Source organism: Arthrobacter bussei, from assembly GCF_009377195.2.
In the GTDB taxonomy this organism is placed as follows: Bacteria; Actinomycetota; Actinomycetes; order Actinomycetales; family Micrococcaceae; genus Arthrobacter_D; species Arthrobacter_D bussei.
The window spans coordinates 340,887-398,557 of the sequence record NZ_VJXX01000001.1 but is presented as its reverse complement, the minus strand read 5'-3'; the positions used below and the strand labels follow the sequence as shown (position 1 = coordinate 398,557).

The 57,671-nt window shown below is 69.9% G+C and carries 49 protein-coding genes, 1 tRNA gene and 1 pseudogene (1 of these 51 only partly in view); 32 read left to right on the top strand and 19 right to left on the bottom strand.

Annotated elements, in window-relative coordinates; translation table 11 throughout:
* Positions 1 to 74: 74 nt before the first annotated feature.
* Positions 75 to 3,929, bottom strand: coding sequence for a multifunctional oxoglutarate decarboxylase/oxoglutarate dehydrogenase thiamine pyrophosphate-binding subunit/dihydrolipoyllysine-residue succinyltransferase subunit (locus FNH21_RS01875; RefSeq protein ID WP_191931519.1), 3,855 nt, complete (start codon positions 3,927 to 3,929; stop codon positions 75 to 77).
* A gap of 271 nt (positions 3,930 to 4,200) precedes the next feature.
* Here FNH21_RS01875 and guaB1 point away from each other — a divergent pair, with 271 nt between their 5' ends.
* From guaB1 to FNH21_RS01845, 6 genes are all read left to right on the top strand, one after another.
* Complete coding sequence (guaB1, locus tag FNH21_RS01870) at positions 4,201 to 5,652, top strand: GMP reductase (RefSeq protein ID WP_152811898.1); 1,452 nt, start codon at positions 4,201 to 4,203, stop codon at positions 5,650 to 5,652.
* Between the two features lie 290 nt (positions 5,653 to 5,942).
* The gene (locus tag FNH21_RS01865) at positions 5,943 to 7,412 is read left to right on the top strand and encodes a CNNM domain-containing protein (protein WP_191931518.1); all 1,470 of its coding nucleotides are present in this window, start codon (positions 5,943 to 5,945) and stop codon (positions 7,410 to 7,412) included.
* Positions 7,409 to 8,497, top strand: a complete 1,089-nt coding sequence (locus FNH21_RS01860) for a hemolysin family protein (protein WP_152811896.1) — start codon at positions 7,409 to 7,411, stop codon at positions 8,495 to 8,497. The genes FNH21_RS01865 and FNH21_RS01860 overlap by 4 nt, the downstream gene beginning before the upstream one ends.
* A 99-nt stretch (positions 8,498 to 8,596) precedes the next feature.
* The gene (locus FNH21_RS01855) at positions 8,597 to 9,613 is read left to right on the top strand and encodes a metal ABC transporter solute-binding protein, Zn/Mn family (protein WP_152811894.1); all 1,017 of its coding nucleotides are present in this window, start codon (positions 8,597 to 8,599) and stop codon (positions 9,611 to 9,613) included.
* 89 nt (positions 9,614 to 9,702) lie between these two features.
* Entirely contained in the window at positions 9,703 to 10,542 is an 840-nt protein-coding gene (locus tag FNH21_RS01850; RefSeq protein ID WP_152811892.1) for a metal ABC transporter ATP-binding protein, read from the top strand.
* A 3-nt stretch (positions 10,543 to 10,545) separates the two neighbouring features.
* Positions 10,546 to 11,472: a metal ABC transporter permease gene (locus FNH21_RS01845; protein ID WP_152811890.1), complete on the top strand. Its 927-nt coding sequence runs from the start codon at positions 10,546 to 10,548 to the stop codon at positions 11,470 to 11,472.
* On the opposite strand, the gene FNH21_RS01840 is transcribed toward FNH21_RS01845, so the two are convergent.
* The 3 genes from FNH21_RS01840 to FNH21_RS01830 all read right to left on the bottom strand — a co-directional run bounded on the left by FNH21_RS01840 (position 11,441) and on the right by FNH21_RS01830 (position 13,103).
* Positions 11,441 to 11,980 carry a MarR family winged helix-turn-helix transcriptional regulator gene (locus FNH21_RS01840; protein WP_152811888.1) on the bottom strand — a complete coding sequence of 180 codons (540 nt, stop codon included), beginning with the start codon at positions 11,978 to 11,980 and terminating at the stop codon, positions 11,441 to 11,443. The genes FNH21_RS01845 and FNH21_RS01840 overlap by 32 nt on opposite strands.
* A 73-nt stretch (positions 11,981 to 12,053) precedes the next feature.
* Positions 12,054 to 12,605, bottom strand: a complete 552-nt coding sequence (locus FNH21_RS01835) for a MarR family winged helix-turn-helix transcriptional regulator (protein WP_206687018.1) — start codon at positions 12,603 to 12,605, stop codon at positions 12,054 to 12,056.
* A gap of 105 nt (positions 12,606 to 12,710) precedes the next feature.
* Positions 12,711 to 13,103 carry a Fur family transcriptional regulator gene (locus FNH21_RS01830; RefSeq protein ID WP_338403191.1) on the bottom strand — a complete coding sequence of 131 codons (393 nt, stop codon included), beginning with the start codon at positions 13,101 to 13,103 and terminating at the stop codon, positions 12,711 to 12,713.
* Between the two features lie 217 nt (positions 13,104 to 13,320).
* On the opposite strand from FNH21_RS01830, the gene FNH21_RS01825 reads away from it, so the two are divergent.
* Entirely contained in the window at positions 13,321 to 13,980 is a 660-nt protein-coding gene (locus FNH21_RS01825) for an MBL fold metallo-hydrolase (RefSeq protein ID WP_152811882.1), read from the top strand.
* Between the two features lie 24 nt (positions 13,981 to 14,004).
* Here FNH21_RS01825 and FNH21_RS01820 read toward each other — a convergent pair whose 3' ends face one another.
* Complete coding sequence (locus FNH21_RS01820; protein ID WP_152811880.1) at positions 14,005 to 15,093, bottom strand: PLP-dependent cysteine synthase family protein; 1,089 nt, start codon at positions 15,091 to 15,093, stop codon at positions 14,005 to 14,007.
* Between the two features lie 150 nt (positions 15,094 to 15,243).
* On the opposite strand from FNH21_RS01820, the gene FNH21_RS01815 reads away from it, so the two are divergent.
* Both FNH21_RS01815 and FNH21_RS01810 read left to right on the top strand, forming a co-directional pair.
* Positions 15,244 to 16,071, top strand: a complete 828-nt coding sequence (locus FNH21_RS01815) for a sulfurtransferase (protein WP_152811878.1) — start codon at positions 15,244 to 15,246, stop codon at positions 16,069 to 16,071.
* A gap of 404 nt (positions 16,072 to 16,475) precedes the next feature.
* The gene (locus tag FNH21_RS01810; RefSeq protein ID WP_152811877.1) at positions 16,476 to 16,901 is read left to right on the top strand and encodes an HIT family protein; all 426 of its coding nucleotides are present in this window, start codon (positions 16,476 to 16,478) and stop codon (positions 16,899 to 16,901) included.
* 5 nt (positions 16,902 to 16,906) lie between these two features.
* On the opposite strand, the gene hrpA is transcribed toward FNH21_RS01810, so the two are convergent.
* The 11 genes and pseudogenes from hrpA to FNH21_RS01755 all read right to left on the bottom strand — a co-directional run bounded on the left by hrpA (position 16,907) and on the right by FNH21_RS01755 (position 29,570).
* A complete protein-coding gene (gene hrpA / locus FNH21_RS01805; protein ID WP_152811875.1) occupies positions 16,907 to 20,980 on the bottom strand; it encodes an ATP-dependent RNA helicase HrpA in 4,074 nt (1,357 codons plus the stop codon).
* A 77-nt stretch (positions 20,981 to 21,057) separates the two neighbouring features.
* A pseudogene (locus tag FNH21_RS01800) lies at positions 21,058 to 22,025 on the bottom strand (helix-turn-helix transcriptional regulator).
* An 89-nt stretch (positions 22,026 to 22,114) separates the two neighbouring features.
* Positions 22,115 to 22,654 (bottom strand): hypothetical protein, encoded by a 540-nt coding sequence (locus tag FNH21_RS01795; RefSeq protein WP_152811867.1) that lies wholly within the window; start codon positions 22,652 to 22,654, stop codon positions 22,115 to 22,117.
* Between the two features lie 8 nt (positions 22,655 to 22,662).
* On the bottom strand, positions 22,663 to 24,021 hold the full coding sequence (locus tag FNH21_RS01790; RefSeq protein ID WP_152811865.1) for a DUF58 domain-containing protein: 1,359 nt from the start codon (positions 24,019 to 24,021) through the stop codon (positions 22,663 to 22,665).
* The gene (locus FNH21_RS01785) at positions 24,014 to 25,105 is read right to left on the bottom strand and encodes an AAA family ATPase (protein WP_152811863.1); all 1,092 of its coding nucleotides are present in this window, start codon (positions 25,103 to 25,105) and stop codon (positions 24,014 to 24,016) included. Before FNH21_RS01785 ends, FNH21_RS01790 begins: the two co-directional genes overlap by 8 nt.
* Positions 25,102 to 25,578: a hypothetical protein gene (locus FNH21_RS01780; protein ID WP_152811861.1), complete on the bottom strand. Its 477-nt coding sequence runs from the start codon at positions 25,576 to 25,578 to the stop codon at positions 25,102 to 25,104. The genes FNH21_RS01785 and FNH21_RS01780 overlap by 4 nt, the downstream gene beginning before the upstream one ends.
* On the bottom strand, positions 25,575 to 26,315 hold the full coding sequence (locus tag FNH21_RS01775) for a DUF4129 domain-containing protein (protein WP_152811859.1): 741 nt from the start codon (positions 26,313 to 26,315) through the stop codon (positions 25,575 to 25,577). The genes FNH21_RS01780 and FNH21_RS01775 overlap by 4 nt, the downstream gene beginning before the upstream one ends.
* Positions 26,316 to 26,474: 159 nt before the next feature.
* Positions 26,475 to 26,547 (bottom strand) — tRNA-Arg (locus FNH21_RS01770).
* A gap of 97 nt (positions 26,548 to 26,644) precedes the next feature.
* Positions 26,645 to 28,156, bottom strand: coding sequence for an FAD-dependent oxidoreductase (locus FNH21_RS01765; RefSeq protein ID WP_152811857.1), 1,512 nt, complete (start codon positions 28,154 to 28,156; stop codon positions 26,645 to 26,647).
* On the bottom strand, positions 28,153 to 29,013 hold the full coding sequence (locus FNH21_RS01760) for an FAD:protein FMN transferase (protein ID WP_191931517.1): 861 nt from the start codon (positions 29,011 to 29,013) through the stop codon (positions 28,153 to 28,155). The genes FNH21_RS01765 and FNH21_RS01760 overlap by 4 nt, the downstream gene beginning before the upstream one ends.
* Positions 29,014 to 29,024: 11 nt before the next feature.
* Entirely contained in the window at positions 29,025 to 29,570 is a 546-nt protein-coding gene (locus FNH21_RS01755; protein ID WP_241742817.1) for an FMN-binding protein, read from the bottom strand.
* A 255-nt stretch (positions 29,571 to 29,825) separates the two neighbouring features.
* Between FNH21_RS01755 and argS the strand changes: the two genes are divergently transcribed.
* The 10 genes from argS to FNH21_RS01705 all read left to right on the top strand — a co-directional run bounded on the left by argS (position 29,826) and on the right by FNH21_RS01705 (position 42,930).
* Entirely contained in the window at positions 29,826 to 31,475 is a 1,650-nt protein-coding gene (gene argS / locus FNH21_RS01750; RefSeq protein ID WP_191931516.1) for an arginine--tRNA ligase, read from the top strand.
* A gap of 2 nt (positions 31,476 to 31,477) precedes the next feature.
* A complete protein-coding gene (gene lysA, locus FNH21_RS01745; protein ID WP_152811855.1) occupies positions 31,478 to 32,983 on the top strand; it encodes a diaminopimelate decarboxylase in 1,506 nt (501 codons plus the stop codon).
* Positions 32,984 to 33,030: 47 nt separating this feature from the next.
* The gene (locus FNH21_RS01740; RefSeq protein ID WP_152811853.1) at positions 33,031 to 34,359 is read left to right on the top strand and encodes a homoserine dehydrogenase; all 1,329 of its coding nucleotides are present in this window, start codon (positions 33,031 to 33,033) and stop codon (positions 34,357 to 34,359) included.
* Complete coding sequence (gene thrC, locus FNH21_RS01735) at positions 34,360 to 35,463, top strand: threonine synthase (RefSeq protein WP_191931515.1); 1,104 nt, start codon at positions 34,360 to 34,362, stop codon at positions 35,461 to 35,463.
* Between the two features lie 19 nt (positions 35,464 to 35,482).
* The gene (thrB, locus tag FNH21_RS01730) at positions 35,483 to 36,466 is read left to right on the top strand and encodes a homoserine kinase (protein WP_338403116.1); all 984 of its coding nucleotides are present in this window, start codon (positions 35,483 to 35,485) and stop codon (positions 36,464 to 36,466) included.
* A gap of 328 nt (positions 36,467 to 36,794) precedes the next feature.
* Positions 36,795 to 38,999, top strand: coding sequence for a transcription termination factor Rho (gene rho, locus FNH21_RS01725; protein ID WP_191931514.1), 2,205 nt, complete (start codon positions 36,795 to 36,797; stop codon positions 38,997 to 38,999).
* 152 nt (positions 39,000 to 39,151) lie between these two features.
* Positions 39,152 to 40,231 (top strand): peptide chain release factor 1, encoded by a 1,080-nt coding sequence (prfA, locus tag FNH21_RS01720; protein WP_152811847.1) that lies wholly within the window; start codon positions 39,152 to 39,154, stop codon positions 40,229 to 40,231.
* A gap of 2 nt (positions 40,232 to 40,233) precedes the next feature.
* Positions 40,234 to 41,133, top strand: coding sequence for a peptide chain release factor N(5)-glutamine methyltransferase (prmC, locus tag FNH21_RS01715; RefSeq protein WP_191931513.1), 900 nt, complete (start codon positions 40,234 to 40,236; stop codon positions 41,131 to 41,133).
* Positions 41,130 to 42,098, top strand: coding sequence for a glycosyltransferase (locus tag FNH21_RS01710; protein WP_152811845.1), 969 nt, complete (start codon positions 41,130 to 41,132; stop codon positions 42,096 to 42,098). Before prmC ends, FNH21_RS01710 begins: the two co-directional genes overlap by 4 nt.
* 106 nt (positions 42,099 to 42,204) lie before the next feature.
* Positions 42,205 to 42,930: an L-threonylcarbamoyladenylate synthase gene (locus FNH21_RS01705; RefSeq protein ID WP_191931512.1), complete on the top strand. Its 726-nt coding sequence runs from the start codon at positions 42,205 to 42,207 to the stop codon at positions 42,928 to 42,930.
* Between the two features lie 52 nt (positions 42,931 to 42,982).
* On the opposite strand, the gene FNH21_RS01700 is transcribed toward FNH21_RS01705, so the two are convergent.
* Positions 42,983 to 43,915, bottom strand: coding sequence for an NAD-dependent epimerase/dehydratase family protein (locus FNH21_RS01700; protein WP_152811843.1), 933 nt, complete (start codon positions 43,913 to 43,915; stop codon positions 42,983 to 42,985).
* Entirely contained in the window at positions 43,912 to 44,922 is a 1,011-nt protein-coding gene (locus FNH21_RS01695) for a glycosyltransferase (RefSeq protein WP_191931511.1), read from the bottom strand. The genes FNH21_RS01700 and FNH21_RS01695 overlap by 4 nt, the downstream gene beginning before the upstream one ends.
* A gap of 200 nt (positions 44,923 to 45,122) precedes the next feature.
* Here FNH21_RS01695 and FNH21_RS01690 point away from each other — a divergent pair, with 200 nt between their 5' ends.
* From FNH21_RS01690 to FNH21_RS01630, 13 genes are all read left to right on the top strand, one after another.
* A complete protein-coding gene (locus FNH21_RS01690; RefSeq protein WP_241742693.1) occupies positions 45,123 to 47,132 on the top strand; it encodes a polysaccharide biosynthesis protein in 2,010 nt (669 codons plus the stop codon).
* Complete coding sequence (locus FNH21_RS01685) at positions 47,129 to 48,154, top strand: MraY family glycosyltransferase (protein ID WP_152811840.1); 1,026 nt, start codon at positions 47,129 to 47,131, stop codon at positions 48,152 to 48,154. Before FNH21_RS01690 ends, FNH21_RS01685 begins: the two co-directional genes overlap by 4 nt.
* A 258-nt stretch (positions 48,155 to 48,412) precedes the next feature.
* Positions 48,413 to 48,970 (top strand): Cg1360 family ATP-synthase-associated protein, encoded by a 558-nt coding sequence (locus tag FNH21_RS01680; protein ID WP_338403115.1) that lies wholly within the window; start codon positions 48,413 to 48,415, stop codon positions 48,968 to 48,970.
* Position 48,971: 1 nt separating this feature from the next.
* The gene (locus FNH21_RS01675; RefSeq protein WP_152811838.1) at positions 48,972 to 49,289 is read left to right on the top strand and encodes an AtpZ/AtpI family protein; all 318 of its coding nucleotides are present in this window, start codon (positions 48,972 to 48,974) and stop codon (positions 49,287 to 49,289) included.
* Between the two features lie 82 nt (positions 49,290 to 49,371).
* On the top strand, positions 49,372 to 50,193 hold the full coding sequence (gene atpB / locus FNH21_RS01670) for a F0F1 ATP synthase subunit A (protein WP_055773003.1): 822 nt from the start codon (positions 49,372 to 49,374) through the stop codon (positions 50,191 to 50,193).
* 75 nt (positions 50,194 to 50,268) lie between these two features.
* Positions 50,269 to 50,484: an ATP synthase F0 subunit C gene (locus tag FNH21_RS01665; protein WP_019481292.1), complete on the top strand. Its 216-nt coding sequence runs from the start codon at positions 50,269 to 50,271 to the stop codon at positions 50,482 to 50,484.
* Positions 50,485 to 50,534: 50 nt separating this feature from the next.
* Positions 50,535 to 51,086: a F0F1 ATP synthase subunit B gene (locus FNH21_RS01660; protein ID WP_152811836.1), complete on the top strand. Its 552-nt coding sequence runs from the start codon at positions 50,535 to 50,537 to the stop codon at positions 51,084 to 51,086.
* Positions 51,086 to 51,898, top strand: coding sequence for a F0F1 ATP synthase subunit delta (locus tag FNH21_RS01655; RefSeq protein WP_152811834.1), 813 nt, complete (start codon positions 51,086 to 51,088; stop codon positions 51,896 to 51,898). Before FNH21_RS01660 ends, FNH21_RS01655 begins: the two co-directional genes overlap by 1 nt.
* 94 nt (positions 51,899 to 51,992) lie before the next feature.
* A complete protein-coding gene (gene atpA, locus FNH21_RS01650; RefSeq protein WP_152811832.1) occupies positions 51,993 to 53,627 on the top strand; it encodes a F0F1 ATP synthase subunit alpha in 1,635 nt (544 codons plus the stop codon).
* Between the two features lie 92 nt (positions 53,628 to 53,719).
* Entirely contained in the window at positions 53,720 to 54,613 is an 894-nt protein-coding gene (locus tag FNH21_RS01645) for a F0F1 ATP synthase subunit gamma (RefSeq protein WP_152811830.1), read from the top strand.
* Between the two features lie 86 nt (positions 54,614 to 54,699).
* Entirely contained in the window at positions 54,700 to 56,163 is a 1,464-nt protein-coding gene (gene atpD, locus FNH21_RS01640; RefSeq protein ID WP_055772988.1) for a F0F1 ATP synthase subunit beta, read from the top strand.
* Positions 56,164 to 56,168: 5 nt separating this feature from the next.
* The gene (locus FNH21_RS01635) at positions 56,169 to 56,462 is read left to right on the top strand and encodes a F0F1 ATP synthase subunit epsilon (RefSeq protein WP_055772985.1); all 294 of its coding nucleotides are present in this window, start codon (positions 56,169 to 56,171) and stop codon (positions 56,460 to 56,462) included.
* A 10-nt stretch (positions 56,463 to 56,472) separates the two neighbouring features.
* On the top strand, positions 56,473 to 56,904 hold the full coding sequence (locus FNH21_RS01630) for a DUF2550 family protein (protein ID WP_191931510.1): 432 nt from the start codon (positions 56,473 to 56,475) through the stop codon (positions 56,902 to 56,904).
* Between the two features lie 54 nt (positions 56,905 to 56,958).
* Here the strand turns inward: FNH21_RS01630 and FNH21_RS01625 are convergent, their stop codons facing one another.
* Positions 56,959 to 57,671 carry the 3' portion of an N-acetylglucosamine-6-phosphate deacetylase gene (locus FNH21_RS01625; protein WP_152811828.1) on the bottom strand. It continues 496 nt past the right edge of the window, so only the last 713 of its 1,209 coding nucleotides appear in the window; its start codon lies beyond the right edge, outside the window; its stop codon occupies positions 56,959 to 56,961.

Sequence of the window (57,671 nt, the reverse complement as noted above, 5' to 3'; positions counted from 1 at the left end):
GCTGCCTGCCGGCCTCGATCCCTTAAAAGACATCAGGTGGGGCCATGGGCCCCACCTGACATCATACTGATGGCTTACTTCTGCCGGCCGAACGCCTTCTTGATGAGCAGTTCCTGCTCGATCGCGTGGTTCTTGGCCGAGCCCGTGGCGGTCGAGGCCGAGGCCGGTCGGCTGGCGAGCCTGAGGGGCCGGTCCAGCTCCTGCGGCAGGTTCAGGCCGATGAACGGCCATGGCCCCTGGTTCGCCGGCTCGTCCTGCGCCCACACGAGCTCGGCGTTCGGGTACGCACCGACGGCGGCCCTGATCTCCTCCACGGGGAGCGGGTAGAGCTGCTCGACGCGGACGATGGCCGTCCGGTCGTCGTCGAGCTTCTGCCGTGACGCCAGGAGGTCGTAGTACAGCCTGCCGGACACCATGATCACGCGCTCGACGTCCTTGCCCGAGGTCCCGAGCGTGTCGGGGATGACCGGGCGGAACGTGCCCTGCGTGAAGTCCTCGACCGAGCTCGCCGCACCCTTGAGACGGAGCAGCTGCTTCGGCGTGAAGATCACGAGGGGCTTCCTCGGCCGGGTGTACGCGTGGCGGCGCAGCAGGTGGAAGTGGGACGCCGCACTGCTGGGGTTGGCGACCACCATGTTCTGCTCGGCGCACATCTGGAGGAAGCGTTCGATCCGGGCGGACGAGTGGTCCGGCCCCTGCCCCTCGTAGCCGTGCGGGAGCATGAGGACCAGCGAGGACCGCTGGCCCCACTTCTGTTCGGCCGAGCTGATGAACTCGTCGATGATCGTCTGCGCGCCGTTGACGAAGTCGCCGAACTGCGCCTCCCAGATCACCAGGGCATCGGGCCGCTCCACGGAGTAGCCGTACTCGAAGCCCATCGCCGCGTACTCGCTGAGCAGGGAATCGTAGACCCAGAACTTCGCCTGGTCCTGAGCGAGGTCGTCCAGGGGCAGCCACTCGTGGCCCGTCGCGCGGTCGTGGAAGACCGCGTGGCGCTGCACGAAGGTGCCGCGCCGTGAGTCCTGGCCGGCGAGCCGCACGGGCACGCCCTCCATGAGCAGCGATCCGAAGGCCGCGATCTCGCCGAAGCCCCAGTCGATGCCACCCTCGCGCGCCATCTGCTCACGCTTCTCCAGGAGGGCCTTCAGCTTGGGATGGACGGTGAAGCCGTCGGGGATCGAGGTGTGCGCGGCACCGATGTGGGCCAGGGTCTCCGCGCTGATCGCCGTCTGAGGTGCAGCGCCCGCGGCGCCGTCGGCCTGCTGGGCGTAAGGACGCTCGAGGTCGGACACCGCCTGGGGATCCTTCGTGATCACGGGGATGGGCGAGGTCTGAGCGGCGTGCGTCTCCGCGAATACGCGCTCCAGGCGTTCCTGGTAGTCGCGGAGCGCCTGCTCCGCCTCCTCCTGCGTGATGTCCCCGCGCCCGATGAGCGCCTCGGTGTAGAGCTTGCGGACCGAGCGCTTCGCCTCGATGAGGTTGTACATCATCGGCTGCGTCATCGAGGGGTCGTCACCCTCGTTGTGCCCACGGCGGCGGTAGCACACCATGTCGATGACGACGTCCTTGTTGAAGCGCTGGCGGAACTGGTACGCCATCTGCGCCACGCGCACCACGGCCTCGGGATCGTCCCCGTTCACGTGGAAGATCGGGGCCTGGACCATCTTCGCGACGTCCGTCGAGTACACCGACGAGCGCGACGACGTCGGGCTGGTGGTGAAGCCGACCTGGTTGTTGACGATCACATGGATGGTGCCGCCCGTGCGGTACCCGCGCAGCTGCGAGAGGTTCAGGGTCTCCGCGACGACGCCCTGGCCCGCGAAGGCCGCGTCGCCGTGGATGAGGATCGGCAGCACCGGGAAGGTCTCGCCCTGGTCGAGCAGGTCCTGCTTGGCGCGGACGATGCCCTCGAGCACGGGGTCGACGGCCTCGAGGTGCGAGGGATTGGCAGCCAGGTAGACCTTCGTCTCGTTGCCGGCGTCGGAGGTGAAGGTCCCCTCGGTGCCGAGGTGGTACTTCACGTCACCGGAACCCTGGACGGAGCGCGGGTCCTGCGTACCCTCGAACTCGCGGAACACCTGCGCGTAGGTCTTGCCGGCGATGTTCGTGAGCACGTTCAGTCGGCCGCGGTGGGCCATACCGATCGCGACCTCGTCGAGGCCGTCGTCCGCTGCTCCGGAGATGACGGCGTCGAGCAGCGGGATGAGCGACTCGCCGCCCTCGAGGGAGAAGCGCTTCTGCCCGACGAACTTCGTCTGGAGGAACGTCTCGAAGGCCTCCGCCGAATTGAGCTTGTGCAGGATGCGCAGCTGCTCCTCGCGGCTCGGCTTGGAGTAGGGGTGCTCCAGCTCGTCCTGGAACCACTGCCGCTCGGCGGGGTCCTGCAGGTGCATGTACTCAATGCCCGTGGTGCGGCAGTAGGCATCACGGAGGACGCCGAGCATGTCGCGGAACTTGAGCATCGGCTGGCCGCCGAACCCACCGGTCGGCCATTCGCGGTCGAGGTCCCACAGCGTCAGCCCGTGCGTGCGGATGTCGAGATCGGCGTGCTTGCGCTGCACGTACTCGAGGGGGTTCGTGTCCGCCATGAGATGGCCACGCACGCGGTAGGCGTGGATGAGCTGCTGGATCCGGGCGACCTTGTTGATCTGGTCCATCGGATCCACCTGGATGTCGGCACTCCAGCGCACCGGCTCGTAAGGGATCCGCAGCGACTCGAAGATCTCGTCGTAGAAGCCCTGCTCACCCAGCAGGAGCTGGTGGATGATCCGCAGGAACTCGCCGCTGCCCGCGCCCTGGATGACGCGGTGGTCGTAGGTCGAGGTCAGCGTGATCGTCTTGCTGATGGCGTGCTTGGCCAGGGTCTTCTCGCTCGAACCCTGGAACTCGGCAGGGTACTCGAGGGCGCCCGCTCCGATGATGCAGGCCTGTCCCCTGGAGAGCCGGGGCACGGAGTGCACCGTCCCGATCCCGCCGGGATTGGTGAGGGACACCGTGGTGCCGGCGTAGTCGTCGGCACCGAGCTTGCCCGCGCGGGCCTTCCTCACGAGGGCCTCGTAGGCGTGCCAGAACTCCGAGAAGTTCATGGTCTCGGCCTTCTTGATGTTCGGCACCACGAGCGAGCGCGTGCCGTCCGGCTTCGGCATGTCGATGGCGAGACCGAAGTTCACGTGCGCGGGCTGCACGGCGGACGGTTTGCCGTCGATCACGTCGTAGTAGACGTTCTGCGAGGGGAACTGGGCCAGCGCCCGGATGATCGCGTAGCCGATGAGGTGCGTGAACGAGACCTTGCCGCCCCGGGCGCGCGCGAGGTTGCTGTTGATGACCACGCGGTTGTCGATCAGCAGCTTCGCGGGGATGGCGCGGACGCTGGTCGCGGTCGGGACGGTGAGGCTGGCCTCCATGTTGGTGGCGATCGCCTTGGCGGGTCCACGCAGCACACTGACCTTGTTCTCGTCCATCTCGGCATTCCGGTCCGAGGCCGGGAGCTGCGCAGGGATGGGCTTGGCGGCGGACTTCTCCTCGCGGGAGGTCTCGGGCTTCCTGGCCGGTTCCTTCGCCACGGGAGGCTTGCCGCTCTCCTGCGTACTGGCCGGGCTCTCGCCCGACGCCTTGGGTGCGGGTGCCTCCGCCGTGACGACGGGGAGTTCCTTGGTCGGCGGATGGGCCGTCACCGACGATGTGGGGCTTCCGGCAGCAGGGGCCTGGGGCCTGGTCGACGCGGGTGCGGTCGCGGGATCGGCTGGCTTCGACGCCGAGGGGCGTCCGTTCTCCGCAGGCGCCGACTCCGCATCGAACGAATCGAAGAGCTCCCACCACTTCCGGTCGACCGAGTGGCGGTCCTTCTGGAACTGCTCGTAGAGTTCGTCAACAAGCCACTCGTTCCCGCCGAATTCTTCAGGTAACCGGTGGCTGGTCTGTTCTGGCACGTGTAAACGCCTCTTCCGTAAGTTGCCCTGAGCGCGGAGCGGTCGGCAGGATCGGCGCGAAGCCGTGTCTGGACCCTGTCCAAGTGTAGTGACAGGACTGACGAACAATCCAATCAGCCGCGTCGCCCGGGTACCCTCCGGAGCGGGTACCGCGGGCGCCCCGGGAGTGGCACCCGGAGTGGGAGCGGCACGGCCGACGCACTAGACTCTTTGCGGCCGTCCACGCGGTCGCTCAGCCCGCCGCTCACCCCGCCGTCGAGACAGGGACACCATGCGCTTCATCACCCCGCCCACCACCGATCTCACCTACTCGGACGTCTTCCTCGTTCCCTCCGCGTCCGAGGTGGTCTCCCGGTTCGACGTCGATCTGTCCTCCGACGACGGCACGGGCACCAGCATCCCCCTCGTCGTCGCGAACATGACCGCGGTCACGGGGCGCCGCATGGTCGAGACCGTCGCGCGCCGAGGAGGTATCGGCGTACTTCCGCAGGACGTGCCCGCCGAGGTGATCGCGGAGGTCACGTCCTGGGTCAAGGAACGGCATCCCGTCTTCGAGACGCCGCTGAAGCTCCGGCCGGGCAGCACCGTGATCGACGCGCTGCACCTCATGTACAAGCGGGCGCACGGCGCGGTGCTCGTCGTCGACGACGGCGGGACCTGCGTGGGGGTGGTCAACGCCGCCGACTGCGAGGAGGTGGACCGGTTCGCCTCCCTCGAGTCCGTGATGCGCCCCGCCCCGGCGGCGTTCGATGCGGCCCTGTTCGACGACGACCCCTCGGCCGCCCTGCAGAAGGCGTTCGAGGACCTCGACGGCGCGCGCGCCTCGCTCGCCCCGGTGGTGCGCGACGGCGTCCTGCAGGGCGTCATCACCCGCACCGGCGCGCTCCGCTCCACCATCTACGATCCCGCGCTCGACGGAGCGGGGAGGTTGCGGGTGGCCGCGGCGGTGGGCATCAACGGGGACGTGGAGGCGAAGACTGCCGCCCTGCTGGACGCGGGTGTCGACGTGCTCGTCGTCGACACCGCGCACGGCCACCAGCGGAAGATGCTGGATGCGCTCGCGGTCGTGCGGGGACTGCACCCCACGGTCCCGATCGTGGCCGGCAACGTGGTCAGCGCCGAGGGGGTGCGCGACCTCGTCGCTGCCGGGGCCTCGATCGTCAAGGTCGGCGTGGGTCCCGGTGCCATGTGCACCACCCGCATGATGACGGCCGTCGGCCGTCCCCAGTTCTCCGCGGTGCACGAGTGCGCCCGGGCCGCAGCCGACCTCGGCGCCCACGTGTGGGCCGACGGCGGGGTGCGCCACCCCCGCGACGTCGCCCTCGCGCTCGCCGCGGGAGCCAGCCAGGTGATGATCGGTTCCTGGTTCGCCGGGACGTACGAGAGCCCCGGCGACCTGCAGACCGACAGCAACGGCCGGCGCTACAAGGAGAGTTTCGGCATGGCCTCGGCGCGAGCGGTCCAGAACCGGACACGGCGCGACGACGTGTTCGCCCGGGCACGCAAGGGCCTGTTCGAGGAAGGCATCTCGACCTCCAAGATGTACCTCGACCCTGCCCGCCCGGGCGTGGAGGACCTGCTGGACATGATCACCGCCGGCGTGCGCAGCTCCATGACCTATGCGGGCGCCACCTCCCTCGCCGAGTTCCGTGAGCGCGCCGTCGTCGGCGTGCAGTCGGCGGCCGGCTACGAGGAGGGCCGTCCGCTCCAGCAGAGCTGGTAGGGCGCGTGGGGCCGGCTCCCTGCACGGATCGGTGCGATCGCGGTCAGCGGAATCGCGTGTGGCGGAGAAGGGCGGAGCCGGTAAACTGGCCTTCTTATGGACAGTCCTTCTAGGGGCCGGCTCGACGCCGGCATCCCCTCTCCTCTTGCCCATGCGCTGTCCGGCCCGCAGGCCGGACCTCCCGCCGACGCGGACCACGGCCCGGTGCCACTGCCGACGGACGCCGCGGACCCCCTCAGACGGGGACCGCTGCGAACCCTGTCCCGCCCGACCGGGAAGGGGTAGCAGCGGTGGAATGGATCTATCTCGCCGCCGGTGTACTCCTCGTCCTCGGGACGGGGTTCTTCGTGGCGGTCGAGTTCGCGCTCGTCGCGCTCGACCAGACCTACGTCCAGCGGGCGGTCGACGACGGCGACACCGGGGCCGAACCGCTGCTCCGCTGCCTGAGGTCGCTCTCCACGCAGCTCTCGAGCTGCCAGCTGGGCATCACGATGACCACCCTGCTCACGGGGTACGTGATGGAGCCGTCCGTCGGGCGGCTCCTCGAGGGTCCGCTGACGTCCCTCGGGCTCTCGGAGGCGCTCGTGGCGTCCTCCTCGATCGTCATCGCGATGGTGCTCGCCACCCTGCTCTCGATGCTGATCGGTGAGCTCGTCCCCAAGAACCTCTCCATCGCCCTGCCGTTCCGGGTGGGCAAGGCCCTCGCGCGGCCGCAGCTGCTCTTCACTGCCGTCTTCAAGCCGGCCATTATCGTGCTCAACGGGTTCTCGAACCGGGTCCTGAACGTGTTCGGACTCGAGGCGAAGGAGGAGATCTCTGGCGCGCGCACGCCGTCCGAGCTCTCGTCCCTGGTCCGTCGTTCGGCCGAGATGGGAACGCTCGACCAGTCCACCGCCACCTTCCTGGCACGCACCTTCAGCTTCTCCGAGCGCACGGCCGCGGACGTCATGACGCCGCGGATCCGCATGGAGGTCATCGACTCCGACCAGACGGTCGCCGACGTCGTCGAGGCGGCCCGGCGCACGGGCTACTCGCGGTTCCCCCTCATCGGTGAGTCCGCCGATGACATCCGTGGCGTGGTCCACGTGAAGAAGGCCGTCTCCGTCCCACGCCACAAGCGGGCGGAGCTACCGGCGGGCACCATCATGACCGACGTGCTGCGCGTGCCGGAGACCGTGCACCTCGACTCGTTGCTCAGCGAACTCCGGGAGGCCAACCTGCAGCTCGCCGTCGTGCTGGACGAATACGGCGGGACCGCGGGCGTCGCGACGCTCGAGGACCTCGTCGAGGAGATCGTGGGCGAGGTGAAGGACGAGCACGACAAGCTGAAGCCGGGGGTGCTCCAGAGCGCGGCCGGCGATTGGTTCTTCCCCGGCCTCATGCGTCCTGACGAGGTCACCCTGCAGATCCCCGACCTCGTGGTGCCGGACGAGGCAGGGTACGAGACGGTCGCGGGGTTCATCCTCGCCGAACTCGGCCGCGTCGCCGAGGCGGGCGACGTCGTCAGCGTCCCGGCGGGGACGCTCACGGTGGAGCGCATGGACGGACGGCGGATCGACCGCGTCCAGTTCCGGCCGACGCCGGTCCAGGGGCCGCTCGAGCCGGACGGGTCCGGCAGTGCCGCTGACGATGCTGCCGACCCTGCCCCGGACCGTGCCGTCGTCCCTGAGCACCGACCGGTGACCGACGAGACGCGACCGCAGCGCGCCGGGACTCCCGCACTCGCGGGGAGCACGGCCGTGGGGAAGGACCACCGATGAGTGACTGGGCAGGGATCGTCTGGCTCGTCGTCCTCCTGATGGGCAACGCCTTCTTCGTCGGCGCCGAGTTCGCGGTGATGTCGGCACGCCGCAGCCAGATCGAGCCTCTGGCCGATGCCGGCTCGAAGCGTGCCCGCACCACCATCTGGGCGATGGAGCACGTGTCCCTCATGCTGGCCTGTTCCCAGCTCGGCATCACGGTGTGCTCGCTGCTCATCCTCCAGGTCGCGGAACCTGCCATCCACCACCTGTTCGTGGTGCCGTTCGAGGCCGTCGGTGTTCCCGAGGGACTGGCCGACGGTGTGGCGTTCGCACTGGCACTGCTGCTCGTCACGTTCCTGCACGTCACGTTCGGCGAGATGGTGCCGAAGAACATCTCGGTGTCCGTCGCCGACAAGGCGGCGCTGCTGCTGGCACCCCCGCTCGTCATGATCGCGCGGATCGTCAACCCGGTGATCTCCTCGCTCAACTGGGCCGCGAACCACATCCTGCGGGCCATGAAGGTGGAACCGAAGGACGAGGTGTCCTCGACCTACACGCTCGAGGAGGTGCAGTCGATCGTCGAGGAGTCGACGAAGAGCGGCCTGGTCGACGACGAGTCCGGACTGATCACCAGCGCGCTCGAGTTCTCCGGGCAGACCGCCGAGACCACCATGATCCCGCTCACCGAACTGGTGACGATCCGGACCGATGCGACGCCCGAGGACTTCGAGCGGGCCGTGGGCCGCACCGGTTTCTCGCGATTCGTGATGGTGGACGAGCACGGCAACCTGACGGGATACATGCACCTGAAGGACATCATGTCCATGCCGCAGGCGATGTACCGCAGACCGATCACCGAGAACAAGGTCCGCACCCTGGCCAACCTCGCCCTGAACGACGAGATCGAGGACGCGCTGGCCGTGATGCAGCGCACGGGCTCCCACGTGGCGCGCGTGCTCGGGCACGACGGCGCAACACGAGGGGTGCTGTTCCTCGAGGACGTGATCGAGCAGTTGATCGGCGAGATCCGCGATGCGACGCAGAATCATGGCGCGCGGCGATCGGGAGAGGGCGTCAACGGGGCCGAGACGACGGTCGGCTGACAGGCGCTACCCGTGCGTGCCGTATGCGAATGATTCCCGTTTCGGCTAGACTCGATTCGCTAACGTAAACAGTTCTCAATAGTCTGATCGAGGTCCTCCATGCCCGCTTCCCGTCCTCTCGCCGTGACTGCCCTCCTCGCGGCCTCGGCCCTCGGCCTCGCCGCCTGTGGCGGCGGGACCCCGGACGGCGGAGCGGACGCCGGGTCCGCCGGAGCGGGCGGGGTCCTCTCGGTCGTGACGTCCACGAACGTGTTCGGGAACATCGCTTCGGTGGTCGGCGGCGAGGACGTCGAGGTCACCTCGATCGTCGACAGCCTCAGCCAGGATCCGCATTCGTACGAGGCGACGGTGCAGGACAAGCTGTCCGTCTCCGAGGCGGACCTCGTGATCGAGAACGGGGGAGGGTACGACACCTTCCTCGGCCGCCTCGCGGAGGAGACGGGGGTGGGGGCGGTGCTGAACGCCGTCGAACTGTCCGGACTCGAGGATGCCGCCGAGAGCGAGGAGCACGCCGACGAGGCGGCTGGACACGCCGAGGAGGCGGAGTCCTCGGAGGCCGGCCATGCCGACGAGGACGGCCACGGCCACGGCGCGTTCAACGAGCACGTCTGGTACGACCTGCCGGCCATGGTCACCCTGGCCGATGCGATCGCGGATGAGCTCGGACGGCTCGACGGGGCCAACGCCGACGCCTACCAGGAGCGGGCAGACGCCTTCGCGGCAGAGTTGCAGCCGGTGCAGGACCGCCTGGCCGCGCTGGCCGCCGAGGGGGCAGGCAAGGAGGTCGCGGTCACGGAACCCGTTCCCGCCTACCTGCTCGAGGCGGCGGGTCTCGAGAACGTGACTCCGGAGGGATTCAGCGAGGCGGTCGAGGAGGAGACCGACGTCCCGGTGGCTGCACTGAACGAGATGAAGGACCTCGTCAGCGGTGGCCGGCTGGCCTTCCTTGCCTACAATGACCAGACCGAGGGATCGCAGACGGAAGCGGTCCGCTCGGCCGCTGACGGTGCCGGCCTCCCGGTGCTGGACTTCACCGAGACACTGCCCGACGGCGAGGACTACGTGTCCTGGATGACGGCCAACACGGACACCGTCGAGGCCGCCCTCGAGGGCTGAGGCCGTCCGGCCGAGAACCGGAGCGAACGGCCGGAACGTGCCGCCGCCACCTCCACCGCCACCGCCACGACAGACTGGAAGCCGCCCGCATGATCTCGACGTTGCCCCGGCAGAGCCCCTCCCCGCAGGGTGGTGGGGATCAGCCGGCCATCAGCCTGCGCGGGGCAGCGCTCTCGTTCGGCAGCCGCACCCTGTGGCAGGGACTGGACCTCGACATCATGCCGGGGGAGTTCTTCGCCGTCCTCGGCCCTAACGGCTCGGGTAAGACCAGCTTCCTCAAGGTGCTTCTCGGTCTGCAGCAGCTCGACACCGGGACGGCGCTGATCGAGGGCCGGCCCATCGCCCGCGGCAGCCGGACCCTCGGGTACATCCCGCAGCAGAAATCCTTCCCGCCGGACACGCCGCTGCGGGCCAGGGACCTCGTGGGCCTCGGCGTGGACGGACACCGCTGGGGTGTCCGGTTGCGCAGCAGCGCCTACAACGCGCGGGTCGACGGACTCCTGCGCGACGTCGGGGCCGAGTCCTACGCGGACGCCCCGGTCGGACTGCTGTCCGGCGGCGAGCAGCAGCGGCTCCGCGCAGCGCAGGCGCTGGCCACCGATCCGGCCGTCCTCCTGTGCGACGAGCCCCTGCTCTCGCTCGACCTGCACCATCAGCAGGCGGTCAGCTCCCTCATCAACCGGCAGAGCCATGAGAAGAACAGCGCCGTGGTCTTCGTGACGCACGAGATCAACCCCGTCATCGAGTACGTGGACCGGGTGCTCTACCTGGCCGACGGCGAGTTCCGGGTCGGCACGCCCGAGGAGGTCATGACGAGCGAGGTGCTGTCGGACCTGTACAACAGCCCCGTGGAGGTCCTGCGCAGCAACGGCCGCATCATCGTCGTCGGCCTTCCGGACGCCACCACGCACCACCACGAAAGCGCCTAGACCATGGACCTCCAGGACGTCATCAGCGCCGTCTTCACCTTCGACAACTACGCCCAGCTCCTCCCGCTCGTCAGGAACTCACTGATCGCGGGAGCCGTGCTGGGCCTGCTCGGCGGACTCATCGGCACCTTCGTGATGATGCGTGACCTCGCGTTCGCCGTGCACGGGATCGCCGAGCTGTCCTTCGCCGGAGCCGCCTTCGCCCTGCTGGTCGGAGCGAACGTGGTGGCGGGTTCCCTCGTCGGGTCCGTCCTGGCCGCGCTCACCCTGGGCCTCATGGGCATCCGAGCACGCGACCGCAATTCGATCATCGGCGTCGTGATGCCGTTCGGTCTGGGGCTCGGCATCCTCTTCCTCGCGCTCTACGAGGGGAGGGCGGCCAACAAGTTCGGACTGCTGACCGGTCAGATCGTCTCCGTCGACGATGTGCAGCTGAATCTCCTGGTCGGCTGCGCCGTCGTCGTGATGATCGCACTGGCCGCCATCTGGCGTCCCCTGACCTTCGCCAGCGCGGACGCGGATCTCGCCGAGGCACGCGGCGTACCCGTCCGCGGGTTGTCGATCCTCTTCATGGTGCTGCTCGGGGTCTCGGTGGCCCTGTCCATCCAGGTGGTCGGGGCGCTCCTGGTGCTGGCCCTGCTCATCACGCCTGCAGCCGCCGCCCTCAAGGTCACCTCGGCTCCCGGCCTCGTGGTGCTGCTCAGCGTGACCTTCGCCTGCGTCTCGGTGGTGGGCGGAATCCTCCTCGCCCTGGGCGGACGCATCCCCATCAGCCCGTACGTCACGACGATCTCTTTCGCCATCTACCTCGCGTGCCGTGTCATCTCGTCGAGGAGATCGCGGCGGGGATCCCGGCGGGGCACGGCGGGTCCGGCGGGCACGGAGCCGGGCAGGGGAGTCAGGCGTCCTGCGAGCGCTCCGGTTGGCTGACGGCGTCCGCGATCGCCTGCTCCATGCTGCGGAGGAAGCGCGTGACCGTCTCGGTCTCCTCGCTGGTCAGTCCGTCCGCTGCCGCCAGGACGCCCCGCTTCTCGATGTCGAAGGCCGAGCGGAACTCGTCGGTGGCGCGCTCGCCGGGCTCGAGGATCACGGCCCGGCGATCGACCGGGTGCCGGCGACGACGGATGAACCCGGCCTTCTCCAGCCTGTCGATCACGAGCGTGGTGGACGCACTCGAGATTCCCAGCGCGAGTGCGAGGTCCTTCGGACTCGCGCCCTGGTCCCTGTGCCAGACGGAGAGCAGGTAGCGCAGGGCTCCGAGGTCCGTCTCGTTGATGCTGAGTCGCTGGCTGAGGCGTCGCCGGAGGCCGCTCTCCACGTTGCGGTACGCGCGCAGGGCGTTCAGGACGTCGACGCCCGTCGCGGCCTCTGCGGTGGTTCCTTCTCCCGACGGCGGGTACCAGTATCCTGCTCCCTGCCGTGCGTCCGAAGGTTTCATGGTGACAGTTTAGACCATCTAGTAGTCAATCTCTCTAGGTATGAACCGGGACCGCCTGCTGCTCGTTCGACGCTCAGGCGTCCTGGCGCGGGAGAGCAGGCACCACACCGTCCGCCATGATCATGCCGGACATGGCGACGCCGAGCCGGGTGAGGAACCGGTGGATCGTGGCGCAGTCCCGGGCGGGCAGGGCCGCGGCGACACCCATCATCCGTTCATGGAGCACGCCCATGGTGGACCGCACCTCGTCGTCGGTGGTCGCCGTGGGCCAGATCTCGATGGCCCGACGATCGGTGGCGCTGCGACGGCGTTCGGCGTGGCCGCTCTTCTCGAGCCGGTCGACGAGGACCGTGGTGGCGGCCGTGGAGATCTCGAGCTGACGTGCCAGTGCCGCTGCGCTGAGCGGCGTGCCGGTCCGGCCGGCCCGGAGCATCAGGCGGAGGGCCGTCATGTCCGTCTTCCCGAGATGCATCGAATCCCTGCTCGTGCCACGCATGAAGCCTTCGGCATCGCGGTACCGGCGGACGGCCTCGATCAGGTCCGCGAGTTCACCTGCGTCGACAGGACCGCTGTCCGCGGGGGACTGCGGGCGGTCGCCGCTCGGGCCGGGAGTGTCGGGGGACATCACCGTTCAAGGATAATCGACGGCTCCGACACGGTCGGTGGGCTGATCTCCGCCCGATGCCGACACCCCGGGGCGCGCTGTCGGGTCGCGCTGACGTCCCGACGCCTACCGGACGCCGGCTGCGGCAGCCGTGCACTCGGGGCAGAGTCCGTAGATCTCCACCGTGTGGGCGGCATCCGTGAAGCCGTGCTCGGCCGCGATCCGCGTGGCCCACTGCTCGACGGCGGGGGCTTCGATCTCGACGGTCCTGCCGCAGTTCCTGCAGAGCAGGTGGTGATGGTGATGCTCGACGGCGCAGCGCCGGTACACCGCTTCGTTGTCACCGTTCCGCAGGACGTCCACCACGCCGTCGTCGGCCATGGACTGGAGGATGCGGTAGGTGGTGGCCAGGGAGACCGACTCGCCGCGGTCGTGCAGCAGCCGGTGGAGCTCCTGCGTGCTCAGGAAGTCGTCGAGCTCGTCCAGCGCCGCGCTCACGGCACGCCGCTGGCGCGTCACCCGTTGCTCGGGGGCCTTTCGGCCGGTCGGAGCGGTCCCGGCGTCCGATCCCGTGCCCGTCCCGGTGTTTCGCGCCGTGCGCGGTCCCTGCTCGTGAGCAGCGTTCCGCGCTGCCTCGGATGTCGCCTCAGGCGTCATGTCCTACCCTTCCCGCGGGCACTCCGGTGCCCTGGACCAGAGTCAAGATTATCAGCGTGGGCGCGAGTAGTCTGAGGCCATGAAGCTCACCAAGTACTCCCACTCGTGCGTCCGGTTCGAGCAGGACGGCGCCGTCCTCGTCGTCGACCCCGGCACCTTCTCGGAGGTCGAGGAGGCGCTGCAGGGTGCCACCGCTGTGCTGATCACCCACGAGCACCCCGACCACATCGCGCTGGACCGCGTGGTGGCGGTCCTGCAGGCCGATCAGGGGATCGAGCTCTGGGCGCCGCAGTCGGCAGCGGACGCAGTGGTCGCGGCGCTGGGGGAGGGCTCGGCGGAGCGCGTCCACGCCGTGCGTGGTGGTGAGGAGTTCACTGCGGCCGGCTTCCCCGTCAGGACCTACGGGGGGCAGCATGCGCTGATCCATCCCGTCATCCCGATGATCGCCAACGTCGGCTATTTGATCGGCGAATCCGTCTACCATCCCGGCGACTCGCTGATCGTCCCCGACGGCATCGGGGTCCAGACGCTCCTCGTCCCGGTGCATGCGCCCTGGTCCAAGCTGTCCGAGGTGGTGGATTTCGTGACGTCCGTGCGGGCGGCCCGTGCCTACCAGATCCATGACGGGCTCCTGAACGAGGCAGGCCTCGGCATGGTCGAGGGCCAGGTCACCCGGCTGGGAGCGCCCTACGGCACCGAGTTCCGCCACCTCGACGTGCGGGAGAGCGTCGAGGTCTGACGGAGGCAGGCCCGTGCGTGTCCCTCAGGGCGCGTCGTGCGCCCACCGGCCTGTGGCGAAGAACGATTCCAGCACGGCTGCCGGTGCCGCGGGGTCCAGGCCCTTGCGCATGAGCCAGGCGTCGTCGTCGTACGTCGCCGCGTACCGGTCACCGGAGTCGCACATCAGGGACACGATGCTCCCCGTCCGCCCGTCGGCCACGAGGTCGGCCACGAGCTGCCAGACTCCCCAGAGATTCGTCCCGGTGGACGGGCCGGCGTGCAGACCCGTGAGCGCCCGCAGATGCCGGGCCGCGGCGACCGAGGCCGCATCCGGTACCTGGATCATCGCGTCGATCACGGAGGGGACGAAGCTCGGTTCCGGGCGCGGCCTGCCGATCCCCTCGATGCGTGACGGACGCCCGCCGGGCGTCGATCCCGGGTGCGCCCACGCCGGGTAGAACGCCGACCCCTCCGGGTCGACGACGGCCAGCCGCGTGGGGTGGCGGTGGTAGCGCAGGTATCGCCCGATCGTGGCGCTCGTGCCACCCGTGCCCGCTCCCACCACGATCCACGCGGGCAGCGGGTGCGGTTCGAGGGAGAGCTGGTCGAAGATGGACTCGGCGATGTTGTTGTTCCCGCGCCAGTCGGTGGCACGCTCCGCATAGGTGAACTGGTCCATGTAGTGTCCGCCCGTCTCGCGGGCGACCGTCTCGGCGACGGCGTACACGTCCGAGGCGTGCTCGACGAACCGGCAGGTGCCGCCGTACTGCTCGATCAGGGCGATCTTCTCGCGGCTCGTGGTCGCCGTCATCACGGCGACGAACGGGAGGCCGAGGAGCTGCGCGAAGTAGGCCTCGGAGACCGCGGTGGAGCCGCTGGAGGCCTCGACGATGGTGGTCCCCTCCGTGATCCAGCCATTGACCAGGCCGAACAGGAACAGGGACCGGGCGAGACGGTGCTTGAGGCTGCCCGTGCGGTGCGTCGACTCGTCCTTGAGGTAGACCTGGACGCCCCATTCCTCGGGGAGGGGGACGGCGAACAGATGCGTGTCCGCGGAGCGGTTGCCGTCCGCCTCGATGCGGCGCACGGCGTCGTCGGACCACGATCTGTCGGCGGCGCTGAACCTGGGCATGATGCCAGCCTACAAGCCGTGCCACGGCCGTCCTGATGGTCCGGCGTGGGGTTCTTGGAGCGGGGACGGCGGTGTGGTGGACTGGCCTGCATCAGGACCGGCCGCGGTGACCACCGCAGGTCCGGTCGCCCGTCCCGACAGGAGATCTCGATGAAGACTCTGATGGATGTGCAGGACCTGCAGGACCGGATGACCTCCGGCGCGCAGACGATCCTGCTCGATGTGCGCTGGTCCCTGGGTGACCCCCATGGACACGAGCACTACCGCGCAGCCCACATACCCGGTGCCGTGTTCGTGGACCTGGAGACACAGCTGTGCGCACCCGGCGGGCCCGGCCTCGGCCGCCATCCGCTTCCGGACGCCGACGCACTGCAGGAAGCTGCGCGCCAGTGGGGACTCAACGACGGCGACACCGTGGTTGCCTACGACGAGTCCGGGAACCTCGCGGCCGCCCGGCTGTGGTGGCTCCTGCGGGACGCGGGCTTCACCTCCGTCAGCCTGCTCGACGGAGGTCTGACCGCCTGGCGTGCCGCTGGGTTCGACGTCGAGGGCGGGGAGGAGCGCCACTGCGTGGGGAACGTGCATCTCTCCGCGGGGCAGATGCCGGTGGTCGACGTGCCGGACCTCGTGGATGCGGCACTGGTCGACGTGCTCCTCGATGCCCGCGCCGCGGAGCGCTTCCGGGGCGAGCTGGAACCGATCGACCCCCGGGCGGGCCACATCCCGGGTGCCGTCAGCGCTCCGACGACCGAGAACCTCGGCGAGGACCGGCGCTTCCGGCCGGTGTCGGAGCTCCGCCGCCGCTTCGGTGCCCTGGGCGCCGACCGGGGGAGGGTCGCCGTCTACTGCGGATCCGGGATCACCGCCGCCCACCAGATCGCCGCGCTCGAGATCGCGGGTATCGACGCCGCACTGTTCCCCGGCTCGTGGTCGCAGTGGTCGACCACGGAGGGGCTTCCGGTCGCCACGGGCGCCTGACGGCGGGCGGAGCAGGGCGGACCAGCGCGGCCAGCGAGGACCGGGAGGAGTGGGTGCCGACGGTGGCACCCACTCCTCCCGTTCCTTCCCGCGTCGTCGGGACGGACGGGACGGACGGGACGGACGGGACGGACGGGACGGACGGGACGGCGCAGCACGACGCCGGAGCATGACACCGCAGCACGACGCCGGAGCATGACACCGCAGCACGACGCCGGAGCATGACACCGCAGCACGGTCGACCCCCGGCCGTGCCGCGTCCCGCATGGTGGATCGCAGCTGCACCGCGCGGTAGCGTCCTCCGTATGAACCCGGGACGCCCCGCCCCACCGCCGCTGCGCGGTCCCGTCCGCCTGCCGGAGCGCCAGGGCAGTGCCCCGACCGCCGCACCACCAGGAGTCCCCATGACCACGCTCTTCACGAAGATCATCAACGGCGAGATCCCCGGCCGCTTCGTCTGGCAGGACGACGACGTCGTCGCCTTCCTGACGATCGCGCCCATCACGCCGGGCCACACGCTGGTCGTGCCCCGCCAGGAGATCGAGCACTGGCTGGAAGCGGACACCGACACGCTCGCGAAGGTGATGGCGGTCGCCCAGACGATCGGGAAGGCGCAGCAGGCGGCTTTCGGTGCGAAGCGCGTCGGCGTCCTCCTCGAGGGCTACGAGGTGCCGCACCTGCACGTCCATGTGTGGCCCACGCAGTCACCGGCGGACTTCGACGTGAAGAAGGTGGACCTCGCGGTGAAGCCGGACGCGATGGACCAGCACGCCGAGACCCTGCGCCAGGCGCTGCGCGACGCCGGACACGGGGCATCGGTCCCCGCTTGACGGGCCTACCGCGCGGCAGCCATCGCCTCGTTCAGGGCCGTCCTGATCCGCTTCTCCGAGACGGAGTACGCGGTACCGAGGTCCTGCGCGAACAGGCTGACGCGTAGCTCCTCGGTCATCCAGCGGACGCGGCGGAGGCTCTCGGGCCGGTGCCGCCCGGCCGCGAGGGACGCGACGGCGTCGTCGTACTCGTCCTCCAACCGCTGCACCGTCGCCAGGCCGATGCCGTCACGCTGGACGTTCGTGGGCAGCTTCTCCAGACGGACCTCGATGGCCCGGAGATAGCGCGGCAGGTGCGCGAGTTGCGCGTACCCCGTCGCCGCGACGAACCCCGGATACACGAGGTGCTCCAGTTGGCTGCGGATGTCGTTCAGGGCCGTGATCAGCGCGAGGCTCGTGGTGCCCCGGAGCTGCTTCTGGATCCGTCGCGTACTGGCGAGGATCTTCTCCACGGTGGCCGTGACGGTGAAGACCGTGTCGATCAGCTCGGCCCGCACCTCCTCGTACAGTCGATCGAACGCCTCTTCGGTCCAGGGCAGGTCCTCGGGGACGAGCTTGTCGATCGCGGCCAGCGAGCAGTCACGGATGAGTTCCGCGACGCTCCCGTGCGGGTTCTGGCTGAACGTGAGCTTCTCGGTGTTGCTGAGGTGCTCCAGCACGTACTTCGCCGGACTCGGGATGCGCAGGGACAGGAGCCGGATTACCCCGGCGCGCATCACGCTGGCCTGCTCGCCCGGCGTGGGGAAGACCCGGAGACCCACGGTGGCGCCTTCGTCCACGAGTGCCGGGAAGCCCGTGATGCGGTGGCCGGCGACCGTCCGCGAGACCTCGCGCTGGATGCTGCCGAAGACCCACGCCTTCTCCCCGGTGCGCTCCGCCACGGCGGGTGCCTCCGCGACGGCGACCCCGCCCCTCATCGCTCCGGTAGCGACCTCGGAGGCTTCCCGCGATGCGGGTGTCCGGGTATCCCGGCCGTCGGTGCGCGCGGATCCGTGGCGGACGTCGTCACGCCCGAGCGGACCGGTGCTCCCGGTGCCCCGTCGATCGTCCGCCTTGCCGCCGCCGCCCCTGCCGCCGCGTCCGGGCCCACCGGATGGTCCGTCCCGCCGCGTGCTGCCCGGTGTGGCACCGAGCGACTGCGCGATGGCGCGGCTGACAGCCGGGCCCAGCGACTCCTTCAGTGCCTCGAGATCGCGGGACTCGTCGAGGACGCGTCCCTCGGCGTCAACGATGCGGAACATCATCAGCAGGTGCGCCGGCACGGTCGACCAGTTCCACGAGCCCGGCGGGATGATGTGCCCGCGCAGGCGGCGCAGCGCGAGTTCGAGTGACGTCTCGAGATCGTCCCCGGCCGGGTCGAAGTCGGACCCCAGGGCGGCGACGGTGGACCGGGCGACGTCCGGGGCCGGCACGAAGTTCTTCCGCACCTGCTTCGGCAGGGACTTGATGAGGGCCGTGACGAGCTCGACGCGCTGTCCGGGGATCTGCCAGCGGAAGGGCTTCGGATCGAGCTGGTTGAGGAACAGCACCGGGATGGTCACGGTGACGCCGTCGTGCGCGCCCGGGGTGAGGGGCGAGAACTCGTAGGTGAGCGGAAGCTCGAACCCCGCCTGGTGCCAGACGGTCGGGAACGCCGTCTCGTCGAGCTCCGTGGCGTCGTCGGCGAGCAGCTGCTCCGGATCGAAGTCGAGCAGGTCCGGTGACTCGTGGCGGGTCTTCTTCCACCACGCGTCGAAGTGGCGCTCCGACACGACGTCGGCACCGATGCGCTGGTCGTAGAAATCGAAGAGCGTCTCGTCGTCGACCCGCAGGTCCCGCCGCCGCAGGCGGTTCTCCAGCTCCTCGATCTCGGCGAGACGGGCCTGGTTGCGGCTGAAGAACGTGTGGTGCGTCTTCCAGTCGCCTTCGACGAGGGCATGCCGGATGAAGAGCTCGCGGGCCACCTCGCGGTCGATCCGCCCGTAGTTGATGCGCCGCTGAGGCACGATCGGCACGCCGTACAGCGTCACCTTCTCGTAGGCCATGACCGAGCCCATCTTCCGGGACCAGTGCGGCTCGCTGTAGGTGCGCTTCACGAGGTGCGGGGCCACCTGCTCGGCCCACAGGGGATCGATCCGGGCGACGACCCGCGCCCAGAGCCGGGAGGTCTCGACGAGTTCGGCGGCCATCACCCAGTCCGGTGACTTCTTGAACAGGGCGGATCCCGGGAAGACGGCGAAGCGTGTCCCGCGGGCTCCTGCGTACTCACGCTTGCGCTGGTCGTACAGGCCGATGTTGCTGAGCAGTCCCGACAGCAGGCTGACGTGGATCTGCTCGTGCAGCCCCACGGGGTCCACGGGGCCCGCGGGCAGGGTGATGCCGAGGGGCTTGGCCAGCTGGCGCAGCTGCTGGAACAGGTCCTGCCATTCCCGGACGCGGAGGTAGTTGATGAACTCGGCGCGGCACAGCTTACGGAACTGGGTCGAGGACAGCTCGTCCTGCTTCTCCTGCAGGTACCGCCAGAGGTTGAGGTAGGCCGTGAAGTCCGAGTTCTCGTCCACGAAGCGCTTGTGCTTCTCGGCAGCCTGCTGCTGCTTGGCGGGCTGGTCCGCGGACGGCCGCTCGCGGGGGTCCTGGATGGTCAGGGCCGCGGCGAGCACCATGACCTCCTTGACGGCGCCGCGGGCACCGGCCTCCACGATCATCCGGCCCAGTCGCGGGTCCACGGGGAGCTGGGCGAGCTTGCGGCCGACGGCGGACAGACCGCCGTCGTCCTTCAGCGCGCCGAGCTCACGCAGGAGCGCGACGCCGTCATTGATCGCCTTCGTCTCGGGCGGCTCCACGAACGGGAACTCCGCGATGTCCTTCGGACTGCGCGTGACCCCCATGGCGGCCATCTGCAGGATGACGGCGGCGAGGCTCGTGCGCAGTATCTCCGGCTCGGTGAAGGGCCGGCGGGAGGCGTAGTCCTCCTCCGAGTAGAGGCGGATGGCGATACCGTCCGAGACGCGGCCGCTGCGCCCCGATCGCTGGTTCGCCGACGCCTGCGAGACGCGCTCGATCGGCAGTCTCTGCACCTTCGTGCGGTGGGAGTAGCGGGAGATGCGCGCGGTCCCGGTGTCGATGACGTACTTGATGCCGGGCACCGTCAGGGAGGTCTCGGCGACGTTCGTCGCGAGGACGATCCTCCGGTGGCTGCCCGTCGGGCGGAAGACGCGGTGCTGCTCCTCGAGGGAGAGCCGCGCGAACAGGGGGAGGACCTCGGTCCCGCGGAGTCGCTGCGTCGCCTGGATCCGGGCGCGGAGAGCATCGGCGGCATCGCGGATCTCGCGCTCGCCGGAGAAGAACACGAGGATGTCGCCGGGAGCCTCGAGGGAGAGCTCGTCGACGGCGTCGCAGACCGCGTCGAGCGGATCGCGCTCCTCCTCGAGCTCGCTGTCCGCGCCGCCGTCCCCGTCGTCGAGCCCGCCCGGCGGCTGGTCGAGCGGCCTGTACCGGATCTCGACGGGATAGGTGCGTCCGGAGACCTCGATGATCGGGGCGGGCGAGGTGTTCTCCACGGCGGCGTCGGCGGCGAAGTGCGCGGCGAAGCGCTCCGGGTCGATGGTCGCCGAGGTGATGATGACCTTGAGGTCGGGGCGCTCCGGCAGGATGCGCCTGAGGTAGCCGAGGATGAAGTCGATGTTGAGGCTGCGCTCATGGGCCTCGTCGATGATGATCGTGCTGTACTTGCGCAGCATGCGGTCGTGCTGGATCTCGGCGAGCAGGATGCCGTCCGTCATCAGCTTGATCTTCGTCTTCCGGCCCACCGATCCGGTGAAGCGGACCTGGTACCCGACCTCCTCGCCGAGCGGCACCTGCAGTTCCTCCGCGATGCGTTCGGCGACGGTGCGGGCGGCGAGGCGCCGCGGCTGGGTGTGGCCGATCAGCCCGTTCTCGGCGAGGCCGAGCTCGAGGCACATCTTCGGGATCTGCGTCGTCTTCCCGGAGCCGGTCTCGCCGGCGATGATGGTGACCTGGTTGGCCGCGATGGCGGCCATGATGTCTGCCCGGCGGTCCGAGACGGGGAGGTCCGCGGGGTAGGAGATTGTCAGTGCCATAGTTGCCTGCCAGTCTAGTTCCTCGCACCCGCCCGGCGCCGGGCGTTCACCGAGGGCCGTGGCGCCCACTGTCCCCGTCAGGCCTCCGTGGCCGCCCCGGCGGACCGCCGCAGCCGGTCCGCGACGACGGCCACGCGCTCGCGCATCTCCGGGGGTTCGAGCACCACGAAGTCGATGTCCCAGCTCGCGAGGTAGGCCAGCGGAAAATCCAGTGAATCGAAGCCGGCCCTCAGGAGGGTGTGGTCCTCGCCGTCGGCCTCGAGGGTCCCCGTGCTCGAGGGCACCCGTGCCTCGAGCTCCCGCAGGGGAGCGCTGAAGCGGATCACGGCGTCGTAGGAGTAGGGGGAGCGCGTGATGGACTGCTGGACGTAGCGGCGAGATCGGCGGCCGGCAGCGGGCGCGGGACGAAGCGGTCGCGGGCCACCGGCACGCTCTGGCACCGGTCCACGCGGAACGTCCGCCAGTCCTCCCGCGAGCGGTCGTAGGCGACGAGGTACCACCGCCTGCCGGTGTCGACGAGCCGGTAGGGCTCGACGACGCGGCGGGACGACTCGCCGTCGTGCCGGTCGTAGCGGAAGGCGACGCAGCGCCGCTCCGTGATGGCCGCGGAGAGTGACGTCAGCACCTCGGGATTCACCGGCGTGCTCGCGGCGGCCATGCGCGTGACGGCTGAGCGGAGACCCGAGAACCGCGGGCGGAGGCGCGGCGGGAGGACCTGCTCGAGTTTCGTGAGCGCGCGGACGGACGCCTCCCCGACCCCGGAGACAGGGCTCGCCGTCACGGCGGTCAGGCCGATGGCGACGGCGAGCGCCTCGTCGTCGTCGAGCAGGAGTGGAGGCAGTTGCGCGCCGGCGCCCAGCTGGTACCCGCCCGCGACACCGGGGGAGGCGTTGATCGGGTAGCCGAGCGTGCGCAGCTTCCCGATGTCCCGGCGCACGGTCCGCTCCGTGACGTCCATGCGCTGGGCGAGCGCCGGTCCGGTCCACTCGCGCCGTAGCTGCAGGAGCGAGAGGAGCTGCAGCAACCGGGCCGAGGTCTCGATCATGCTCCAAGGGTACGGCGACGTGCGGTCAGGACCTGTCCGCATTGTCGGCGGTGCCCCGGGCAGCCGTCCCGGGCGCCTGCTGCCGAGACCTACCGACGGGACCGCAGCGGCCGCCGTCCGACGAGCCAGCAGCACCAGGCGACCAGAGCGGCGACGCCGACGAGGACGACCGGGAGGCTGGACCCGGCGTCGTCGACGAGCAGCGCGAGGACGGCCACCGGCTGCGCGACCGCCTGCAGGCGCAGGAAGGACACTCCGAGGAGGCGGAGGGCGGACAGGCTGATCCAGCCGCGCAGCGGCAGGTGCACCAGCAGGAGGTTCAGGACGAAGACCGCGTGGAGGCCGGCGACGAAGACCAGGAGCCACGGTGAGCCGGCCGGCATGTTCACGGCGTACGGCACGATCAGCAGGAGCAGGGTGAGCGCCGTGAGCCCGATCGACGGGAGGATGGCCGCGCCCGCGGCCACCACGACGGGCAGGACGATCCAGCCGCTCCCGTTCCAGACGAGGGCGCCGAGGAGGACGGCGATGAGACCCGCGGCGCAACGCACGGCCCACAGGGGTACGAGCCCGCGGCGATCCGGCACCGCGGGGGTGCCGCCGTGCGTCGCCCGGCGTGCCCCGGCCACGGGCCATCTCACGAGCGCACCCCCTGAGGGCGGCCACGGCGGGCGAGGAGGCGGAAGCCTGTCGGGAGGGACAGGTCGGGGCCGACCGCGGGATCGGCCTGGCGCGCCGGTCGGTCCCGGAAGGGCAGGAGTCCCTCGACCCCGGAGCCGTCCACCACGGTGATGCCGTCCCGGCGCAGGTCCTCGAGGAGGAGGCGACGTCGCAGCAGGGTCAGCCGCACGGTCCTCTCCTGCGCCGGCGTGGCCTCGGTCCGTTCCAGCACGGGGACGCAGTCGACGCCGATCACCACGTGCCCCCGCGCGTGCCAGAGCTTCAGCAGGCGTCCCGGTTCGGGGTCCAGGAACACGGACAGCACCACGACGACGGCGCCCTGAGGCGGCACGGGGTCGCGCCGTCGTCGTCGTCGGGGAACCACCGCAGTGGCCGCCAGGCGGGCGCGGACCTGCTCGAGGTGCCGGGCGCCCGAGGCCGTGCGCAGCGCGCGGCGCGTCCCGCCCAGATCATCCAGTCCCACGCGGTCGCCGGCAGCCAGGTACGAGGCTGCGATCGTCGTCGCCGCCGCCCTGGCACCGTGCAGCGATCCCGTCACCAGCCGGGGTGCTCCCGCCGCGAACCAGTCGGACGTCGACGCCGGCAGGTCGTGTCCCTGATCGATCACGAGCAGGACCGAGGCCTCGGCGTCGGCGAAGGATCGGCGGACCATCAGCCGGTCCTGGTCGGTCGAGCGGCGTGCGGTGGAGCGCCAGTCGATCCGCCGGAGCTGGTCACCGGGCTGGAGGTGCGCGATGGTCCTCAGCTCCGACCCCTCCCCGGGACGCCTCGAGCCGTGCGTGCCGGCCAGGCCGACGAGACGACGCGAGACGGGCCGGGCCAGCAGGGGCCCGACGGGAGGAAGGATGCTGACGCGGACCGGTGGCGCCGGATCGAAGGCGGATGCGTGCGTGAGATCCGGGCTGAGGTAGAAGGTCCCGTAGGACAGGACATCGACCTCGCCGGACAGCGGTCCGTCCGCGAGCACCGGGCATTCCTCGCCCTCCATGAGCACCAGGACGTCGGGCGGGCAGCCGGGCGCTGCGAGGACGGCTGCGACCAGGCCGGGGCGGGGTGTCGCGGCGTCGGTGCCGGCCGGTGCCAGCAGCAGCCGCAGGCGGCCACCCTCCTGCTGCCCGCGTCGATCGAGCGAGAAGGACGGACGCGCGGAGGTGCCGATCCGCGTCCTGCGTCCGGCGAGCGCGAGGAGCGCGAGCGGCGCACCCAGTGCCACGGTGTCCGGCCGTCCCGAAACCAGTCCGGACGCCACGCACACCAGGGTGAGGATCACGGCGAGGGCCCACCCGGGGGAGTGGCCGCCCGGGGTGTCAGCCACGGTGCGCGCCCCGCCCGCCCTTGATCCCGCCCTTGATCCCGCCCTCGATCACGCCCTTGATCACGGTCTCGTCCACGGTCCCACGGTGCACCCTCGGAGGCGTCGCGACCTCGGCGAGGACGTCCTGCACCACCTTCTCCGTCGCCACGCCCTGCGCCCAGGCCGACGGCGTGAGCGTGAGACGGTGCGCGAGCACGGCCACGGCGCCTTCCTTCACGTCCTCCGGGAGCACGAACGCGCGGCCGTCGAGCACGGCCAGGGCCCGGCCGAGCAGCACGAGCGCCTGTGAGCCGCGGGGCGATGCCCCGACCTCGACGGCCGGGTGGCTGCGCGTCGCGGCGGTGAGGCGCACGGCGTAGTCGATGACGTCGTCGTCCACCAGCACCGACTCGACGGCGGCCTGGAGGTCCAGCAGTCCTTCCGCGGTGGTCACGCCCTCCACGAGGGTCTCGTCGCGGCGGCGTGCCAGGCGACGCGCGATGATGTCCTGTTCGCCGCCCGCGCCGGGATAGCCGAACCGCAACCGCACCATGAAGCGGTCCAGCTGTGCCTCGGGCAGGGGGTAGGTGCCCTCGAACTCGATGGGGTTGGACGTCGCGAAGACATGGAACGGGCGTCGCAGCGGGAGGGTGGTGCCCTCGGCCGAGACCTGTGCCTCCGCCATGGCCTCCAGCAGGGCCGACTGCGTCTTCGGCGAGGTCCGATTGATCTCGTCGGCGAGGAACAGCCCCGCGAAGATGGGCCCCGCCCGGAACTCGAACTCGCGGGTGGCCGGGTTGAAGATCGACGAACCGGTGACGTCCGAGGGCAGCAGGTCCGGCGTGAACTGGAGGCGCCGGAAGTCGAGGCCGAGCGCCTGCGCGAGGGTCTTCGCCGCGAGGGTCTTGCCGAGTCCGGGCAGGTCCTCGAACAGGACGTGCCCGCCCGCGAGGACCGCCGCGAGGGCCAGGCGCAGGGCGCCCGCGGCGCCGACGACGACGGTGGCCGTGCGCTCGATGATCTGCGCGCCGATGCGGGCTGCCTCGTCGGCGCCGATGCGGCTTCCGTGGTCTCCGGAACTGCGGGCGGTGTCTGCTGCGGTCATCGGGTCTCCTGGGAGTTGTTCGAGGGCGACGGCGCGGCATCCGTGGCACCCGGCGTGAGGACGATCCGCTCCAGCTCGTCGGCGAGGGAGCGCAGGGTGCGGTGGTCGAGGGGTGCCGGCTGGGACTGCGCGACGAAGGCGTCGAAGGACGGGCTCCGCGGAACGTCGGGGCGGGCACGGGCGGCGTCGACGGCCAGCCCGTGGACCTCGAGGACGGCACGCATCCCGGGGTCCGCCGAGGAGAGCGAGAACTCCAGCGCCTGGATCTCCGCGAGGCCACGGACGGGGACGGGCAGCGGCATCAGCCGGGCCCGGGAGACGTCGACCGCCTCGAGGAGGCCGTTGGCGATGCCTGCCGCGAAGGCCGCGCCGACCAGCACCACGGCGTGCCGGGCATCGAGCCCGAAGAACCAGGCGGAGACGACCGCGAGGACCACGAGGACAGCCGTGACCGCCCAGGCCGAGCGCTTCACTGCGCAGTACCGGTGCGAGCTGCGACGGCGGCGGACAGTGCCCGGACGCCGGCCAGCGCCATCTCGCGGTCCGCGGCGTCGAGGTGCCCGCCCGCCGCGCTGCGAGTCGTCGTCCCGGGGGCGGTGGCGTGGAGGGGCGGACCCGACACGCCGAACCTGGCCCGCTGGTAGAGACGGTTCAGGGCGGTGAGCGGCCGGGGTGGAAGATCGAGGGCGGACGCGGCGGTGGCGGCGAAGTCGGAGGTCGTCTGCGCGGGAGTGCGGACCACCCCCGCTGCCGCGCACAGGTCCTCGAAGGCGAGCCAGCAGCGGATCACCGCGTCCGAGGTGTCGGCACTACCCGTGAGGGCACGTTCGGCGTCCTCGGTCCATGAAGGGAGCACGTCGTCGACGAGGGCGAGCGATCCGGCCTGCTGAAGGCCGGTCGGCTCGGGGCTGCCGTCGCGATCCGGGCGCTGCCCGATACGCAGGAGCAGCCGGACGAGGAGGGCGAGGCCGATCGTGACGAGGAGGAGGATCGCACCCGCCGCGGTGTCGCCGCTGATGACCAGTCGCTCGGCGTCCGGGACGGGTTCCGGGACGTCGCTCACGATCGGCGTCGGTTCGGCAGTGCTCTCCTGCGTAGCGGTGGCGACGGGGGCGTCGATGACGGGCTCGGCAGTCAGCCGGCCCATGAAGCCGGCGGCAGCCACGGCGAGGACGAGGACGAGGACGGTGAGGAGGGCGGGCGCGTCCACGCGAAGACGGGGATGCCGCGACCTGCGCTTCGTCCCCACGATTCCCCCGCCGGTCGGTGCTGGTGCAGCCCCGGGGCCGCGTCCAGTGGAGCCTACCAAAAGCAGAACCGCCCCCGGCCCGGTGGGCCGACGGCGGTTTGACTCCGTGGGAGCCCGGGGTGCCCTCGATAGGATTCGAACCTACGACCTTCTGCTCCGGAGGCAGACGCTCTATCCCCTGAGCTACGAAGGCGGAGACGGGATTTCCCGTGCCCGTGCGGGACTCATCGAGCTTAGCAGGTGCCGCCTGCGTCGGAAAACGCGTGGGCGGGCCCCCGGTCGCCCACGCCTCAATAGCCGAGGAAAGCGTCCGTCCGCACGCGTGACACACCCGCCGACCGGACCACCCGGCGGAGGTCGCCGATGAACGCCGGCGAGCCGGAGACCAGGACCCGGCGTCGCTTGAGGTCGGGGACGGCTGCGAGCAGCTCCTCGGAGGAGAGTCCGCTACCCGCGACGGTCCAGGTGTCGGGCACCGCGGGAGCGCCGTCGTCGGCGGGGACGAACAGCACCACGCGCGTGCCGAGCCCGGCGAGTTCGTCCCGGAAGGCGATCTCCTCCGTGCTGCGCACCACGTACACGAGGACGACGTCGCGGTCCTCCCCGCGTTCGGCGATGTCCCTGAGCTGGCTGATGAAGGGGGTGACACCGATGCCGCCGGCGGCCAGCAGGAGCGGGACGGACGGGTCCCGCGGCAGGCGGAAGTCGCCGCCCACGAGGGTCCCGGTGACGTGCGCGTCCTCCGGCAGGTCGAGCAGGGCCTTCTTGAAGGAGCTCCCCTTCTCCGTGGTGCGCAACCCGAAGGTGACGGCGTCGGCCTGCTGGGGTGCGGACGTGATGCTGAAGACGCGGCGGCTGCCGCGGCTGTCAGCTCCGCGGTGCGGCATGGACAGCTCCATGTACTGCCCCGCGGTGAAGCGCACGGGACGGGCGGGTGCGAAGACGAGCTCGGTGCTCGTGGGCGTCAGCTGCCGCGACCCGGCGAAGGAGAGCCGGACACCGCGTCGCTGGCCCATGAGGAACGCGACGGCGTTACCGATGACGAGCGCGAACTCCGGTCCGAGGAACACCGGTCCGATGGACACCTGCAGGGCGAAGACGGCGGCGACGATCGCGGCGAACAGGCATTGCTGCCAGCGCAGCGGGGGGAGCGTCAGGGGCTCGGTCATCATGAAGCCGAGCAGGAACAGGACCGGGTAGGACGTCAGGACCAGCTGCAGGCCGGCGCCGGCGGTCAGCCCACCCTGCACCAGGCCGACGAGCAGGATCCCGAGGGCGACGACGAGGAACACCGCACCCATGGACAGCTTCCGCGTCCGGTAGAGCAGCAGGGCGGCGCCGATCGCGACGACGGGCAGCATGTACGCGTTCGCCACCCACCAGGCCGCCGCGCCGACACCCAGCAGGGTCGCGACGACGGCCCCGGTGGCCGCGGGGTTGAAGATGTGGCGGCCGCGGAAGGCGAGGAGGAACTTCGACGCTCCGGCCGCGACGCCCGCCGTGAGGATTCCGCCGAGGCCCGCAGCAGTGCTGGAGGGGAACATGATGAGGAAGACGATCAGCCCGGTGATGAGCGACGAGTCGCCGTGCGGGCGCAGGCGCAGGATGAGCGCCATGAGGCGCGTCCCGATGATCGTCCCTCCCACGGCGGCCACGAGGGTGCCGCCGATCTCGGCCGGGGTGTAGGCGAGCAGTCCGGTCAGCGAGAGCACGAGGGCCTCGACGGTCAGCAGGAGCAGCAGGCTCAGCGTCAGGCGGTACATGGTCATGCGGCCCAGCAGGCCGTCGAGTGCTGCGGTCATGAGAACAGTGCTCCTGCGAGTGGGGCGGAATAGCGGGCGCGTCCGTCGGAGTACATCAGGACGAAGTCGAAGTCGAAGGACCCGGCGAGGTCCACGGGGTCGGCGACGAACAGGGCCGTACACAGCCCGTCGGCGGTCATGGCGTCCTCTGCGAGGACCCACGTGGCGACGACCGTGTCGACGCAGCGCCCCGTGCGGGCGTCGAGGACGTGGTGCAGTCCGTCACCCCAGACCCGGCGGTTCGACGCCGAGGCACAGAGCGCGCCCTCGGTGAGTGCGACCGTGCCGATGACCGACGACGGATCGTAGGGGTGTTCGAGGGCAACCGTGATGGATCCGCTGCCGGTTCGTCGCATGTCGCCGCTGGCGTCGACGATCAAGTGCCCGTGCCCGGCCGCGAGGAGGTACTCGAGCATCAGGTCCACGAGTTGCCCCTTGCCTGCGGCGCCGACATCGAGGAGCGCCGGTGCCGAGAGGCTAACACCGTCGTCCGTCCACTCGAGGAGGTCGTCCCAGGCTCTCGCGGGCGCCGGCGCCACCGTGGGGACGAAGCTGTATCCGGCGTCGTACCCCTGATCGGCGAGGCGCTCACCGACCAGGGGGGACATGCCGCCGCCGGTGAGGTCGTGCAGCGTGCGCAGGAGGCGCCCGAGCCGGGCGCCGTGCCCCGGCAGGGGGAGGGATCCCCCTGAGACCGCCAGCGCGGTGATGCCGGAGTCGGCGCGGAAGCGGGAGTACAGCGCGTCGTAGTCCTCGGCGATGCGAAGGAGGCCGGCCTTCTGGCCGGCCGGTAGCGGTGAGGCACTGTCCACGCGCCAGCCCGTGCCGATCGCCTCGAAGCTGAAGGAGTACTCCACGCCGCTGCGCCCTACAGCTGTGCTTCGCTCTTGATCTTGTCGGCCGCTTCGTTGAAGCCGCCGCTGGTCAGGGAGGACCCGGCGACCTTGTCCACGGCGAGCTCGTCGAGCTTCTTCCCGACGATCGCCTCCGAGATACCACCGGCGAAACGCTCCTGGTACATGGTGGTGGTGGGGTTGTCCGGCATCGGTTCCACCTCGACGGCCGTCACGACGTCGGCCGCAAGCGTGAGGGTCACGCCGACCTCCTCGGGGCCGGCGGGGGACTGGTAGCCGCCCGTCTGGGTGTAGGTGCCGTCCTCGTAGGTCTGATCCCCGGCGGCAGCCTCCGCGGTCGGCCCCGCTGCGGGTGCCTCCGTGGCGGCGGCTGCAGGCGATTCCGCAGCGGGTGCTTCGGCCGCGGGAGCATCAGCGGCCGGGGTCTCGGCCTCGGCGCCCGCGCAGCCGGCCGCACCGAGGATGGACACGGCGGCGAGCGCCGTCAGGACCCGCTTGCGGAGGGGGAATGCGGCCCGCGCCGGCGCCGTCATCAGGGGTGTTTCGGTCTGGCCTGTCATGGTCACTGGGTGCTCCTGGTGGATCGCGGTGGCGGGACCGGGCGGAAGGGCTCCGCACCGAGGTAGGCGTGGACGTCGAGGAAAGCCACTGATGCATTCCAACGTCCCATGAATCCATTCGTTTCTCCCGGCCTTCCGGACTGTACCGGCGCCGTACCGGTCGGGAGACCCGTGGCGCGGATTCCCGCCTGCGCCGGGGTGTCCGCCGCGTCACGCGAATCAGGGCGGACGGGGTGCCGCGGCTATGCTTGACGGGTGACTCCCGAAGAACTCTCCTCCGCTATTTCCGCCTGCCTCAGGGCCGCCGTCGACGCCGGTGACCTCACCATCGACCTCCCGTCCGAGGTGCGGGTGGAGCGACCGAAGAACCGGGAGCACGGGGACTGGGCCACGAACATCGCGCTGCAGCTCGGCAAGAAGGCCGGGATGAACCCGCGGGAGTTCGCACAGCTGCTCAGCGACCGCCTCGCGGGCATCGAGGGTGTCAAGAGCGTCGACATCGCCGGTCCCGGCTTCCTCAACATCACGCTCGACGCCGGTGCCGCCGGTGAGCTCGCCCGCACCATCGTCGAGGCGGGCCCGGCCTACGGCACCAACGATGCGCTCGCGGGACGGAAGATCAACCTCGAATTCGTCTCCGCCAACCCCACCGGTCCCATTCACATCGGAGGGACCCGGTGGGCGGCCGTCGGTGACGCACTCGCACGGATCCTGCTGTCGCAGGGTGCGGAGGTCACCCGCGAGTACTACTTCAACGACCACGGCGCGCAGATCGACCGCTTCGCCCGCTCGCTCCACGCCTCCGCCACCGGGGACCCGGCCCCGGAGGACGGCTACAGCGGCCAGTACATCGTCGACATAGCCCAGCGTGTCCTCGCCGCCGATCCCGACGCGCTGGCCCTCGACGGACCAGCGTCCGTCGAGCGGTTCAGGGAGATCGGCGTGGACCTCATGTTCTCGGACATCAAGGCGTCCCTGCATGATTTCGGCGTGGACTTCGACGTGTACTTCCACGAGCACTCGCTGTTCGAGAACAACTTCGTCGAGGATCTCCTCGACAAGCTCAAGGCGTCCGGCAATCTCTTCCTCGAGGACGGCGCCTGGTGGCTGAGGTCCACCGACTACGGCGACGACCGGGACCGCGTGGTGATCAAGTCGAACGGCGCGCCCGCCTACATCGCCGGTGACATCGGGTACTTCGTCAACAAGCGGAACCGTGGATTCGACCTCAACATCATCATGCTCGGGGCGGACCACCACGGGTACGTGGCGCGCCTGAAAGCTGCGGCGGCTGCGCTGGGTGATGATCCCGACGCCGTGGAGGTCCTCATCGGCCAGCTGGTGAACCTCGTGAAGGACGGCGCACCGGTGCGCATGTCGAAGCGCGCAGGCACGGTCGTCACGCTCGAAGACCTCGTGGACGCGGTCGGCGTGGACGCCGCGCGCTACACGCTGGCCCGTTTCTCCGCCGATTCGAACATCGACATCGACCTGGACCTCCTGACCCGGCACACCAACGAGAACCCGGTGTTCTACGTGCAGTACGCCCACGCCAGGACGCACGCCGTGGCGCGCAACGCCGTCTCCGCCGGTGTGGACACCAGCTCCTTCGACGCCGCAGCACTGGCACACCCGACGGAAGGGGCGCTGCTCGCGGCCCTCGGGCAGTTCCCCGGCGTCGTCGCCCAGTCCGCGACCTTCCGCGAACCGCACCGCGTGGCCCGCCACCTCGAGGTGATCGCCGGCACCTACCACCGCTGGTACGACGCCTGCCGCGTGTCCCCGCTGGGCGATGCGCCGGTCGAGGACGTCCACCGCTCGCGCCTCTGGCTGAACAACGCCACGCAGCAGGTCCTCGCGAACGGCCTCGGCCTCCTCGGGGTATCGGCACCGGAGAGGATGTGACCATGACCGTCGTGGACCCCACCCGCCCCTCGCCCCTCGCGCCCGACTGGTTGTCCGTCCCGGTGGAACCTGCCCGGCTGGACGCGAAGCTGTGGGCCGAGGACGTCGAGCGCGGGAGCGACGGCGTCCTGCGGATCGACGGCGTCTCCGTCGCCGACCTCGCCGCCGAGTTCGGCACCCCGCTGTTCGTGATGTCCGAGCGGGACTTCCGCACCCGGGCCGCCACCTTCCGCGACGCGTTCGACGACGCCTTCCGCGATCTGTGCGGGGGAGTCGACGTCTTCTACGCGGGCAAATCCTTCATCTGCACCGAGGTGGCCCACTGGGTGCGGGAGGAGGGGCTCGGCCTCGACACCTGCTCCGGTGGCGAACTCGCCGTCGGCCTGCGCGCCGGCATGCCCGGGAACCGCCTGGGTCTCCACGGGAACAACAAGTCTGCCGCGGAGATCACGCGGGCCATCGACGCGGACCTCGGCCGGATCGTCGTCGACAGCCTGCAGGAGGTCGCCCTGGTGGGTGACCTCGCCGTCGAGCGCGGTCGCCGTGCCAATGTGATGATCCGCCTGACGCCCGGCGTCCACGCCCACACGCACGAGTTCATCGCCACCGCCCACGAGGACCAGAAGTTCGGGCTCTCGCTCACCACGGAGCAGGGGCCCGGGCAGCAGGACGGACAGGACGACGGCGGTTCCTCCCCGGCCGCGCGGGCCGTCGCCGACGCCCTGGCCCATCCGGGCATCAACCTCCTCGGTGTGCACTGCCACATCGGCTCGCAGATCTTCGAACCGGAGGGCTTCGAGCTCGCGGCCCGACGGCTGCTCGGTTTCCTCGCCGGGGTCCGTGACCGGCACGGCGTCGAGCTGCCCGAGCTGGACCTCGGCGGCGGCTACGGCATCGCCTACACCGAGGCCGACCAGCCGCGGCCCGCGGCGGAGATCGCCCGTGCGATGGCCGCCGTCGTCGGTTCCACCTGCCGTGAACTCGGCCTGCGCGTACCCCGGATCTCGATCGAGCCCGGTCGTGCCATCGTGGGGCCGACGACCTTCACCCTCTACACCGCGGGCACCACGAAGACCGTGCGCGTGGACGCGGCGGCCAACGGCTCCGAGGTGGTGCAGGACACCTCCGTTACGCACCCGCGGCGCTATGTGTCGGTGGACGGCGGGATGAGCGACAACGCCCGTCCGGTGCTCTACGGCGCGGATTACTCGGCCGTCCTCGCCTCGCGGACCCCCGAGGGGCAGCCCGTCCTGTCCCGCGTGGTTGGAAAACACTGCGAGAGCGGTGACATTGTGGTGCGGGACGTCTATCTCCCGGAGGACACCGGAGCCGGTGACCTCCTCGCCGTGCCGGGAACGGGTGCTTACTGCTGGGTGCTCTCGAGCAACTACAACTACCTGGCGCGGCCTCCGGTCGTGGCGGTCGTCGACGGCGCGGCCCGGCTGATCGTCCGCGGCGAGACCGAGGAGGACCTGTTCCGCAGGGACGTCCAGCGAGAGACCACCTAGCCCGAACCAGCAGTAGCCGCCCCGGATCCAGGAGCTTCACAGACCGCATGAATGCACCAGCACCCTCTCCCGCACCCCTCCGCGTCGCCCTGCTGGGCTGCGGCAACGTCGGCTCCCAGGTGGCCCGGATCCTCCTCGAGGATGCCGCGGACCTCGGGCTCCGGGCAGGTGCCCCCCTCGAACTCATCGGGGTGGCGGTCCGCTCCCTCGAGGCGGAGCGAGACGTCGACCTCCCGGCCGGGCTGCTGACACAGGACGCCGAGTCGCTCGTCGAGCGGGCGGACATCGTCATCGAGCTCATGGGCGGCATCGAGCCGGCCAAGACGCTGATCCTGCGCGCCATCGAGCACGGTGCCACGGTGGTCAGCGGGAACAAGGCCCTTCTGGCGCAGGACGGACCGGAGCTCTACGAGCAGGCCGACAAGGCCGGCGTGCAGCTGTCCTACGAGGCCGCCGTCGCCGGAGCCATCCCGATCCTGCGACCCATCCGCGACAGCCTGTCGGGGGACCGCATCACCCGCGTGCTGGGCATCGTCAACGGCACCACGAACTACATCCTGGACCAGATGGACTCCACGGGGGCGCAGTTCGCCGACGCGCTGAAGGCGGCGCAGGACCTCGGGTACGCGGAGGCCGACCCGACGGCGGACGTCGAGGGGCACGACGCCGCCGCCAAGGCCGCGATCCTCGCCTCGCTGTCCTTCCACACCCGGTTCGCGCTCGAGAACGTGTACTGCGAGGGCATCACCGCGGTCACCGCGGACGACATCGCGGCCGCCGCCGAGGACGGCTACGTCATCAAGCTGCTCGCCATCGCCGAGATCCTGACCGACGAGGCCGGCGCGGCGGGCGTGGGCGTCCGCGTCCACCCCACCCTGCTGCCGCGCTCGCACCCGCTCGCGGCCGTCCACGGCGCCTTCAACGCCGTCTTCATCGAGGCCGAGAACGCGGGCGAGCTCATGTTCTACGGCCAGGGTGCAGGCGGGACGCCAACGGCGTCGGCCGTCCTCGGCGACGTCGTCAGCGCGGCCCGCCGCATGGTCCTCGGCGGTCCCGGCCGCACCGAGACCACCACGGGCCACGTGCCGCCGCTGAGCATCGACACCGTCCGCACGAGCTACTGCATCGGTCTGCAGGTCGCGGACCAGCCCGGTGTCCTCGCCCGGATCGCCCACATCTTCGCCGAGAACGGCGTCTCCATCGAGACGATGCGCCAGCGCATCCATCAGCGCGGGCCCGACGGCGGTACCACCGCCGAGCTGCGCATCGTCACCCATCGTGCGCCCGAGGCGTCCCTCGCGGCGACCGTCAAGCAGGTCGGTGCGCTCGACGTCATCACCGCCGTCTCATCCGTGCTCCGAGTAGAGGGAATCTAAGTGGCCCACCAGTGGCGCGGAGTCATCCGCGAATACGCAGAACGCCTACCTGTCACCGAGGCCACCGAGGTGGTCACCCTCGGCGAGGGCGGTACGCCCCTCGTGCACGCCCGCCACCTGTCCGAGCTGACGGGCAACACCGTCTACCTCAAGGTCGAGGGCATGAATCCCACCGGCTCCTTCAAGGACCGCGGCATGACCATGGCCATGACGGCAGCGGTCGCCGCCGGGGCCAAGGCCGTGGTCTGTGCATCGACGGGCAACACCTCCGCCTCCGCGGCGGCCTACGCCACGCAGGCCGGTATCACCTGCGCCGTGCTCGTGCCCGACGGAAAGATCTCCATGGGCAAGCTGAGCCAGGCGATCGCCCACGGCGCGCAGCTCCTGCAGGTCAACGGCAACTTCGACAACTGCCTCGACGTGGCGCGGAAGCTCGCCGAGGCCTATCCCGTGTTCCTGGTGAACTCCGTCAACCCCGCGCGGCTGGAGGGGCAGAAGACCGCAGCCTTCGAGGTGGTCGACACCCTCGGCGATGCCCCGGACTACCATCTGATGCCGGTCGGGAACGCGGGCAACATCAGCGCCTACTGGAAGGGCTACAAGGAGTACGCGGCACCGTACGCCTCGATGCACCACGGTGAGCTGCCCGCCGTGGCGACCCGGACGCCGATCATGTGGGGCTTCCAGGCAGAGGGCGCATCCCCGCTGGTCAAGGGTCACCCCATCACCGAACCGGATACCATCGCGACCGCCATCCGGATCGGCAACCCCGCGTCCTGGGACTTCGCCGTGGCCGCCCGTGACGAGTCCGGCGGACTGATCGAGGCCGTGACGGACGAGGAGATCCTCGACGCGCACCGCTGGCTGTCCTCCCGTGAGGGCGTCTTCGTGGAACCCGCCTCGGCTGCCGGCGTCGCAGGACTCATCAAGAAGCACGCCGAAGGGCTCGCACCGACGGGCAAGACGATCGTCATCACGGTCACGGGCCATGGCCTGAAGGACCCGCAGTGGGCGCTCCGCACCGCCGACGGCGCGGATGTCGAGCCCACCAAGGTGGAGTTCGACGTCGTCAGCGTCGCCGCGGCCCTCGGGCTCGAGGGCTGAGGTGCCGGGCCTGGATGCAGTGCCGGTTCCCGCCGCGGATCCGGACAGGACCGCCGGACTCCCCGCCGTAGCGACCGGCCAGTCCGTCGAGGTGCGCGTCCCCGCGACGAGTGCGAACCTCGGGCCGGGCTTCGACACGCTCGGCCTGGCGCTCTCCCTCTACGACACGGTCCGCGTCCGCACGGTCACCGCCGGGACGACCCTGGTGCGGGCGACGGGGGAGGGCTCCGCCGTCCTCCCGACGGACGGGACGCACCTCGTGGCGCGTTCGCTCCTCAGCACGCTGGAGCGCGCCGGGTTCGCAGCACCCGGCCTGGAGCTGGACACCACCAACGTGATCCCGCACGGCAGGGGCCTCGGCTCCTCCGCGGCCGCGATCGTCGCGGGTGTCCTCGCGGGCAATGCGCTCCTGCCCGCCGACCGCAGGCTCGACGACGCCCACCTCCTGCAGTGGGCGGCACAGCTCGAGGGCCACCCGGACAACGTGGCCCCCGCCCTCATGGGTTCCCTCGCCATCTCCTGGGAGAGCGGGCACGCCTACCACAGCACGCGGGTGGAGGTTCATCCCGACATCGTCCCCGTGGTCGCCGTCCCCGGAAGCGTGCTGTCGACGGAGAGCGCCCGGGCGCTGCTGCCGGCGTCGGTCTCCCACCACACCGCGGCCGCCAACGCCGGGCGCGCGGCGCTGCTGGTGCACGCCCTGGCGGAGGATCCGTCACTCCTCTTCCCCGCGACGCAGGACTCGCTGCACCAGGACTACCGTGCCCAGGCCATGCTCCCGAGTGCCACGCTCCTGCGAGGACTGCGCGCTGCGGGTTTCGCGAGCACCATCTCCGGAGCGGGACCCAGCATCATGACGCTGGCCGTCGGCACGGACGGCGCGGAGGCAGCCGAGGAGACGCTGCGGGCGCTCCTTCCCACCCTCGACACGCCGGAACCCTGGCGTGTCCTCCGACTCACGGTGGAGCGTTCAGGTGCTAAAGTAGGAGTGCACCAAGGGTAGTGACCGCTCCGCGTACGCTGTGCGCACTGCGTGTCACTGTGTCTCTCCAGACATCGTGTGCTTCTGTTGAGTCGGCCGTCCTCTTCTTCGGACCGCCGCGAAAACTGCAGGTTTCATCAGCAGTAGCGCATCCTCCGGTGTAGCCTCCGACCTGATCTTCGTGCGCGGGCCCGTCCTGCCTGCGAAGACATCCTCAGGCTCCAGCACGCCCAGTCGACGCCGGACAGTTCCCGGCCCGGCTGAACCCCGCCTGCTTCACATGCGGCACGGGGCAAACCACCGCGGACCACTGATCAGGTGGCCGCCCGACGAGGGGGAAGGATCCTTCGTGACTGAAACCACTGACCTGTTACCAGGTGTGGCCACCCAAGACGCTGAAGCAACCGGCGCAACAACTTCCAAGAGCAGCGGCCTCGCCGGCCTGAAGCTCGCCCAGCTGCAGGCACTCGCCGGTCAGCTCGGCATCACCGGGGGATCGAGGATGCGCAAGAGCGACCTCGTCTCCGCCATCTCGGACCACCAGCGCGGAGGCGCGGTGGCCGACCGCCAGAAGGCCCCCGCCGTCCGCAGCGAGCGGAACGCGGACGCCGAGCGCCCCGTCGTCGCCGGCACCCCGGACGCCGCCGAAGCACCGGCAGCTCCGTCGCAGGACGGGCAGGAGGCGCCCGAGCGCCAGCCCCGCACCCGGAACCGGAATCGCCGCGCGGGAAGCGACGGCGTCGTCTCCGCACCTGCGTCGGACGCTGCCGTCGTCACCGGCGAGCAGGTCGAAGCCCCGTCACGCGAGACCGCCGACGCCCCGTCCGCCGGAGACCAGCAGGATCGCGGTGACCGCGAGAACGGTGGCCGCAACCAGCGCAACCGCCGCAACCGTCGCGGCGAGGACCGCAGCGACGCGCAGTCGGGCCAGACCGAGACCGCGGCCGACTCCCGCAACGAGACCCGCACCGAGACCCAGAGCGACGGACAGAACGAGTCCGGCCAGCAGGGCGACTCGGGCTTCGGCCAGCAGGGCGAGGGACGCGGCGACCGCAACGAGCGCCGCAACCGCTCACGCAACGGTCGCGACGACGACCGCTCGAACAACGGGTCGTCCAACGGCTCGAACAGCGGCTCCAACAGCGGCTCGAACAGTGACGGCCAGAACGACGGCGGCCGCAACGGCAGCGAGCGCAGCGACAACCGGAACAACGGGGGCAACGGCTCCAACGCATCGAACGACGACGAGGGTCGCGGCCGTAACCGCCGCAACCGGGCCAACCGCAACGGCGGGAACCCCGTCGAGGACCGCAGCAGCCGCTTCCGTGACCGCAACGAGCGCAACGACCGCCGCCGCGGACGCAACCAGCCCGACGTCGACGACGTCGAGGTCACCGAGGACGACGTCCTGCTGCCCGTCGCGGGCATCCTCGACGTCCTCGAGAACTACGCCTTCGTGCGCACCTCCGGCTACCTGCCGGGTCCGAACGACGTCTACGTCTCCCTCGCCCAGGTCAAGAAGCACAACCTGCGCAAGGGCGACGCCGTCGTCGGTGCCATCCGCGCTCCCCGCGAGGGCGAGACGCAGGCCAGCGCCCGCCAGAAGTTCAACGCCCTCGTCCGCGTCACCACGGTGAACGGCAAGCCGGCCGAGGACCTCAAGGACCGCGTCGAGTTCGCGAAGCTCGTTCCGCTCTACCCGTCGGACCGCCTGCGCCTCGAGACGGACCCGAAGAAGATCGGTCCCCGCGTCATCGATCTCGTTGCGCCGATCGGCAAGGGCCAGCGCGGCCTGATCGTCTCGCCGCCCAAGGCCGGCAAGACGCTCATCCTGCAGGCGATCGCGAACGCCATCACGATCAACAACCCCGAGGTGCACCTCATGATGGTCCTCGTGGACGAGCGTCCCGAGGAAGTCACCGACATGCAGCGCACGGTGAAGGGTGAGGTCATCGCCTCCACCTTCGACCGCCCCGCGGACGACCACACCACGGTCGCCGAACTCTCGATCGAGCGCGCCAAGCGCCTCGTGGAGATGGGCATGGACGTCGTCGTGCTCCTCGACTCGATGACGCGTCTCGGCCGTGCCTACAACCTGGCCGCACCGGCCTCGGGCCGTATCCTCTCCGGTGGTGTCGATTCCGCAGCGCTGTACCCGCCGAAGCGCTTCTTCGGTGCTGCCCGCAACATCGAGAACGGTGGCTCGCTCACCATCCTCGCGACCGCGCTCGTCGAGACCGGTTCCAAGATGGACGAGGTCATCTTCGAGGAGTTCAAGGGCACCGGCAACATGGAGCTCCGCCTTTCGCGCAGCCTCGCCGACAAGCGCATCTTCCCGGCCGTGGACGTCAACGCGTCCGGTACGCGCCGCGAGGAGAACCTGCTCTCGCCGGACGAGGTCAAGATCATGTGGAAGCTCCGCCGCGTGCTGTCGGGTCTCGAGACCCAGCAGGCACTCGAGCTGCTGACCAACAAGATCCGGGAGACGCAGTCCAACGTCGAGTTCCTCATGCAGGTCCAGAAGACCACCCTGGGCTCCAAGGACTCCGACTAGCGCACGCCACGACGCCGTTCGTCCTGCCGCCCTCCCCGGGCCGGCAGGGCGAGCGGCTTCGCCTGTTAAGCCGCTCGCCCGGCCGGAGCGTGGTCAACCGGGCCGTCCCGAGCTTCGTAGACTGGCGGTAGACGCCGAAAGAGGTACACCAGATGTTTGAGTCCATCCAGGGACTGCTCGACGAACACTCCGAACTGCAGAACCAGCTCGCAGACCCCGCCGTCCACGCCGACCAGGCGCTGGCCCGCAGGCTCGGCCGCCGGTATGCCGAGCTCGGCAGGATCGTCGACGCCCACAACCGGTGGACCGCCCTGAACGACGACCTCGAGGCCGCGCGCGAGATGGCGTCCGAGGACCCCGAGTTCGCCGCCGAGGTCCCCGTGCTCGAGGAACAGCTCGCCGTGGCGCAGGAGCGCCTGCGCCGCCTGCTCATCCCGCGGGACCCGAACGACGGCCGCAACGTCATCATCGAGGTCAAGGGCGGCGAGGGTGGCGACGAGGCCGCGCTGTTCGCCGGGGACCTGCTGCGCATGTACGCGCGGTACGCGGAGTCCCGTGGCTGGAAGACGGAGCTCCTCTCCGCCAACGAGTCCGACCTCGGCGGCTACAAGGACGTCCAGATGGCGATCAAGGGATCCTCCAACGACCCGGCGGAGGGCGTCTACGCGCGCCTGAAGTTCGAGGGCGGTGTGCACCGCGTCCAGCGCGTCCCCGTCACCGAGTCGCAGGGCCGCATCCACACCTCAGCGGCGGGCGTGCTCGTGCTGCCCGAGGTCGACGAGCCGGAGGAGGTCGAGATCAGCCAGAACGACCTGAAGATCGACGTCTACCGTTCCTCGGGCCCGGGTGGCCAGTCCGTCAACACGACCGACTCGGCGGTCCGGATCACCCACCTGCCCACGGGGATCGTCGTGGCGATGCAGAACGAGAAGTCGCAGCTGCAGAACCGCGAGGCGGCGATGCGCGTGCTGCGCTCCCGCATCCTCGCGCACGAGCAGGAGAAGATCGACGCCGCGAACTCGGACATCCGGAAGTCCCAGATCCGCACCATGGACCGCTCCGAGCGCATCCGCACCTACAACTACCCGGAGAACCGGATCGCGGACCACCGCACGGGCTACAAGGCCTACAACCTGGACGCCGTCATGAACGGTGACCTCGAGCCCGTGGTGCAGTCGGCCATCGAGATGGACGAGCAGGCCCGCCTGGACGCCATCGGCACGGAAGAGTAGGCGTGGAGGAGGCCCTGCGTGCGGCGGAGGAGCGGCTGCGCGCGGCAGGCGTGCCGAGTCCCCGGGTCGACGCCGAGCTCCTGGCAGCCCACCTGCTCGGGGTGTCCCGGGGCCGCCTCCGATCGATGGCCATCACCGGCGCTCCGGCGCCGGAGGGGCTGGATGCCCTCGTCGACGAGCGCGCGCGCCGGGTCCCGCTGCAGCACCTCACCGGCAGTGCATCCTTCCGGCGGATCGACCTGTCGGTAGGCCCGGGAGTGTTCATCCCGCGTCCCGAGACCGAATCGGTGGCGCAGCTCGTGATCGACCGGGCAGGCACGCTGGCGGCACCGAGGATCGTGGACCTGGGCACCGGCTCCGGCGCGATCGCCGCGTCGGTCGCGGACGAGGTGCCCGGCGCAGAGGTCTACGCCGTGGAACTGAGCGACCTCGCTATCGCCTGGGCCGGAGCGAACCTCGAGCCCTACGGGGTCCGCCTCGTCCACGGTGACCTCGCGACGGCGCTGCCCGAGGAGAACGGCACCTTCGACATCGTCGTGTCGAATCCGCCGTACATCCCGGCCGACGCCGTACCCACCGAACCCGAGGTGGCCGAGCACGATCCGCAGATGGCGCTGTACGGCGGGGGAGCCGACGGGCTCCGGCTGCCACGCGCCGCCGCAGCTTCGGCCGCCCGACTGCTCAGGGAGGGCGGGTACTTCGTCATGGAGCACGCCGAGGTGCAGGCGCCCTGGGTCGCCGCGTTCCTCGGGGAGGCCGGCGTGTGGTCGTCCATCACCACGCACCAGGACCTCGGCGGGCGCGACCGGGCGACCAGCGCCGTCCTGCGGCAGGTCCGCCCGGACGGGACATCGACGTCGGGAGCCGGCGTCGCGGACACAGCCACAGGAGACGGACGATGACGGAGCAGCCGGTGCACGCAGGACCCGTGGGTGCCACGGAGGCCAGGGATCGAACCCCGGACACCGGGCAGCTCGCCGACACCGTCGCCGTCGCAGCAGTCACCTACGACCGCCACGAGGAGCTCGCCGAGCTCCTGCAGGCGCTCGCCCGGCAGACCGCACCGATCAGGACGGTCGCCCTCGTCGATTCCGGCACGCGTCCTGCCACCGACATCGTGGAGGCTGCGGGCGGCTCCATCCACTACCTGCGTTCGGAGGCGAACCTCGGCGGGGCCGGCGGTTTCGCCTTCGCGATCCTCGCGGCCATTGCGAGCGGCGCCCGGTGGGTATGGCTCATGGACGACGATGGGCATCCGGAGGACGAGCGCTGCCTCGCCGAACTGCTGCGCGCGGCCCACGAGCACGGCCTCGACATCGTGAGCCCGCTGGTCGCCGCGACCGACGATCCGACGCGGCTGTCCTTCAACTTCCGCATCAACGGCCTGCTGACCAATGACCGTGCAACCCTCGAGCCGCTCGGTTTCCTGCCCGACATGGTGCACTTCTTCAACGGGGCCCTGATCCGCACCGAGGTCTTCTCGACCATCGGCCTGCCGGACATGAAGTTCTTCATCCGCGGGGACGAGGTCGACTTCCTGGCCCGCGTGCGGAAGGCAGGCCTGAAGTACGGCACCCTCGCCACCGTCGCGGTCCGGCACCCGGCCACCTGGTCGGAGATGAAGCCCATCTTCGGCGGTTTCATCACCCCCGTGATCCCGGTGGGAGAGTTCAAGCGTGCCTCCTACTTCCGCAACCGGGCCTACCTGGCACGGAAGTACCGGAACCTGCGGTGGTTCGGCGCCGACGTGATCGGTTTCCCCTACTACTTCCTCACGCAGCGTGACCTCAAGGGGCTGAGGTCATGGTTCGCCGCCTACTCGGCCGGCTTCCGTGGCCGGGGCTTCGGGCCCCCGCCGTCGGCCTGATCGACGAGGCTCGTGCCCGCAAGGTCGACGCCTCTACCCGATCGATCCCACCCCACCCCGATACCCCGACTCCGGCGTGCACCGCCGCGAATGGAGAGATGACCCGGTGACCACCAGCTACGACTGCTCCGATCCCGTCCAGCGCCGGGAAGGCGTCGCCGCCGCACAGCGCGCCGTCTCGCTGAAGCAGTGCGTCGTCCTGCCCACCGACACCGTGTACGGCATCGGGGCGGACGCCTTCTCGCCCCAGGCCGTCGCGACGCTGCTGGCCTCGAAGGGGCGCGGGCGGACCATGCCGCCGCCGGTCCTCATCCCCCGCATCCAGACACTCGACGGCCTCGCGACGGACGTCCACCCGGAGGCCCGGAAGCTCGCCGAGGAGTTCTGGCCCGGCGGACTCACCATCATCTGCCATGCCCAGCCCTCGCTGACGTGGGACCTCGGGGACACCCTCGGTACGGTGGCGCTGAGGGTACCCGACGACGAGATCGCCCTCGAGCTGCTGATGCTCACCGGTCCGCTCGCCGTGTCCTCCGCCAACAGGACCGGGCAGCCGGCGGCGACGACGGCGGCGGAGGCGGCCGAGCAGTTGGCCGCCTCGGTCGCGGTGTACCTCGACGGAGGTCCGAGGAGCGAGGGCGACGGCACGGGCTCGACCATCGTCGACGCCACGGGGGACGTCCTGCGCGTGGTCCGCCAGGGGACCCTTCCGCTGCAGCGACTCAGGGAGGTCGTCCCGGGGATCATCGGCGTCGACGGCGACGCCGGTCCCGGCGCGGACCGTCCGGACGAGGACGACGATACGGACGACGTGCTTGACGCCGACAGCTGAGCCCACATCGACCGTCCGCGCGCCGGGGCGCGCAGGGGCGCTGCTCCGACGACTACCGCCGGTCGGGCAGGGCTGCCGCTCCGAGGACTTCCCGCACCCGGGGCGCCGGCACCAGCCCTTCGGCAGCTGCCCAGCCGGCAACCTGGTCCTGCCCGAACCACATGAGCTCGACACGACGGACATGGCCGTCGAGCCTCCCGCCGAGGAGCCGCGACGTGGCGAAGCCACCGCTGATGGCCGTCCTGCACAGCCACGCCGGCAGGACACGCGGTCTTCCGCCCGCGGCCTCGAGGACGGACCGCACGGACAGTCCCTCCCACGGTTGCAGGACGACGGCGGGCACCTCGCCGGAGTGACGCCCCACGGCGACCACGAGGTCCGCGAGGGCGCCCACCGAGGTGATCGGGGAGGCGGCCGTGCCGGGCGCCGCCACCGACGCCAGCGGCGAGCGGGCGAGTCGCGCAAGAGCCGCCGTCGTGGGCCGCCCTGCTCCCTGGACGGAGGTGGCGCGGACCGTGGCGACCGCCAGGCCGTCCTGGTCCAGGAGCGCCAGGGTCTGCTCGCCGAGGGCCTTGCTGCGGGAGTAGGCGGAGAAGGGCTGCACGGCGCCGGATTCGTCCAGCATCGGCGTGCGTCCCTGGACCGCAGCGCTGCTGAGGTGGACGAATCGGCGGACACCCGCGGCGCCGGCGGCCCTGGCGAGCACGGCCGGAAGCAGTGCGTTCGCACCCCTCAGCCCGGCACTGTCGTCGGCGGACGGCGTCGCGAGTCCCGCCGCGTTGACGACGACGTCGTGACCCGCCATGAGCCCGGTCAGCACAGCGACGTCGCTGCGGCGCGCGTCTGCGAGGACCGTCTCCGGGGTGTCCGCCGTCGTCCTGAGCCGTGGTGCAGGCGCGGTGTGGGCCTCGATGCCCGCCGCGCGGGCCGCGCCGAGGATCTCCTGGCCGACGAAGCCGGAGCCGCCGATGACCAGCCAGTTCATCGTGTGCCGCCTGTGCTGCCTGTGCTGTCTGTGCCGCCTGTGCTGCCTGTGCCGGTGGGACCCGCCAGCGGAGGCTCGGGACGCCAGCCCCGGTCCCGCAGGATCACGCGCGCGGCCCGCCAGCCCCGCCACACGGCGGACATCCCGGACACGGAGTGCTCGACCGCCAGCAGGCGGACGATCTCCTTGCCGGCGGAGAGGACGGTACCCAGTCCGAAGCCGAGGCGGGAGTACCGGCCGTGGAGCTGCAGGTAGCGCGCGAGGTGTCCACGGTTGCGCATGCCGCAGAACCGTGACAGGTCGCTCGAGTCGTTGAGGTGGCGCACGCCGAGGTCGATCTGCCGCTGCGCCCGGGTCTTCCGGAGGACGAAGGCGTCGACGTAGGCCACCGGGTGGTGCCGGGAGATCAGCCACCCGTAGGCGGTGTCGTCGCCGTTGAGGAAGAACCGGGCGTCGGGCAGGCCGGTCTCCCGCACGGTGTCGGCCGCGACGAGCATCCCCTCGAAGCAGCCCACGTTCGTGTGGAAGACCGGCGAGGTGGCGAAGACGTCCCCGCGCACGGGCAGATGGACGCCGAGCCGCTCGTGGAGCTGGTGCTGCCAGAAGAAGGGCCGCCCGGCGTGGTCGAGGCGACGACCGTGGATGCAGGAGTAGCGCGCCATCCAGGGCCGGAAGGAGGCGAGGGCGTCCGGGAGGACGACGACGTCGTCGTCCATCAGCCAGAGCCAGTCGGCGCCCTCCTCGAGCCCGCGGGCCACGCCGGCCGCGAAGCCGCCCGCACCACCGACATTCGCCGGCAGCCGCAGCACGACGACGGGCACGGGGAGGTCGAGGCCCGCGAGCACGTCCGCGGTGTCGTCGGTGCTGGCGTTGTCGACGACGACGACCCCGGCCGGGGCGGGATCCAGGGTAGCGACGGAGTCGAGGAGATCCTTCAGGAAGGACGCCCGGTTGTACGTCGTGATGACGATGAACACGCGGGGAGAGCCGGCGTCAGGGGCGTGCAAACTGGTCCTTCCGGGCCGCGCCAGGGCGGTGCGCGACGGGCCTGGTACAGGCCGTGCAGTTAGTATTCTCGGGTAGTAGCAGTCTATTACACCGTGTTCCAGCTGCTGCCGGACCGGCCCGCGTCACCACCGTCGGGCCCGGAGACGGCAGGTCCGACGGTGGGAACGCGGTCCCGGCCTGCAAGACACCGTTAGGAATCATGGGACTCAACGAAGGACGGGCCGCGGCCCGGACATCCGGCTCCACCGCCGTCGGGTCGAGCGGCGACAAACCGGCCATCTGGCTGTGGTCGCAGTACCTGCTGGACGCCGCCGCCTGGATCGTCGCGATCCTCCTGGCCCTCATCCTGAGGTACGAGCTCCTCGTGAAGGAGGTCAACGTCCCCGGCATCGCGGCCTTCTGCACGGTCGCGGTGGTGGCGCAGCTGGTCGTCGGACTGAGTTTCGCGCTCTACCGGGGCAGGTACAGCTTCGGCAGCTTCCACGAGGCGAAACTCCTCGTCATCGTCGCGGTGCTGGTCGGCGTCATCCTCGTCCTCGTCAGCGTCGCCTTCTTCACGGTGATCGAGGTCCCGCGCAGCATCGGCATCATCGCCTTCCCGTTCGCCTGCATGTTCCTCGCGGCGACCCGCTACCTCAAGCGGATGTACGTGGAGAGCAAGGCCAAACCGGGCGAGGACGCGCAGCGGACGCTCATCTACGGCGCCGGTTTCCTCGGCAACTCCCTGGTGGTCCGCATGATGCAGGATCCCGGATCGCCCTACTTCCCCGTCGGCCTGATCGACGACGACCCCGCCAAGAAGCACCTCCGCCTGTCCTCGGTGCCTGTCCTCGGACGGATCGACGATCTGCGCGAGGTCGTGGCGAGGACGCAGGCCTCGCTGCTGGTCATCGCCTTCGCCGGGGTCGAGGCCGCCCAGGTCCGTCGCGTCTCCGACCTCGTCGCGGGCCTCGGCATCAAGGTGCTCGTCCTCCCGCCACTGCGCGACATGCTGGGAGCCTCGGGCCCGGCCATCGCCGACTTCCGTGAGGTCGCGGTCGAGGACCTCATCGGACGCCGTCCGGTGGACATCCATCCGGACGAGGTGGCCGGCTACATCACCGGCAAGCGCGTGCTGGTGACGGGAGCGGGCGGCTCGATCGGCTCCGAGCTGTGCCGCCAGCTGTCCGCGTTCGCCCCGGCCGAGCTGATCATGCTGGACCGCGACGAGACGGGCCTGCAGTCCACGCAGATCTCCCTCACAGGACGCGGACTGCTGACCGGCCGGGACACCGTCCTCGCGGACATCCGGGACGCTGACGCGCTGCTGGACATCTTCGAGGACCGCAAGCCGCAGGTCGTGTTCCACGCCGCTGCGCTCAAGCACGTCTCCCTCCTCGAGCAGTACCCGGAGGAGGCCTGGAAGACCAACGTCCAGGGCTCACTGAACGTGCTGCGGGCCTCGGCCGCGGTGGGGGTGACGAACTTCGTGAACATCTCGACGGACAAGGCGGCGGACCCGACCAGCGTCCTCGGCCACTCCAAGCGCGTCGCCGAGAAGCTCACGTCCCACCATGCCCAGCGGACCGGGCAGCAGTACGTCTCCGTCAGGTTCGGCAACGTGATCGGCAGCCGCGGCTCCATGCTGCCGCTGTTCACGGAGCAGATCCGTACCGGCGGCCCCATCACGGTGACCGACCCCGAGGTGACGCGCTTCTTCATGACCATCCCCGAGGCGTGCCAGCTCGTGGTGCAGGCGGGTGCCATCGGCCGGGGCGGGGAGGTCCTGATCCTCGACATGGGGGAGGCGGTCCGGATCCTCGACGTCGCCCAGCGGATGATCGCGATGTCCGGCAAGGACATCGACATCGTCTTCACCGGGTTGCGCCCCGGCGAGAAGATGCACGAGGACCTCATGGGCGTCGGGGAGGACGACTCGCGCCCGCTGCATCCCAAGATCTCGCACACCTCCGTCGTGGCCCTCGATCCGCAGCAGCTGGACCTCCAGGCGTGGAAGGCCGAGGGCGGCTTCGGCCACGATCACCGGAGCATCGCCTCCCTCGATGCGGCGACGGAGCTGCAGGCCACCGCCGGATCGACCTCCCGCGGCCACGCCCGCTCGGAGGATCAGGATCACGATCAGGATCAGGATCAGGATCAGGACGCGCGTTCCGCGGCGTCCCGTCCGTCCGCGTCCTCTACCTCGGGTTCCGGCAGGACGACGCCATGACCACGCTGCTGGTCGTGATCGGCCTGACCGCGCTGGTCCTCTCGCTCCTGCTGCCCTTCGCCGTCAAGCCGCTGCTCCGGCGGCTCGGCGTGATCGACATCCCGAACACCCGCTCGTCGCACAGCACGGTCGTCCTTCGCGGCATGGGCCTCGCGGTCTCGCTCGCCATCCTCGTGGCACTCGTCCTCTCGCTCGCGACGGGCCTCGTCGCCGTCGACCGGTCGCTGATCCTCGTGATCCTCGTGCTGGTGGCCGCGGCGTCCGCCCTGGGGTGGATCGAGGACTTCCGCGGACTCTCCGTCCGGGTCAGGCTGGCGACGCAGCTGCTCATCGGTGCGGTCGGCACCGCCGCCCTGGCGACGACGATCGACGACAGCAGCTACTGGTGGATCCCGGTCGGCGCCATCGCGGTCGCCACCTACATCAACGCAGCCAACTTCATGGACGGCATCAACGGCATCTCCGGCATGCACGGCTCGGTGGTCGGCCTCTTCTACGCGTGGGCCGGTGTGCTGGCCGACCAGCTCTGGCTCACCGTCGCCGGCCTCGTGGTGGCGGCGGCCTTCGCGGGTTTCCTGCCCTGGAACCTCGGCCGCGGATTCGTCTTCCTCGGCGACGTCGGCAGCTATCTGCTCGGCGCCTCCATCGCGGCGATCGCCGTCACGGGCCTGCTCGCAGGGGTGTACCTGGAGTACCTCCTCTCGCCGGTCCTCATCTACCTCGCCGACACGTTCACCACATTCCTCCGGCGCGCGCGGCGCGGCGAACGCCTCTCGACGGCGCACCGCCAGCACGTGTACCAGCGCCTCACGGACACGGGCCTCTCCCACGTGCAGGTCTCGGTCCTCGTCTCCGTGCTGTCCGCCCTGACCGGTGCAGCGGGCTTCGTGCTCGCCACGGCGCCCGCGCCGCTCGCGGTGTCCGCGTCCCTGTTCGCCGCGGTCGTCGTCGCCCTGTACCTCTACTCGCCGCGGATCTTCCGCGCGGCGGCCCGCCGACGGGTCGCCGCCGGCGCCTGTTAGCGGCCACCGTGGCACGGGCGGCGGGAACCCCTGGACCCGTGTGCCGCCGGGGGCGGTGGATCGCCGTGGACGGCCGGCGGAGCGTCCGGAACGCGCACCGGACAGCGGACGGCACAGGCGTCGCAGCGCCGGTACGGTAGAATTCCATGCGCCGGGCGCGGTGATCCTTCGTCCCGTCGATCCGGTACAGGCCTCCCGACGCCGTCGGTGGAGGACCAGCAGGGCGCCGGACGGCGCAGCCGACAGAGCGGACACGACGTGCCACGACCGGACGAGCCGGCCACAGGACCCGACCAGGCGAACATCGTGCCCGCATCGGGGGCGACGGCGTCACCCTGGCTGGGGATCCTGGCACGGAGCGCCGCGGCCGGGGGAGCGATCGCCGTCGTCCTGGCCGTCGTCGCGACCGTGGCGACGTCGCCCGCAGCCGGGCTCAGCGTCCTCTCCGGAGCGGCACTCGTGATCGCGTTCTTCGGGATCAGCCTCCTCATCGGCCACTACGCGGGCCGCACGAACCCGTCCGGGGCACTCGGCCTCTTCGCCGTCACCTACGCCATCAAGGTCGTGGGTTTCGCCGCCGTGCTGTTCTTCCTGGGGACACCGGGCTGGCTGGACCGCACCTGGTTCTTCAGCGGCGCACTCGCCACCGTCATCGCCTGGCAGGTTGCCGAGGTCGTCGCGTTCTCGCGCCTCCGCACCCCCCTGTACGGCGACGGCGAGGAGCCCGGGTCGCGGGTCGGGCACGTACCCGCACAGCGCTCCGGGCAAGGACCGGCCGATGCCCTGCCCACCCCGCACGGACCGGAGGGACACTGACATGCCGACGACAGGACAGGAACCGACCGAGGGTCCCGACACACCGTCAGGAAGCGGCGACGCCCGCTATTCCAACGGCGGCTACAACGCCGGGATGGCCGTCTTCAGCTACATCATTGGCGGGATCCTGGTGTGGAGTTTGATAGGCTGGTGGCTGGATAATCTCCTCGACACGCGCTGGTTGGTGCTGGCGGGAGCGTTCTTAGGTGCAGCGGGCGGTTTCTACCTCTCCCACATGCACAACCTCACCCGGGACCACACGCCGAATCCGCAGAGCGGATCCCGGCCGACGCCCGGTGCCGGTACAGGACCCGAGTGACTCCCCATAACTCAACGAGTCGGACCAGTCACGCGGCCGAACAGATCTTGCCCAACGATGGACACTGCAGAGAGGAAACGCGTTGATCGCGCTTGCGCTCCCGGCCGCAACTACCGAAGAGGGATTCGTAGCCCCGACTATCGATGACACCCACTACCGGGACATCCTGCCCTGGGGCGGGGAGTACGGCGTCCTCCTCGAGGGCGGGTTCGGGAAGCAGATGCTGCTGACCATCCTCTCGGTGGTCCTCATCGCCGCCTTCTTCCTCGTCGCCTCCAGGCGGAACCAACTGGTACCCGGCAAGCTGCAGTTCCTGGGGGAGTCCGCCTACGGATTCGTCCGGAACTCCATCGGCAAGGACATCATCGGCGGCAAGGAATTCCTGAAGTACGTGCCGTGGCTCTTCACCGCCTTCTTCTTCGTGCTGGTGAACAACATCTTCGGTGCGGTTCCCTTCCTGCAGCTGCCGACGTTCTCGCACCCCGGCAGCGCCTACGGCATCGCCGCCATCTTCTTCTTCCTCTGGGTCGGCATCGGCCTGAAGAGGCACGGCATCCGCTACTTCAAGCTGGCCGTGGTCCCCTCGGGCGTCCCCTGGTACATCCTGCTCATCGTGGTGCCGATCGAGATCATCTCGAACTTCATCGTCCGGCCGGTCACGCACTCGCTCCGACTCTTCGCCACCATGCTCGCAGGCCACCTGATCGTGACCCTCGCGGGATCGGCCATCGAGTACATGGTTATGACGGGCAACATCCTGCTGCAGGGAACCAGCGTCCTGGTCCTCGTCGGATCCGTCGCGATGTACATGCTCGAGGCCCTGATCATGATCCTGCAGGCCTACGTCTTCACGCTGCTGGCCGCGATCTACATCGAAGGCGCACTGCACGCCGACGCCCACTGATTCACACATGTCTTCCCCGTCGGGGATGATCCCAAACAACCTGTCGCACCAAGGCGGCATCTTGAAAGGAACACAATGGAAGTACAGGGTAGCCTCAACCTCGTTGGATACGGTCTCTCCGCAATCGGCGGTGGTATCGGTGTGGGTCTCGTCTTCGCGGCCTACATCAATGGCGTGGCTCGCCAGCCTGAGGCACAGCGTGTCCTCCAGCCCATCGCCTTCCTCGGCCTGGCGCTGACCGAAGCCCTCGCGATCCTGGGCCTCGTCTTCGCCTTCGTCATCGGCGCCTGACACAGCCGTCCTGACCGACCGAAGACCAGTTGAAGAAAGACGGGTGAAAAATGCTTAACGCAGCGATTATGGCGGCGGAAGAGGGCTCCAATCCTCTGATCCCGAACCTATGGGAACTGCTGGTGACCGTTGTCGGCTTCGCCGTCCTGCTGTTCATCGTCTTCAAGTACGTCATGCCGGCGTTCGAGAAGACGTTCGCAGAGCGCACCGAGGCGATCGAAGGCGGTATCGCCAAGGCGGAAGCCGCACAGGCCGAAGCCAACGCGGCCCTCGACGAGTACAAGCAGCAGCTTGTCGACGCACGCACCGAGGCCAACCGCATCCGTGAGGAAGCACGTGCCGAGGGTGCGCAGATCCTCGCGGACCTCAAGGAGAAGGCGGCTGCGGAGTCGGCTCGCATCACCGAGCAGGCCCACGTCCAGATCGAGGCCGAGCGTCAGGCCGCCGTGGTCTCGCTCCGCGCCGAGGTCGGCACGCTGGCGACCGATCTGGCGAGCCGCATCGTCGGTGAATCCCTCGCCGACGACGCCCGGTCCGGGCGCGTCGTCGATCGCTTCCTCGCCGATCTCGAGACCTCGTCGAGCGCAGGTGCATCGAAGTAATGGCCGGAGTATCGAGCGTCTCCCTGGCAACGGTCCGTGAAGGACTCGAGTCACGCCTGGCCGGCGCGAACCTCGCGCTGGCCGAGGACCTGTTCGGCGTCCTGGCGATCCTCGACAGCAACGCAGGCCTCCGCCGCGCGCTGACGGACCCGTCCCGCACCGGGAAGGACAAGGCCGTGCTCGTCGATCAACTGATCGCCGGACGCGTGTCCCCGGAGGCGGCCGGAGTCGTGCGTGACCTCGTCGGTGAGCGCTGGGCCAACGCCCGTGACATCGGTGACGCGCTGGAGACCCTGGCGGCCACCGTGGTGATCTCGGTCGCCGAGCAGGGCAGCGGCGTGGAGGGTCTGGAGCAGCTCGAGAACGAGCTGTACTCCTTCATCCAGGTCGTCGGATCCGACCACGCCCTGCAGAGGGCGCTCTCCGAGGCGCAGGCGTCGCCGGAGTCGAAGGTCACCCTCGGCCTCAAGCTCGTGCCGAACGCAGGTCCTGCGAGCCGCCTGCTCATCACGCAGGCCGTCCGGTCGCCGCGCGGACTCAAGCCCGCTGCGCTGGTCGGGCGGTTCCTGGAACTGGTCGCGGCGCGTCAGCAGCGCTGGATCGCCGACGTCAGCGTCACCCGTCCGCTGACGGCGAGCCAGTTCGAGCGCCTCGAGGCAGGCCTGAACGCCATGTACGGCCGCCAGTTGAAAGTCAATGTGAAGGTCGATCCGGCCCTCATCGGTGGCGTCCGCGTGAGCGTCGGTGACGAGATGGTCGATTCGACCGTCGTCACGAGGCTGTCGGAGCTCCGCCGGAAGCTGGCGGGATAGGCGTTCGCGCCCCGTTCCGTGTCACACACACTGAATCACCCATCGGTCGCCACGCATCCTACGGTGACCACAACACAGGAGAGCAGGGACTGAGATGGCCGAATTGACCATCAACGCCGAAGACGTCCGTAGTGCGTTGAACGACTTTGCGGCGTCCTACGAGCCCGGGAACGCGGAGCGCGTCGAAGTCGGCCGCGTGACCACCGCCAGCGACGGCATTGCCCGTGTCGAGGGACTTCCCTCGGTCATGGCCAACGAGCTGCTGCGGTTCGAGGACGGCACGCTCGGACTCGCCCAGAACCTCGACACCCGCGAGATCGGTGTCGTCGTCCTCGGTGACTACAACGGCATCGAAGAAGGCCAGGAAGTGCACCGCACGGGCGAGATCCTCTCGGTTCCCGTCGGCGATGCCTTCCTCGGTCGCGTCGTCGACCCGCTGGGTCAGCCCATCGACGACCTCGGCGAGATCGTCGCCGAGGGACGCCGCGCCCTGGAGACCCAGGCTCCCGGCGTGACACAGCGCAAGTCGGTGCACGAGCCCATGCAGACCGGGCTCAAGGCCATCGACGCCATGATCCCCATCGGTCGCGGACAGCGCCAGCTGATCATCGGTGACCGTCAGACCGGCAAGACCGCGATCGCGGTGGACACCATCATCAACCAGAAGGCCAACTGGGCCTCCGGTGACGTGAACAAGCAGGTCCGCTGCATCTACGTCGCGATCGGCCAGAAGGCGTCCACCATCGCCGCCGTCCGCCAGACCCTCGAGGACAAGGGCGCCCTGGAGTACACGACCATCGTCGCGTCCCCTGCGTCCGATCCCGCGGGCTTCAAGTACCTCGCGCCCTACGCCGGTTCCGCCATCGGGCAGCACTGGATGTACGGCGGCAAGCACGTCCTCATCGTGTTCGACGACCTCTCCAAGCAGGCCGAGGCCTACCGTGCCGTGTCGCTGCTGCTGCGCCGCCCGCCGGGACGCGAAGCCTACCCGGGCGACGTGTTCTACCTGCACTCCCGTCTGCTCGAGCGCTGTGCCAAGCTCTCCGACGAGCTCGGTGCCGGTTCGATGACGGGTCTCCCGCTCATCGAGACGAAGGCGAACGACGTCTCGGCGTACATCCCGACCAACGTCATCTCGATCACCGACGGCCAGATCTTCCTGCAGTCGGACCTCTTCAACGCCAACCAGCGTCCCGCCGTGGACGTCGGCGTGTCGGTGTCCCGCGTGGGCGGTGCCGCCCAGGTGAAGTCGATGAAGAAGGTCTCGGGCACCTTGAAGCTGGACCTCGCCCAGTACCGCGACATGCAGGCCTTCGCGATGTTCGCGTCGGACCTCGATGCCGCATCGCGCCAGCAGCTGACGCGTGGTGCACGCCTGATGGAACTGCTGAAGCAGGGCCAGTACTCGCCGATGCCGGTCGAGCAGCAGGTCGTGTCCATCTGGGCCGGTACCAACGGCTACCTGGATGACGTCCCCGTGGAGGACATCAACCGCTTCGAGACGGAGTTCCTGGAGCACCTCGGCCACAAGTCGCAGGTCCTCACGACGCTCGCCCAGACGGGCAAGCTCGAGGATTCGACGGCGGAGGAACTGAAGACGCAGATCACGGACTTCAAGCAGGGCTTCTTCGGTGCCGGGGCCAATGGCTTCGGGGCCGGCAGCGAGCAGCACGAAGCGATCGACGCCGATTCGGTCGAGCAGGAAAAGATCGTCAGGCAGAAGCGCTAGAGGATCTGCTGCCGGGAGGGGCACCGCCCCTCCCGGCCTGCAGGACCCTGGCCTGAACGCTTCCCTCGGGGGGAGCGGAGGAAAGGACAAGAATGGGAGCCCAGATCCGGGTCTACCGCCAGAAGATCGCGTCGACGACGTCCACGCGGAAGATCTTCAAGGCGATGGAGCTGATCGCGACTTCTCGCATCGGCAAGGCACGTACGCGTGTCGCCGCGGCCCTGCCGTACGCCAATGCGATCACCCGCGCCGTGTCGGCCGTGTCGTCGCAGTCGGAAATCGACCACCCCCTGACCACCGAGCGCGGCGAGGTCAGGCGTGCAGCAGTCCTGGTCCTCACATCCGACCGCGGCCTGGCGGGTTCTTACTCCGCAAGTGCGCTCAAGCAGGCCGAGGGCCTGTTCGAGACACTGCGGAGCGAAGGCAAGGACGTCAAGGCCTACCTGATCGGACGCAAGGCCCAGTCCTACTTCGACTTCCGTGGCCGCGGCTACGAGCAGGTCTGGACGGGGAACACCGATGCTCCCGAGTTCGAGACCGCCCGAGAGGTCGGAGCGGCGCTGCTGTCCTGCTTCCTGGAGGACTACGAGGACGGCGGCGTGGAGGAGATCCACGTGGTCTACACGAAGTTCCGCTCGATGGTGGTGCAGGAGCCGTCGGTCATGCGCCTGCTGCCGCTCGAAGTGGTGGACGAGCAGGTCACCCACGAGGGCGACCTCCTGCCCCTCTACGAGTACGAGCCCGAGCCCGAGCAGGTGCTCGATGCCCTGCTGCCGCGCTACATCGAGTCGCGGATCTTCGCGGCGATGCTGCAGGCGGCAGCCAGCGAGCTCGCCGCCCGCCAGCGGGCGATGAAGTCCGCGGGTGACAACGCCACCGAGCTGATCAAGAAGTACACCCGGTTGCGGAACACCGCACGCCAGGCCGAGATCACGCAGGAGCTCTCGGAGATCGTGGCCGGCGCGGACGCGCTGAACGCCTCCTGACATCCTCCCCGCCCGGGCCCCGCAGGGGCGCCGGGCGGCACAGCTAGACTTAGTTCCACGCCATCTACGTAAATGAAGTGAGAGAGATGACTGCCCAGACTGTTGAACACGGTACGGACTCAGTTGCCCCCGGCGCCACCGGCCGTATTGCACGTGTCATCGGCCCGGTTGTCGACGTCGAGTTCCCGGCCGACGCAATCCCCGCAATGTACAACGCCCTCACCACCGAGATCACTCTCAACGGTGAGACCCGCCTGATCACCTTCGAGACGTCGCAGCACCTCGGCGACAACCTCGTGCGTGCCATCTCGCTGCAGGCGACCGACGGACTCGTCCGCGGCACCGTGGTGCAGGACACCGGCGCGGCGATCTCCGTGCCTGTCGGCGACGGCGTCAAGGGCCACATCTTCAACGTCCTGGGCAAGCCGCTCGACGTCGAGGAATCGGCGCTCGAGATCACCGAGCGCTGGCCCATCCACCGCAAGGCGCCGAGCTTCGCGTCCCTCGAGGGCTCCACCGAGATGCTCGAGACGGGCATCAAGGTCATCGACCTGCTCACCCCGTACATCAAGGGTGGCAAGATCGGCCTCTTCGGCGGTGCCGGTGTCGGCAAGACCGTCCTCATCCAGGAGATGATCACGCGTGTCGCCCGTAACTTCGGTGGCACCTCGGTCTTCGCCGGTGTCGGTGAGCGCACCCGTGAGGGCAACGACCTCTGGGTCGAGATGGAGGAGGCGGGCGTCCTCAAGGACACCGCCCTCGTGTTCGGCCAGATGGACGAGCCGCCCGGAACGCGCCTGCGCGTGGCACTGTCCGCGCTGACCATGGCGGAGTACTTCCGCGATGTGCAGAACCAGGACGTGCTGCTCTTCATCGACAACATCTTCCGCTTCACCCAGGCCGGCTCCGAGGTCTCGACCCTGCTGGGTCGCATGCCGTCGGCCGTGGGCTACCAGCCGAACCTCGCCGACGAGATGGGCCTCCTGCAGGAGCGCATCACCTCGACGAAGGGCCACTCGATCACGTCCATGCAGGCCATCTACGTGCCTGCGGACGACTACACCGACCCGGCTCCGGCAACCACCTTCGCGCACCTCGATGCGACCACCGAGCTCTCCCGCGAGATCGCGTCCCGTGGCCTCTACCCGGCCGTGGACCCGCTCGCATCGACCTCGCGCATCCTGGACCCGCAGTACATCGGTCACGACCACTACAACACGGCCGTCCGCGTGAAGCAGATCCTCCAGAAGAACAAGGAACTGCAGGACATCATCGCGATCCTCGGTATCGACGAGCTCAGCGAGGAGGACAAGGTGATCGTCGCGCGTGCGCGCCGCATCCAGCAGTTCCTCTCGCAGAACACCTACACCGCCAAGCAGTTCACCGGTGTCGAGGGTTCGACCGTCTCCATCAAGGACACCATCGAAGGCTTCTCGGCCATCTGCAACGGCGACCTCGACCACATCGCGGAGCAGGCGTTCTTCAACGTCGGCGGCCTCGATGACGTCGAGCGCCAGTGGGCCAAGATCCAAGAGCAGACCGGTAAGTAGCACCGATGGCGACACACGGCGAACTCGAGGTCGAAATCGTCGCGGCCGACCACTTCGTGTGGTCGGGTGCGGCGCGAACGGTCAATGCCCGCACCGCGAACGGCCAGATCGGCATCCTGCCGGGTCATGCGCCCATCCTGGCGATCCTCGAGGCAGGCGAACTGTCCGTGGAGCCGGTCAACGGTGAGCGCCTCGTGGTCGGGGTCGACGGCGGCTTCTTCTCGGTCGACTCCAACCGGGTCGTGATCGTGGCGGACAACGCCAGGGTCGGCGGTTCGGTGACCCCGGAATCCGCCTAGGATCCCGAGCGTGGAGGCTCTGGGTGTGACGTTCATCTGCCTTGCGGTCCTGTTCGGCCTGCTCGTGCTCGTGATCGGCGCGTTCCTCCTCCGCCGCTACCAGCTCAACCGTGCTCTCGGCACCTTCGACGCCTCCATCCGCCTCCCTCCCCAGGGTTGGCGGGTGGGGGTTTGTCGTTACACGGACAAACACCTGGAGTGGCTCAGCCTCCTGTCGCTGAGCCCCCTGCCCCGCTTCCGGTTCCTGCGCAGCTCCCTCGAGGTAGAGGGCTGGCGCCCGCCCACCGAGGCTGAGCGCGTGCGGGTTCAGCCCGGCGCGATCATCGTGCACCTGGCCTACGAGGGGGAGTCCTTCGATCTGGCGATGAAGTACGACGTGTATGCCGGTCTCTCCTCCTGGATCGAGGCCGGCCCGGTCATCGGTATCGGCACCTGGCGCTGACCCAGCGGCTCGACGCCGCCGGCGGCGTCGATCAAGGCGCGAAGGGCGTGTCCGTCAGACCCCGAGCGGCCTGATCCAGGTCCCGTTCCGCAGGACACCCTTCAGTTCCAGGTCCTCGGTGACCACCAGCGCGTCGGCGCGCAGGCCACTTCGAAGGCTCCCGACCTCGTCGGCGAGACCCAGTACTCCCGCCGGCACGGCCGTCGCCGAGCGGACCGCGTCCGCGAGGCCGACACCGGCCTGCACCGTGCAGCGCAGGACGTCGAGGAGGCTGCCCGCGCCCCCGGCCAGCGCCCCCGTCGCCGTCAGCACCGCTGATCCGCCGATCACACTCACCTCGCTGCGGCCCAGGCGGTAGGAGCCCGAGGTGCGGCCGGCGGCCGACGTCGAGTCGCTGACGAGGCAGATGTTCTCGCAGCCCGCGATGGTGAAGGCCATGCGGACGGTCTCTGCGTGCAGGTGCACGTTGTCCGCGATCAGTTCGACGGCGATCTCCCCGGCACGGGCGCGCTGCAGGAGGAGCGGAACCGGGCCGGGAGACCGGTGATGGATGCCCGGCATCGCGTTGAACAGGTGGGTTGCCGTCGGCCTCCCGCTGAAGCCGGCGAAGCCAGTCGAGGCGAGTTCCTCGTTGATGAGGTCCAGCGCGGCCGCGGTCTCCTCGGTCGAGCTGTCGGTGTGCCCGATCGACGGGATCACGCCGTGCATCACGAGTTCGTAGACGAGCACGTCGCTGCCCGGCAGCTCCGGGGCGTAGGTCATGGACG

Excerpts from the sequence above, each read along its gene's own strand:
- FNH21_RS01840 (WP_152811888.1), bottom strand. The coding sequence starts at position 11,980 with ATGAAACCTTCGGACGCACGGCAGGGAGCAGGATACTGGTACCCGCCG.
- FNH21_RS01645 (WP_152811830.1), top strand. The coding sequence starts at position 53,720 with ATGGGAGCCCAGATCCGGGTCTACCGCCAGAAGATCGCGTCGACGACG.
- FNH21_RS01655 (WP_152811834.1), top strand. The coding sequence starts at position 51,086 with ATGGCCGGAGTATCGAGCGTCTCCCTGGCAACGGTCCGTGAAGGACTC.
- atpA (WP_152811832.1), top strand. The coding sequence starts at position 51,993 with ATGGCCGAATTGACCATCAACGCCGAAGACGTCCGTAGTGCGTTGAAC.
- FNH21_RS01825 (WP_152811882.1), top strand. The coding sequence starts at position 13,321 with ATGAAGCTCACCAAGTACTCCCACTCGTGCGTCCGGTTCGAGCAGGAC.
- FNH21_RS01740 (WP_152811853.1), top strand. The coding sequence starts at position 33,031 with ATGAATGCACCAGCACCCTCTCCCGCACCCCTCCGCGTCGCCCTGCTG.
- FNH21_RS01675 (WP_152811838.1), top strand. The coding sequence starts at position 48,972 with ATGCCGACGACAGGACAGGAACCGACCGAGGGTCCCGACACACCGTCA.
- FNH21_RS01660 (WP_152811836.1), top strand. The coding sequence starts at position 50,535 with ATGCTTAACGCAGCGATTATGGCGGCGGAAGAGGGCTCCAATCCTCTG.
- FNH21_RS01850 (WP_152811892.1), top strand. The coding sequence starts at position 9,703 with ATGATCTCGACGTTGCCCCGGCAGAGCCCCTCCCCGCAGGGTGGTGGG.
- guaB1 (WP_152811898.1), top strand. The coding sequence starts at position 4,201 with ATGCGCTTCATCACCCCGCCCACCACCGATCTCACCTACTCGGACGTC.
- FNH21_RS01700 (WP_152811843.1), bottom strand. The coding sequence starts at position 43,915 with ATGAACTGGCTGGTCATCGGCGGCTCCGGCTTCGTCGGCCAGGAGATC.
- FNH21_RS01635 (WP_055772985.1), top strand. The coding sequence starts at position 56,169 with ATGGCGACACACGGCGAACTCGAGGTCGAAATCGTCGCGGCCGACCAC.
- FNH21_RS01765 (WP_152811857.1), bottom strand. The coding sequence starts at position 28,156 with ATGACCGCAGCACTCGACGGCCTGCTGGGCCGCATGACCATGTACCGC.
- hrpA (WP_152811875.1), bottom strand. The coding sequence starts at position 20,980 with ATGGCACTGACAATCTCCTACCCCGCGGACCTCCCCGTCTCGGACCGC.
- FNH21_RS01835 (WP_206687018.1), bottom strand. The coding sequence starts at position 12,605 with ATGTCCCCCGACACTCCCGGCCCGAGCGGCGACCGCCCGCAGTCCCCC.
- FNH21_RS01785 (WP_152811863.1), bottom strand. The coding sequence starts at position 25,105 with ATGACCGCAGCAGACACCGCCCGCAGTTCCGGAGACCACGGAAGCCGC.
- FNH21_RS01820 (WP_152811880.1), bottom strand. The coding sequence starts at position 15,093 with ATGCCCAGGTTCAGCGCCGCCGACAGATCGTGGTCCGACGACGCCGTG.
- FNH21_RS01810 (WP_152811877.1), top strand. The coding sequence starts at position 16,476 with ATGACCACGCTCTTCACGAAGATCATCAACGGCGAGATCCCCGGCCGC.
- FNH21_RS01685 (WP_152811840.1), top strand. The coding sequence starts at position 47,129 with ATGACCACGCTGCTGGTCGTGATCGGCCTGACCGCGCTGGTCCTCTCG.
- FNH21_RS01815 (WP_152811878.1), top strand. The coding sequence starts at position 15,244 with ATGAAGACTCTGATGGATGTGCAGGACCTGCAGGACCGGATGACCTCC.
- FNH21_RS01710 (WP_152811845.1), top strand. The coding sequence starts at position 41,130 with ATGACGGAGCAGCCGGTGCACGCAGGACCCGTGGGTGCCACGGAGGCC.
- FNH21_RS01860 (WP_152811896.1), top strand. The coding sequence starts at position 7,409 with ATGAGTGACTGGGCAGGGATCGTCTGGCTCGTCGTCCTCCTGATGGGC.
- FNH21_RS01845 (WP_152811890.1), top strand. The coding sequence starts at position 10,546 with ATGGACCTCCAGGACGTCATCAGCGCCGTCTTCACCTTCGACAACTAC.
- FNH21_RS01690 (WP_241742693.1), top strand. The coding sequence starts at position 45,123 with ATGGGACTCAACGAAGGACGGGCCGCGGCCCGGACATCCGGCTCCACC.
- prfA (WP_152811847.1), top strand. The coding sequence starts at position 39,152 with ATGTTTGAGTCCATCCAGGGACTGCTCGACGAACACTCCGAACTGCAG.
- FNH21_RS01665 (WP_019481292.1), top strand. The coding sequence starts at position 50,269 with ATGGAAGTACAGGGTAGCCTCAACCTCGTTGGATACGGTCTCTCCGCA.
- lysA (WP_152811855.1), top strand. The coding sequence starts at position 31,478 with ATGACCGTCGTGGACCCCACCCGCCCCTCGCCCCTCGCGCCCGACTGG.
- FNH21_RS01755 (WP_241742817.1), bottom strand. The coding sequence starts at position 29,570 with ATGACAGGCCAGACCGAAACACCCCTGATGACGGCGCCGGCGCGGGCC.
- atpD (WP_055772988.1), top strand. The coding sequence starts at position 54,700 with ATGACTGCCCAGACTGTTGAACACGGTACGGACTCAGTTGCCCCCGGC.
- FNH21_RS01855 (WP_152811894.1), top strand. The coding sequence starts at position 8,597 with ATGCCCGCTTCCCGTCCTCTCGCCGTGACTGCCCTCCTCGCGGCCTCG.